The sequence below is a fragment of the Niveispirillum fermenti genome (assembly GCF_052474395.1).
This window is the reverse complement of record NZ_CP156678.1, coordinates 1-56,225: the sequence shown is the minus strand read 5'-3', so window position 1 is coordinate 56,225 and position 56,225 is coordinate 1. Positions and strand designations below refer to the sequence as shown.

The window sequence follows — 56,225 nt, the reverse complement described above, 5'->3', positions numbered from 1 at the left end:
TTCATGCCGTTCGGCGGTGACGATGACGGCGATGAATCCGCGTGTCCGCCCCGCGACTGACGTGGTAGCATTTCGCCCGTGAGGTGGTGTGCCGCCCTGTCGCGGGTGGCATGTCGCTTGAGGCATGTCGGGTCGAAGGGGGGGCGGATCATGGTTTCGGTTCCGGCTGGTGGTGTGGGTGCCTGGGCTGCACGCGCCACAAGCCTGTTCGCCGCCGGCTTCCAGGTCCGACCCGGCCAGGCCGGCACCGGGAGCGGGACCGGCAGTATTGCGGGGGCCGGGACGATGTCCTTAGGGGCGATGTCCTTAGGGACGATGACCTTGCAGGACTTCGTCGATCCCGAAACCCGCAAGAAGCTGGATGCGCAGCACAGCAATACCCAGTCCCTGATCCAGAAACTGGAAAGCGGTGGCGAGAACGCCAAGGAGGCTGCGGCCCGTAAGGCGGAGGAAGCCAAGCGCAAGCTGGAAATGCTGAAGATGCAGGCCCAGCTTGCCGCCGCTGCCGGTGACAGGAAGGCGGCCGCCCGCATCGCCAAGGAGGCGGCGCAGGTGGCCAAGGAGCTGGGACAGGCCGTCAAGGGCGGTGCGGGCGGCGGCGGTGCGGGCAGCGTCCAGGCCGGTGCCCAGGCCAATGCTTCCCAGGCCAGTGCATCGACGTCCGGCGGAGCCATCGCCGACACGGCCCCGGATGGGGTCGGGAATGCGCTCCCCGGCGCCACCAACCTTGCGCCGGCAGCGCCTGGGGGTGCATCTGAGGCAGCACCGGCACAGGTGCCTTCCGAAACCCCGGCGGGACCTGAACGGAGGGTTTCGTCTGTTCCGGCCCGTGGCGACAATTCTTCCGGTGATGGTGTCGGCGAAGGGGAGGCATCGGCGGCCCCGCCGCCCAGCGATGCCGGGCTCCCCGGCCTGTCCGGTGCCGACGCGGGGCGTGCGGGCCTCTCTGGAACAGAGCGGGAGCAGGCCGGCCGCGATGGCAATTTGCCCGAGGGTCTGGCCGAACGGCGCGACGCCATTTTGCGCGATGGCGCGGACCGCAAGGCGCAGGCGGAGTTCCAGGCCGAAATCCGCCGCATCATGGACGGCTTGCGCGCGGTCCACCGTCAGATGAAGGGGCTCGCCGAAAAGGACGGATCGGCGGGGATGAAAGCGCAGATGCAATCGGCAGCCCGTGACATGGCGGATGCCGATCATCTGGTCGATCAGGCTTTCGGCGGCGCTGGCGCCACGCCCTGGGCTGTGCCGTCGCCCGGTACGCCGGTCCCCCTTGACATAAGGGTCTGATGGCCGGGAGCCCGTCCCTGCGCTTTGCATGCCGTATCCGGGCTGCCTTTACACGACCTGACCGCGTGACCCGACCGCGTGCCTTGGGCGCGCCGTCCGCACAACCCTGCCGGTGGCAGGATGGGGGCGGGCGTTGGGTATCCCTTTGTCCATTCTCCTTGCCCTTTGGCCCGAATCCGGCCATGAAAGCCCTTGTCTTTTTCCGATATCAACGAGTGCAGAGACGATGGCTTACCGCATTCAGGGCGAGACGGGTGAGTGGGAGGTCGTGATCGGGCTGGAGGTTCATGCCCAGGTCATTTCCAATGCCAAACTGTTCAGCGGGGCCGCCACGGCCTTCGGCGCCGCCCCCAACAGCCAGGTGAGCTATGTCGATGCCGGCTTTCCCGGCATGCTGCCCGTGATCAATCAGTTCTGTGTCGAACAGGCCGTGAAGACCGGTCTTGGCCTGAAGGCGCAGATCAATCTGCGCAGCGTTTTCGACCGCAAGAACTATTTCTACGCCGACCTGCCATCGGGCTATCAGATCAGCCAGTTCAAGCAGCCCATCGTCGGCGAGGGCACGATCATCCTGGATCTGGCCGATGGCGCCACGCGCGAGGTCGGGATTGAGCGGCTGCATCTGGAAATGGATGCCGGCAAGTCGATGCATGACCAGCATCCGTCCAAGACCTATGTCGACCTGAACCGGGCCGGCGTGGCGCTGATGGAAATCGTGTCGAAGCCGGACATGCGCAGCCCGGAGGAAGCGGCAGCCTATCTGCGCAAGCTGCGGACCATCCTGCGCTATCTGGAAACCTGCGACGGCAACATGGAGGAAGGCTCCATGCGCTGCGACATCAACGTATCGGTGCGCAAGCCGGGCGGCCCACTGGGCACGCGCACGGAAACCAAGAACGTCAATTCCATCCGCTATGTGCAGCAGGCGATCGAGTATGAGGCGCAGCGGCAGATCGAGCTGATCGAGGAAGGGGGCGCGGTCGTCCAGGAAACCCGCCTGTGGGACCCGGGCCGGAACATCACCCGTTCCATGCGCTCCAAGGAAGAGGCGCACGATTATCGCTACTTCCCCGATCCCGACCTGCTGCCGCTGGTCCTGGAACAGGAACTGGTCGACCAGATCAAGACAACCCTGCCGGAACTGCCCGATGACAAGAAGGCCCGGTTCATGGAGCAGTACAAGCTGCCCGTCTATGATGCTGGCGTGCTGGTGGCCGAGAAGGCCCGCGGCGATTTCTACGAAGCCGTTGCCAAGGGTCGGGACCCGAAGGTCGCCGCCAATTTCGTCATCGGTGATCTGCTGGGCGCCCTGAACAAGACCGGGAAGGACATCACCGAGTCTCCGGTCAGCGCTACCGATCTTGGCGGCCTGATCGACCTGATCGCCGACAACACGATCTCGGGCCGTCTGGCCAAGGACGTGTTCGCCATCATGCTGGAGACGGGCAAGCCGGCCGCCGTGATCGTGGACGAGAAGGGGCTGCGCCAGGTGACGGACACCGGCGCCATCGATGCCGCCATCGCGGCGGTGATGGACGCCAACCCGGACAAGGTGGCCGAATATCGCAGTGGTAAGGACAAGCTGTTCGGCTTCTTCGTAGGGCAGGTGATGCGCGCCACACAGGGCAAGGCCAATCCTGCCCTGGTAAACGAGATACTGGCGGCCAAGTTGAAGGGCTGATCCGCCCTTTCCAGGCGACATGAGGAAAGGCCCCGGGGTTGTTGCCAGCCGCCGGGGCCTTTTTCATGTCGGCGCCCTCCGGCTTGCGGCGCACGGGCGCCGGGCCGGCAGTTGCCAGCCTATATGATACTATTTTGCCGTGATCAGAACCTATAGGTTCTGATCACGGCCCAACCGCCGGCGCCCACATTCGTGGGCGTGCGCCGGCGCCAACATTCGTGGGCTTGGCTGCGCCGCACGAGCGGCGCGGCGTCAGTCAAAAATTCATGCCCCTTGGCTCAGCTATTGGCGCCGCTGGTCACCAGTTTCGTGATCTGCTTTGCCCAGCGGCGGGTGAACCGGTCCGCATCGCCATAGATCGTGTAGGTGTTGACGTTGTCGGGGAAGGGCAGGCCCATATCGGCATCCGCAATCACAGCGACGATCTGGCCCGACTGGCTGTCGCTCAGCACGGCCTGGAAGGCGGCCCGGCCCACGGAATAGACGCGGTCGATGTAACCCCCGCCCCGCGCCTTCTCCGCATGGAAAGACCGGTTCGGCACATAATCGGTAAAGGTGATGGCCATCTTCAGCACCCCCGGCCCCGGCTCGGTCACCAGCGCGGCGCCCAGTTCCTCCTTCAGCCGTTCCGCCATGTATTCCACGGCATGGTCACGGTCGCGCACGGACAGCAGCACTTCATCGGAGCGGCGCTCCACGGCTGCGTCGATGGGTGCCAGGATCACCTTGCCATAAGAGGCCAGGTTGACACCGGGCCGCACGAAGACCTTGTCCAGCGTGGAATGGTCCTGCTCGGTCAGCCCCTCGGTCGGCAGGGGCGGTGCCTTCTGCGAAGGCAGCGAACTCCAGGCATTCTGCGCGGACGCGGTTCCGGTCAGCAGCGTCAGGCCCAGCAGGCCGGCGACCGCCCCGGAGAGCAACCGGTTGGTTTTGGCACGAATCATGGTTGTTTCTGTGGTGTTGCAGGGCTTTTCATGTCCGAACATGAGTTCGAACTCCATAAGGTGCGCGAGGGTCCATCCCCCGCGCAAAGCCGCAGATCTGCGGCGATTGGCCGGACCGCCCCCGTTCCGGTCGTGCCACGGCGACAGGCCGCGATCACCTTTTTAGAATGGGACGTCGCAGCCCCGTTGACAAGCCCGCTTCATGTCACTAAACACCCGTCTCACCGAAGCGATCCCGGCCCTGCCGGCCATCGCGACACGGTGCGGAGGGGTGGCCGAGCGGCTGAAGGCAACGGTTTGCTAAACCGTCATACCGGGAAACTGGTATCGTGGGTTCGAATCCCATCCCCTCCGCCATGTGCGGCCGGGTCCGGGCTGATCCCCCGGGTGGTGGCGGGCAAATATCTGGATGGTCTGCCGCGCTCTATCGGCAATCGGCGATGCTGGCCCGTGAGGGCATCGAGATCGAGCGCGCCACCCTGGCCGACTGGGTGGGGTACGCGGCCTGATGGGTGACGCCGCTGGCCGAACGGGCCGGAGCCCATTTGCGGGGTGCCCCGGGCACCCATACCGACGGCACACCCGTGGCGGTGCTGGTCCCGGGACAGGGGCGCACCCGGACAGGTCGGCTCTGGACCTATCTGGTGGATGAGCGGCCCTATGCAATACGCCTTCAGCCACATCGCAAACCGCAGAAGCGCTGCTGCCTAAGAACAGAAAACACGTGGGGAACAGCTGACGCTTGCGCTGAACTGCCGTGCGATCTTCGATCATCCCTGGCAGGTGCCCGTCGTGTCGGCATTCCGCCGTACCCCTGCGACTTTTCGTGCAGGACACCTAGTTTCCTGCGTCATTTGATTTATCGCAACGCGCGCCGCATGGCGCAGGCCTAGGGTACGGTCACGGTGGGTTGGCCACCGAACTGTTCAAGACCGTTTCCAAGGGGTGCCCCGATGGCCGGGCCGGAGACATTGCTGGAGAAGGCGGCGGCTGCCGATGCGGCGCAGGCCGCCTTTGAAAAGGGGTCGGCGCAGGCCGCATTTGAAAAGAGGTCGGTGCAGGCCGCGGCCGCGGCCGAGGCAGGGGCGGCGCGCAGAGGCGCGCCTGTGCCCAAGGCGGCGGCGGTACCGCCGCCGTCACTCTATGCCTCCCGCGTCAAGGTCCAGCCCCGGTCGGTCACCGGTAAATATCGGACCATCAAATGGTCGGTCCTGGCCTTCTGTCTGGCCATCTATTATCTGGCGCCGTGGATCCGCTGGGACCGTGGGCCGGATGCGCCGGGTCAGGCGCTGCTGATCGACATGACGGCCCCCCGTGCCTACCTGTTCGGGATCGAGATCTGGCCGCAGGAGGTCTATTTCATCACGGGCCTGCTGGTGCTGGGCGCGCTGGGCCTGTTCCTTGTCACCTCGCTGTTCGGCCGGCTCTGGTGCGGCTATGCCTGTCCGCAGACGGTCTGGACCGACCTGTTCATGCTGGTCGAGCGCTGGGTGGAGGGAGACCGGGGCGCCCGCATCCGCCTGGACAAGGCGCCGATGAGCCTGAACAAGGCCGTAAAGCGCGGGACCAAGCATGCGCTCTGGCTGCTGATCGCGCTGGCGACGGGTGGTGCCTGGGCGCTCTATTTCAATGATGCGCCGACCTTCGTGGTGGATTTCTTCACGGGCCGGGCCACGCTGATCCAGTATTTCTTTGTCGGCCTGTTCACGGCGACGACCTATGTGCTGGCCGGCTGGGCACGCGAGCAGGTCTGCACCTATATGTGCCCCTGGCCCCGCTTCCAGGCGGCCATGCTGGACGACCAGTCCATGGTCGTCACCTATGAGCGCTGGCGCGGGGAGAAGCGCGGCCCGCACAAGGCGGGGACAGGCTGGGAAGGCCGGGGCGACTGCATCGATTGCGGTCAATGCGTGGCCGTCTGTCCCACGGGCATCGATATCCGCGACGGGCTGCAGCTTGAATGCATCGGCTGCGGCCTGTGCATCGATGCCTGCAACGAGATCATGGCCAAGGTGGGCCGCCCCCGCGACCTGATCACCTTCGACACCGAGGCGCGCCAGCAGGCCCGCGCGCGCGGCGGAGAGGCGAAGTGGCGGCTGCTGCGGCCGCGCATCGTGATCTATGCCGTGCTGCTGGCCCTGGTGGGCGCCGTGATGCTGGCGGCGCTGATGACGCGCACCACGGTGGAGGTGAATGTGCAGCGCGACCGCGCGCCGCTGTTCGTCATGCTGTCGGATGGCGGCATCCGCAACGGCTATACGCTGAAGGTGCTGAACAAGCGGCGGGAGGCTGTGGATTTCCTTCTGGCGCTGAAGGGCCTGCCGGGCGCGCAGCTGCTGGTGCAGGATGTCGGCGTGGCCGATGACGGCCAGTCCGTCATCCTGCATGCCAAGCCCGACAAGGTGGCCAGCTTCCGCGTCTTCGTCACGGCCGCGCCGGACGGGGCGCGGGACGAGCGCCGGGAGATCGAATTCGTGCTGACCAACCCGGTACGTGGGGAGGGCGACGCCTATGACGCGGTGTTCGTCAGTCCCCATACGGCCGGCCGGCCAAGGAACTGAGGATATGACCATGACCGCCGAACAACCGCGCAAGAGCGCCTGGATTCCCTGGGTCTTCGTCGGGGCGATGATGGTGGTCATCATCGTCAATGCGGTGATGGTGACCTATGCCCTTAAATCCTATTCGGGTCTCGCCGTGGAAAAGCCCTATGAGCGGGGCGTGCGCTACAACGAGGTGCTGGCCGTTCAGCGCGGGCAGGATGCCCTGGGCTGGCGTGTATCCGTGACGGTGGAGCCGGGACGGCTGATCCTGCGTCTGGCCGACCGCGACGGCAACCCGCTGGAACGCACGGGCGTCACCGCCCGGCTGGAACGCCCCGTCGGGACGGACGCGCCCCTGCCCCTGGCCTTCACCCACCAGGGGGGCGGGGTGTTCGAGGCGCCGCTGGGTGATTTGCCGCATCCGGGGCAGTGGGACGTGAAGGCCGCGCTGCGCCATGGCGACGACCAGTATCTGCTGGTACATCGGATCGTGGTGACGAAATGACATTTGCCGCGGCCCTTTCCGCCGGACCGCAGACCGCCTGCATCCATTGCGGGCAGCCGGTCGTTGACGGATCGCGCTTCTGCTGTGCCGGATGCGCGGGGGCCCATGCGCTGATCCATGATCTGGGCCTTGATGCCTATTACGCCCGGCGCGATGTGGCCGCACCCGCCCCGGCGGGGGAGGCGGCGGCACCGCTGGACCTGTCATCGGCCGTGGAGACGATGCCCGATGGCGGCCTTTGCCTGCGCCTGGTCGTGGATGGTGTGACCTGCGGGGCCTGCGTCTGGTTGATCGAAAGCGCCCTGCGCCGGGAAGACGGGGTGGCGGCGGCCCGTGTCAACCTGACCACACGGCGGCTGACCGTGACATGGCAGGGCGGACCCGACAGGGCGGAGCAACTGGCCGCCATCGTCCGCCGCCTGGGCTATCGCCCCGCCGTGGCCGGAAGCGATACGGGCGATGACCCGCAGAAACGGTCCGAACGCGAACTGGTGCGCGCCATGGCCGTGGCGGGGTTCGGCATGATGAACATCATGCTGCTGTCCGTTTCCGTCTGGTCGGGACATGCCGGCAGCATGGGCGAGGCGACCCGCACCCTGATGCACTGGCTGTCGGCGCTGATCGCCCTGCCCGTTGTGGGCTATGCCGCGCGGCCGTTCTTCCGCTCGGCCCTGACCGCGCTGCGGGCCGGGCGTTCCAACATGGACGTTCCCATCTCGCTGGGCGTGACACTGGCCGTCACGGTCAGCCTGTGGGAGACGGCACGGCATGGGGAACATGCCTATTTCGATGGCGCCGTCATGCTGCTGTTCTTCCTGCTGGTCGGGCGTTTCCTGGATGCGCGCGCACGGGGACGGGCACGCTCGGCGGCCGAGCATCTGCTGGCGCTGGGCCGGGCACCCGTCATGGTGCTGAACGGGGAAGGGGCGGCCGTGCCCATGGCACCGGCCCAGGTGCCCGTCGGCGCCACGGTGCTGGTGGCGGCGGGAGAGCGCATCGGCATCGACGGGACGGTGGCCGACGGGGTTTCGGACATCGATAGCGCCGTGGTCACCGGTGAAAGCCAGCCACAGCCGGCCCGGCCCGGCGACCGTTTGTTTGCCGGGATGGTCAACCTGACGGCCCCGCTGCGCCTGACCGTGACGGCCCGGGGCGAGGGCACGCTGCTGGCCGAGATCGTGCGGCTGATGGAGGCGGCGGAACAGGGCCGGGCGCGGTTCGTCGCCCTGGCCGACCGGGTGGCGCGTTCCTATACCCCCGTGGTCCATACAGCCGCGCTGGCCACATTCCTGGTGTGGGTCATCTGGGTCGGCATCGCCTGGCAGCAGGCCCTGTTCATCGCCGTGGCCGTCCTGATCATCACCTGTCCCTGTGCCCTGGCGCTGGCCGTGCCGGCCGTGCAGGTGGTGGCAACGGGCCGGCTGATGCGCAGCGGCATCCTGCTGAAATCCGCGACCGCCCTGGAACGGCTGGCGCGCATCGATACCATCGTCTTCGACAAGACGGGCACGCTGACCCTGGGCCGTCCCGACCTGCTGCCCGATCCGGGGCGTGATCCGGCCGACCTGGAACTGGCCGCCACGCTGGCGCGCGGCAGCCGGCACCCCCTGTCCCGCGCCATCGCGCGGGCGGCGGGACAGGGGTCTGTGGCGGAAGGCGTGCGGGAAGTGCCCGGCGCCGGCCTGGAATGGCGGGGACCGGACGGCGTCGTACGGCTGGGCCGGCGCGGCTTCGTGGGGCCGGTCCCCCTGCCGGGGGGCCTGGTCGAAGGTCCTGAACTGTGGCTGGCCCGGCCGGGCCGGCCGCCGCAGCGCTTCACCTTCGCCGATGCGCTGCGCCCCGATGCCATCACTGTGGTGGAGGGATTGCGACGCCGCGGCTACCGGCTGGCCCTGCTCTCCGGTGACCGGGAACCCGTGGTGGCTTCCATGGCCCGGCGTCTGGGCATCGTGGAATGGCAGGCGGGCGTGGATCCGGCCGGCAAGGCCGCCGCCCTGGCTGCCATGAAGGCGCAAGGGCGACAGGTGCTGATGGTGGGCGACGGGCTGAACGATGCGGCGGCGCTGTCGGCTGCCGATGTCTCCGCCTCCCCCGGTTCCGCCGTGGACGTGGCGCAGACGGCCGCCGATGCGGTGTTCCAGGGTGACCGGCTGGCCCCCGTCGCGGAATTGCTGGCTGTGGCCCGCGGCGCCGACCGGCTGGTGGTCCAGAATCTCGGTTTCTCGCTTCTTTACAATTTGTGCGCCGTGCCTATCGCCATGCTGGGGCACGCCACACCGCTGATCGCGGCGCTGGCCATGTCCAGTTCGTCGCTGGTGGTGCTGGGCAATTCGCTGCGCCTGTCGCGCCGCCGCCGCAAGGGAGTGACGCCATGAACAGTCTGCTGTTCCTGATCCCCATCGCGCTGGGCATGGGGCTGGCCGGTCTGGCGGCCTTCCTGTGGTCGGTACGCAGCGGTCAGTTCGAGGATCTGGACGGGGCCGGCGCCCGCGTCCTGTTCGATGACGGGCAGCCCCTGCCGCCCGCCCAAACCCCCGTTCAACCGAAGGAGAGGTCAAATGCATAACATCGTTCTGCGCCTGCTGGGTGCCGGGCTGGGCTTTCTGGGACTGTTCATGGCGGCCGGGGCCGTCGATTCCGGCATGTTCCTGGGTGGCATGCTGTTCACCCTGTTCGGCGTCGCCCTGAATTTCTGGCTGATCGCCCAGGATTATCCATCGCATGGCGGCATGTCGGAACATACCGGCGCGTCTTGACGAGAGGGGCGCCCGCCGGGGCATCTGAACGGCAGCGCCGTCCGATGCCCCGGAGGTCCTATGATGGATGCCTACTGTCCTTTTGGGCACTTGACGGAAAATACATTCGAAGTCTTCCTAATTTCGATATAGATTGATTGTGGATCGACTGCGAACAACGCAGCGCCGGACCGGGTGTCGGATGGGGATACAACAGGTCGAGGAAGAGGTCTGCTGGCCGCGGGTATTGCGCATGCTGCGCGGGACCCGCTTCTGGACTTGCGCGCAACTGGCGGCCCAGTTGAAGGTGCCCCTGGCCCGCCTGCGGGCGTGGGAGGATGGCAGCGATGTTCCGGACCCCGGCTCGCAGCGTCTGGTACGCGACCTGATCGGCCTGGCGGTGGAGGATGTGCGGCTGGCCGACATGGTGCGCGGGGGCAACGCCCATCGCTACCTGTTCCGTACCGACCGCCCTCCGCAGGCCGGCAAGCCCAGCCGTATCCTGGAGGTCAGCGAGACGCTGGTCACCGATCAGCCCTATGGCCGCGAGGTGTTCTTTGCCCCGCGCACGGCCCAGCAGGCCGACCTTACGGCCGAATTGGACGATTTGCTGAACAGCCAGGGCCGCTTCTATGGCGGTGAAATGGTCATGGCAACGGTGCGGGCCATCTGGCTGCAATATGTGCCGGGCGGCATGACGGTGCGCCATGCGCTGACCCGCTGGGTTCCCATGCGGCTGCCGGACGGCACACCCGTCTGCCTTTATGAGCGCCGCACCGTCACACCGTCTGCCTTCATGGCGCTGCCGGCCACGCCCATCTTCACGCCACTGGACGCGCTTGTCGGCTGATCGTTACATCCGCCGCGCCTCCCGCCCCGATTGACGCCCCCCCGCCGATTGGCTAGAGCGGGGATGGTGCCGGACGGCGGTAAAGCGGGAGACGGATGATGACGGACAGCGGGCATCCAGGGGCTGAGCCGGTGGCCCCGCGGCTTCTGCTGCTGCCGCTGGAGACGGTCCGTCCGCGACCCGACCAGCCGCGCCGCCATTTCAATATGGATGCCATGGATGAGTTGTCGGCCAGCTTGGCGCGGGTCGGGCTGCTGCACCCGCTGCTGGTGCGGGAGACGCGCGACGGCGGCCTGTTCGAGATCGTTTCGGGCGAACGGCGCTGGCGTGCCGCCCGCCGTCTGGGCTGGGTGGAGATACCCGCCCTGCTGACCCGTGGCGATGTCGACGAGATCAGCCTGATCGAGAATCTTCAGCGCCAGGATCTGAACGCGCTGGAGGAAGCCGCCGCCCTGCAGCGCCTGATGGACAAGCACCATTACACGCAGGAGGCGCTGGGCCAGGCCGTGGGGCGCAGCCAGGGACAGATCAGTTCCACCCTGCGCCTTCTGACCCTTCACCCGGACATCCTGCGGGCCTACCCGGAGCAGGAACGGCAGGTTTCACGCTCCATGCTGGTGGAACTGGCCACCATTGACGAGCCGGAACGGCAGGTGGCCCTGTGGCAGCGGGCTTGCGACGGAACCCTGACGGTCCGCGCCATCCGGGCGGAGAAGGCCGTCGCCCGCCCGGCGAATCCGGCGGGAGACGAGGCGCCGGCTGACCGGCTGACCGTGGCCCTGCGGCAGGTGGACCGCACCGTGACCATGCTGGAGCAACTGCGGCCCGCCCCGGCGAACCTGACCGACGGCCAGCGCGCCCACCTGCTGGCGCTGTCCCGGCGCATCAACGCGCTGATCGATTGATGTTGCGGCGCAACAAATCTTCCAATTCGGATGCGCGGCGATGAATTTGCATTGCCGCGCCTGTCCGTCATCCGCATCCTGTCGGCCGACAAGACGGGATTGTGCAACGGGAGGGGGCCCATGCGGCATGTTCGGTCGGCCCTGGCGGTATTCCAGGGGCAGGCAGAGGATCTGTCGCGCATTTTCGCGGCCGCCTGCCGGGATATCGTGGAGAATCTGGCCGTCAGCAGCGGCAGCGTCTGGTTCTTCGATGATGAGGGGCGGACCATCGAATGCGTGGCGCTGTTTGATGCGCGCGATGCCCGGCTGCTGCAGGGGACATACCTGCGCGAGGCCGATTGCGCCCCTTATTTCAATGCCTTGAAACGCGATCACCGCGTTGTGGCCGACGATGCGCGCACCCATCCGTCCACGCGGGGGCTGGGGGTCTATCTGCTGCATCGTGATGTGCATTCGTTGCTGGACCACGTGGTCTGCGCCGATGGCCGTCCCGTGGCCGTCCTGTGCTGTGAACAGGCCGCGCGCCCGCGTCACTGGTCGGATGATGATGCCGCCTATCTCCAGCAGATGGCCATCACGCTGGGGGTCGCCGTCGACCTTCTTGCCCAGCAGCGCCGCCGGGCGGGTTAACGCGCCCCTTTTGTTGCGCTGCACAAATATGCCAATGGTTTCAAGCCTCTGGACCTTGGTCGCAACGACCAAGGTCGGGGCTGCGTTAACCTTCATCCTGCCACATCGTTGCAGCCTCTAACCGATCCGGGGCCAAGAACAGGTCGACCCGTGGGGCGGCGCATAAGATCGCCGGGCCGGTTGCGTCAACAGCACATGAGCGATCGAGGGAGGGCACATGGCAGAGGTTGCAGTGGGCGGCAAGGCAGCCCCGCCGCCGATGACCAAGGAAGAGAAGAAGGTGATTTTCGCCTCTTCGCTTGGCACGGTGTTCGAATGGTATGATTTCTACCTTTACGGCTCGCTGGCGGCCGTCATCGCCAAGCAGTTCTTCTCCGGCGTGAACGATACGGCGGCGATGATCTTCGCGCTGCTGGCCTTTGCCGCCGGCTTCTTCGTGCGTCCGTTCGGCGCGCTGGTGTTCGGCCGCCTGGGCGACATGATCGGGCGTAAATACACCTTCCTCGTCACCATCCTGATCATGGGCGCATCGACCTTTATCGTCGGTATCCTGCCCAATTATGCCACCATCGGCATCGCCGCCCCGATCATCCTGATCATCCTGCGCATGTTGCAGGGGCTGGCGCTGGGTGGTGAATATGGCGGTGCCGCCACCTATGTCGCCGAACATGCCCCGCATGGCCGCCGCGGCAACTACACCTCCTGGATCCAGACCACGGCGACGCTGGGCCTGTTCCTGTCGCTGCTGGTGATCCTGACCTGCCGCATCTCCATGTCGCCGGAAGCGTTCGACGATTGGGGCTGGCGTATTCCGTTCCTGCTGTCCATCGCGCTGCTGGGCATTTCCGTCTGGATCCGCCTGATGCTGAATGAAAGCCCCGCCTTCAAGAAGATGAAGGAGGAGGGCAAGCATTCCAAGGCGCCGCTGACGGAAGCGTTCGGCAACTGGAAGAACCTGAAGGTCGTGATCCTGGCCCTGGTCGGTCTGGTCGCCGGTCAGGCGGTGGTCTGGTACACGGGCCAGTTCTACGCGCTGTTCTTCCTCACATCGACATTGAAGGTGGATGCCTATACGGCGAACCTGCTGATCGCCACGGCCCTGCTGATCGGCACGCCCTTCTTCGTGATCTTCGGCAGCCTGTCGGACCGCATCGGCCGCAAGCCGATCATCATGGCGGGCCTGGCGCTGGCCATCGTCACCTACTTCCCGATCTTCAAGGGCATCACCCATTTCGCCAATCCCGAACTGGAACAGGCCGTCGCCACGTCGCCGGTCGTCGTGTTCGCCGACCCGAACCAGTGTTCCTTCCAGTTCAACCCGGTCGGCACCTCCAAATTCACCAGTTCCTGCGACATCGCCAAATCGGCGCTGGTGAAGAAGGGCGTGCCCTACAGCAACGAGGCGGCCCCGGCCGGCGCCCTGACCCAGATCCGGGTCGGCAGCGTCGTCATCGACAGCTATGACGGCTCCGGTGCCGCCACCAAGACGGAAGTGTCACTGCATGGCCCGGCCCACAGCAGTGCCGCCCCGGCCGACCCGGCTTCCACCGCCGCCGCCTTCGACCGTGCGCTCAGCACGGCCCTGAACGAAGCGGGTTACCCGGCCAAGGCCAATCCGGACAAGATTAACAAGCCCATGGTCGTGGTGCTGCTGTCCATCCTGGTCATCTACGTGACCCTTGTGTATGGCCCCATCGCCGCCATGCTGGTGGAAATGTTCCCGACCCGCATCCGGTACACCTCGATGTCGCTGCCCTATCACATCGGCAATGGCTGGTTCGGCGGGTTCCTGCCGGCCACCAGCCTGGCCATCGTGGCAGCCACGGGCGACATCTATTCCGGCCTCTGGTATCCCATCATCGTCGCCGCCGCCACGCTGGTCATCGGCCTGCTGTTCGTGCGGGAAACGAAGGACGTGGATATCTACAAGGACGATTGATCATCCGATCCTGGCGGTTTCCCCTCTGAACTATTGGGCGGGTGGCATAACGCTACCCGCCCTATTCTTTTTTTTGGAAATGACTGCTTGCGTCCTTGTCCTGATTGCGCATGATTCCCTAGTTGAAAAAGGCGGCGGGACAGCCGCTGGCAAGCGAACCGTCCGGGAGGGGCCCTGCGTATGGCGATCCGCATTCTGGTGGCTGACGATCATCCGTTGATGCGGGCGGCCCTGTGCCAGTCGGTCGCGGGAACGCTGCCCGACCTTTCCACGGTGGAGGCATCCAGTTTCGATGAGGTGGAAGCGGTGCTGAAGCGGGAGGGTGCCATCGACGCCATTCTGCTGGACCTGCACATGCCGGGCATGAACGGGCTGATCGGGCTGGCCCTGTTGCGCAATGAACATCCGGCCATTCCCGTCATCGTGGTTTCCGCGTCGGAGGATGCGGCCACCATCCACCGCGCCATGGAATATGGCGCCTCCGGCTTCGTGCCGAAATCGGCCCCCATCACCCATATCGGGGAGGCGATCGGCGCCGTGCTGGACGGGGCGGTATGGCTGCCCACGGGCAGCGGCACCCCATCGGCCGCCCCCGTCGCCGATGCCGACATGGCGGCGCGCGTCGCCGGCCTGACACCGCAGCAACTGCGCGTGCTGGCCGGCATCGCTGAAGGCAAGCTGAACAAGCAGATCGCCTATGAGATGGGCGTGGTGGAAACCACGGTGAAGGCGCATGTCACCGTCATCCTGCGCCGTCTGGGCGTGGTCAGCCGGACCCAGGCGGCCATCGTGGCCAGCAAGCTGGCACTGACCCCCGCCGAACCGCAGGCAGAAGCCAGTTGAACGGCGGCCAGCGGGGCTCCCCTGCGACGGGGGAGGTCCGACCGGAGAGGATGCTGGCTTGGTATCCAAGCGGCGGGAGCGCGCCCGCATCCCGCGATACGGTGCGGGTGATGCGGTGTGGGTGTGGCGTCAGGCCCTCTGCACGCCTGGCCGCCGCGGATCGACGGCGAATTTCGCGCGGGTGGAGATGTGCCCGCCCGGGCGGGATACCTGATCCATCACCCGCATTTCCATCAGCAGCCGCTTGGGCGTGACCTCGCAAACGCCATAGCCGCGCTGGTCGTTGATCAGCTTGATATGCGGGTTTTCCGCCAGCATGCCGGCCGTGGCCTTGCGCGCATCCCCCCCGTCCCCGCCGGAAGAGATGGAGGTGATGACGAATTCGCTGGCAACCGTCGGGCTGTCCTTGTCCTTGTCGTCCAGGATGACATTGCCGACGATATGCTGGTGTTCGTCGCCGGTCAGCACCACCGTGTTGCGGATGTCATTGTCCTTCAGATGGTTCAGCAACCGGGCGCGCGCGACGCGATAGGGGTCCCAGCTGTCCAGGTTGCGGATATTGTCCGCCCCCGGTTCCCGGTCGCAGGGCATCATCATCACCTGCTGGGCCAGCAGGTGCCAGCCGGCCTCCCGGTTGGCCAGATTGCCCAGCAGCCATTCCTCCTGCGCCGCGCCCAATACCGTCAGGGACGGGTCGTCCACCTCCGGACAGGCCGGGCGGAACCCGTCCTTGCAGGGCTGGTCGCTGCGGTACTGGCGCGTGTCCAGCACATGCATGTCGACCAGCCCGCCGAAGGAGAATTTGCGGAAAAGCTGCATCTGGGCGCCGGCCGGCAGGGAGGAGCGGCGGAAGGGCAGATGCTCGTAATAGGCCTGGGCGGCCGCGGCACGGCGCAGGCGGAAAATCTCCGGCGGGGTCAATGCCTTGTCATGGTCGCCGACCCAGTTGTCCACGATCTCGTGATCGTCCCAGACCGCGATCCAGGGGGCGGCGGCATGGGCCTTCTGCAGGTCGGTGTCCATCTTGTACTTGGCATAGCGCAGCCGGTAGTCATGCACCGAAAAGGTGTCGGGCAGGTCGGCACGCCGCGGACAGGGCACGACATCATCGAAATGGCGGCTGAAATAGAAGGGCTTGCTCAGCCCTTCATAGATGTAGTCGCCATAATGGAAGACGAAATCCACCTCCTCGCGGGACAGGTGGTCATAGGCGGTATAGAGCCCCTGTTCGTAATTCTGGCAGCCGGCCACGGCGAAGCGCAGCTTCTGCACCGGCGCGCCGGCCGCCGGGGCCGTCATGGCACGGCCCTGCATGGACCGGTGATCCCCGCAGCGGAACCGGTACCAGTAGGGGCGGGATGGCAGCAGGCCGGTCAGTTCCACATGCACGGCATGGGCGAGTTCGGGATGGGCCAGCGCCGTGCCCTTGGCCGCGATGGCGCGGAAGGACGAATCCTCCGCCACCTCCCAGTCGACCGGGATGGCTTCCGGCGCCATGCCATAGCCCACGTCCAGCGGACGCGGGGCCAGACGTGTCCAGATGACGAACCCGTCGGGCCAGGGTTCCCCCGATGCCACACCGAGCTGGAAGGGAAAATCGATGAAGCTTGGATTGCCGAAGGCCAGGCGCGTCGGCGCCATGGGAACGGCCAGCGCCGACACCGCCAGGGCACCGGCCCCGCGCAGCAGGGTGCGGCGTGACAGGGCAAGGGCAGAGGGCAACACGGATTTCATCAAGGGCGACCCACTGGTAACGCCAGCCCCGTCCGGCACCACCAAAGGCGGTGCCGTGGGGGCGGAATATGCAACGGATGGTGAAACCGGCCATGCGGTTTCGCTGCCTCGCTTTTGACACCGGACGGGGCGCGTTGGCAAGTCCCTGATGCACTGCAACAAGCCCCTGCCACCCCGCCCCGGGCCGATGCGGCGGACACCGTGTGCAAAGGGTCACACGCCCAGCACACCGCCGCCCTTGCGGGTGATGGCCACGACGGAGGGACGGGGCGGCATGTCTTCCTTGAAGTCGGGCCAGCGTGTGCCGGGATCGGCGAAGCTGCCGCCGCGCGCACCGGATTTCGTATAGTCGCCCACCCCATCGGAGCCGGGATGCTGCACCGCGACGAATAGGGTCTGGTCGTCCGGCGTGAAGGTCGGGCCCGTCAGTTCGGCGCCCACGGGCACACGGAAGAAAAGCCGCGCCGTGCCGCGCAGCGACCCCTGCGTCTCCAGGGCCCAGACGCCATCGGCATAGCCGCTGGTCCGCTGCCATTTTGTGCCCTGGTCGGTGCCGATCCACAGCCGGCCCCTATGGTCGAAGGCGCAATTGTCGGGGCAGGAGAACCAGCCATCCTCCGTCGTTGCCTTGTTGAAGGTGGCGCCCGTCGCCGGGTCGGCCGGGTTGCCGGCCTTCACCAGGATTTCCCATTTGAAGCTGTCGGCCGTGTGGTCGCCATCGGGCGGCAGCATCTCCACGATATGGCCCCAACTGTTGGCGGGCCGGGGATTGGCGGCATTCACCGTGGACAGGGGGGAATGGTGCGGCAGATCAGGCAGCCGGTCGTCATTGTTGGTCAGCATGACATAGACAATGCCCGTCACGGGATTGACCTCCACATCCTCCGGCCGGTCCATGCGGGTCGCCCCCAGCAGGGTCGCCGCGATGCGGGCACAGATGACGACATCCCCCTGGTCGTTGAAACCGTTGGCCGCCGTCAGCGGCCCCTGACCATGGATCAGGGGCAGCCAGGTCAGGGTGCCGTCGGCGTCATAGCGGGCCACCGACAGGGTCCCCTCGTCCAGCAGCGTCATGTTGGCCTTGCGGTCGTCGGGATTATAGCGCCCCTTCGAGACGAACCGGTACACATGCTCGAATCGCTGGTCATCGCCCATATAGACGACGACGCGGCCATCCTTGTTGACGGTCACGCCGGCCCCCTCATGCTTGAACCGGCCCAATGCCGTCAGCTTGCGCGGCGTGCTGGACGGGTCGTAGGGATCGATCTCGACGATCCAGCCATAGCGATTCGCCTCCATCGGTTCCTTGTTCACATCGAACCGGTCGAAATGCCGGCCCCATGCCGTCCAGGCAGACGGAACCGTCATACGGTCGTGATTGCGCTGTTCGGGATGGTTCTGATCGATGGTTCCCATGAAATAGCCATCGATATTCTCCTCTCCCGACAGCACGGTGCCCCAGGGCGTGAAGCCGCCGGCGCAGTTGTTCAGCATGCCGATCACGGTCCGGCCGTCCGGGTCGTCACTGGTCTTCACGCGGCGATGGCCGGCGGCGGGGCCGGTCAGGGTCATCCGGGTGTTCAGCGCGTTGATACGGCGATTGAAACGGCCGCCCTTGACATAGGTCCATTTGCCATCGGTTCCGCGCTTCACCTCCACGATGCTGCCGCTATGGGCCGCCATCTCCACTTCCGCCATCTCGCGGGTGATGTGGGCATGGTCGTAACGGTCCTGGCCTTCGGGTACCAGGCCGGGGAACATCATCTCGGCCTGCGTATATTCGTGGTTGACCCAGAGCAGCCCGTGATCGGCCTTGTCCGATCCCTGCGGCAGGGGGAAGAAGGCCGTATAATCGCAATTATAGCCGAACTGCTTCAACTGACTGTCGGCCGTCTGCTTGTAGGGGTCGAAATCGGGGCTGTCATCGAACAGCGGGTCGCCCCAGCGGATCAGCACATCGGCGTCATATCCGTCGGCCACATGGTGGGTGCGGTCCACCCCGCGCTTCAATTCCTTGAAGGCGAAGCCGAAACCGTCGCCGGCCCCGGCAGGCGCCTGGGCCCGGGCATCGGCCGGGGCCAGCACCGCCGGGATGGCAGGGGCAAAGGCGGCAATGGCGCTGGTGCCCAGCATGCCGCGCAGGATGTCGCGGCGGCCCAGGCGCTGCTGCACCACGTCCCCGAAGGTGGGCGCATCCGCCGGGGAGGCGGCGCGATCCTGGACGGCTTCGAATTCGGCATAGGTGAGCAGGCGGGGGTCGGTCATGGCGGGCGGGGGCCTTCTGGTGCGGACTGCGGGGTCCCGTGGGGTCGGGACGAATTTATAGGCCCTTGATGCTACAGTTATTTGACGATGACCAGAACCCGTCGCGTCGCGCAACGCGCGCCATCGGCGCCGCCCCGCCGGCCGATATGGGGCTGGCAGAGGTGGCAGCGTTAAGATTCCGCACCCGCACAGCCGCCTTGGGCCGCGAGGCACCTTGCCCGCCGCCGATGAACTGGATAGCTTGTCCGACTGGTAATATTGCGATGAGCCTTTGCCGGTGGCCGCGGTCCAGCCGCTGAGGTCCATCGCCCTTTCGGAACGGAGCCGATGACGTTTACCCGTCGTGCCGCCTGTGCGGCCCTTGCCCTTTTCATGTCCACCGCCGCCACGGTCGCCCCCGCCCTTGCCTTCGAACCCGCCATCGTGTTCGACATGGGCGGTCGTTTCGACAAGTCCTTCAACGAGGGGGCGAATAACGGCGCAGAACGGTTCAAGGCCGATACCGGCGTCAATTTCCGCTGGTTTGAGGTGACGAACGAGGCGCAGCGCGAGCAGTTCCTGCGCCGGCTGGCCAGCCGCAAGGCCGATGTCATCGTCTCCGTCGGCTTTTCCATGGCCCCGTCGGTGGAGAAGGTGGCCAAGGAGTTTCCCAATGTTCGCTTCACCCTGATCGACGGCCATGTCGATCTGCCCAATGTGCAGTCGGTGGAGTTCGCCGAGCATGAGGGGTCCTATCTGGTCGGCGTACTGGCGGCGCTGGCCAGCAAGACAGGGACGGTCGGGTTCGTCGGCGGCATGGACATTCCGCTGATCCGTCGCTTCGCCTGCGGCTATGAACAGGGCGTCAAGGCGACGAAGCCGGCCACCGCCATCCTGGCGAACATGGCCGGCAGCACGCCGGCGGCCTGGGCCGATCCCACGCGCGGGTCGGAACTGGCCAAGAGCCAGTTCGATCGCGGGGCCGATGTGATCTTCGCGGCGGCCGGCCAGACGGGCATGGGGGTTCTGCAGGCGGCGGCGGATGCGGGCAAGCTGTCGATCGGGGTCGACAGCAACCAGAACTATCTGTTTCCGGGCAAGGTGCTGACCAGCATGGTCAAGCGCGTCGACGTGGCCGCCTATGAGGCGTTCAAGACGGCCCGCGACGGCACATGGAAGGCCGGGCACCAGCGCCTGGGTCTGAAGGAGGACGGCGTCGGCTGGGCCGACGATGCGCACAACAAGGCCTTGATCACGCCGGAGATGCGCGCCGCCGTCGACAAGGCCACGGCGGAAATCAAGGCCGGCACGCGCATCGTCGCCAATTACGACGATGCCAAGGGCTGCAAGTACTGATCCCGCCCGCTCGCATGACTTCCGGACGCAAGTGACGCCATGTCGGCCGCCCCATCAAACGTTTCCCCCTCCTGGGCGGTCGAACTTGTCGGCATCGACAAGCGATTCGGCCCTGTCCATGCCAACCGCAACGTGACCCTGCGTTTCGCACCCGCCAGCATTCATGGGCTGGTGGGGGAGAACGGGGCGGGCAAATCCACGCTGATGAGCATCCTCTACGGCTTCTACGAGGCCGATGAAGGGACCATCCTGGTCCGCGGCCAGCCGGTCGACATCCGCACGCCGCAGGATGCCATCCGGCTGGGCATCGGCATGGTCCACCAGCATTTCATGCTGGTGGAGACCTTCACTGTACTGGAGAACCTGTTGCTGGGGCATGAGGGCGGCCCCGTGCTGGGCCCCGCCATGGCCCGCGCCCGGGCGGAGGTGCAGGCGCTGGAGGATCAGTTCGGCCTGGAAGTACCCCTGGACGCCATCGTTTCCGACCTGCCCGTGGGCGTGCAGCAGCGCGTGGAAATCCTGAAGGCGCTGTATCGCGGGGCGGAGGTGCTGATCCTGGACGAGCCGACGGCCGTGCTGTCGCCGCCGGAGGTCGAGCAGCTTTTCCGCATCCTGGAGCGGCTGCGCCAGCAGGGGCGCAGCGTGCTGCTGATCACCCACAAGCTGAAGGAGATCATGGCCGTCACCGACCGCGTGTCGGTGCTGCGCCGGGGGGAGGTCGTGGCCGAATTCACGACCGCCGAAACCGACCGGCAGGCCCTGGCCGATGCCATGGTCGGCCGCAAAACCTCCCTTTTCGTGGAAAAGGCCCCGGCTGTGCCGGGGGATGTGCTGCTGTCGGCGCGACAGGTCAATGTCGTGGACGGGCGCGGCGTGGCGACGCTGAAGGATGCCAGCCTGACGGTGCGGGCCGGTGAGATCGTGGGCGTGGCCGGCGTGGCCGGCAACGGTCAGTCGGAATTGCTGGAGGTCCTGTCCGGCATGCGTCGTTTTGAAAGCGGAACGGTAACGCTGAAGGGGGAGGAGATCGGCCCCCACACAGCCTATGATGCGGCCGGCGCCCGCCGGCGCGGCCTGGCCCATGTGCCGGAAGACCGGCTGAAGCTGGCGGTGATCAAGGAATTTCCGGCCCATGAAAGCGCCATCCTGGGCTATCACGAGGACAAGGACCTGTCGCGTGGCCTGCGGCTGGACTGGAAGCGCGTCGCGCTGAAGACCATTTCGCTTATGGAACGGTTCGATGTGCGCCCGCTGAACCCCAATCTGCGCACCTCCCTGTTCTCCGGCGGCAATCAGCAGAAGCTGGTGATGGCGCGGGAGATGGACCGCGAACCGGACATCCTTCTGGTGGGGCAGCCGACACGCGGCGTCGATATCGGCGCCATCGCCTTCATCCATCGCCAGCTTGTGTCCCTGCGTGACCGGGGCAAGGCCATCCTGCTGGTCTCCGCCGAACTGGACGAGATCCTGGCCCTGTCGGACCGCGTCCTGGTGATGTGCGACGGGGAGATCGTGGGCGAGCTGCCGGCGGCGGAAGCGACCGAAAGCCGGATCGGAACGATGATGGCGGGCATCAAGGAAGCCCCCGCCGCCGAAAGGGTTGCACCATGAGCGCAGGCGGCGGTCCGGACAATCTTCCCTGGTGGGCCACGGGCCTGCTGTTGCCCGTGGTCAATGTGGCGCTGGCGCTGCTGGTGTCGGCGCTGGTCATCCTGGCCATCGGGGAAGACCCGGTGGGTGCCCTGGGCAGCATGCTGCGGGGCGCCTTCGGCACGGGCGAGGGCATCGGCTACACTTTCTATTATGCCACCAGCCTGACCTTCACGGCGCTGGCCGTGGCCATGGCCTTTCATGGCGGGCTGTTCAATATCGGCGGGGAGGGGCAGGCCTATATCGGCGGGCTGGGCGTGGGCCTGGTCTGCCTGTCGCTCGGCGGCTGGCCCTGGTGGATGGTGCTGCCGCTGTCGGTGATGGGCGGTGCGGTGTTCGGGGGGGTGTGGGCGGCCATTCCGGGCTGGCTCCAGGCCTATCGCGGCAGCCATATCGTCATCACGACGATCATGTTCAATTTCATTGCCTCTTCCCTGATGGTCTATCTGCTGGTCAATGTGCTGATCAAGCCGGGCCAGATGTCGCCGGAGAGCGAGGCGTTCGATCCCAGCACCTTCCTGCCCATGATGGCCGACATGGCGGCATCTGTCGGGATCGCAATGGAAAGCTCGCCGCTGAATTTCTCGGTCTTTCTGGCGCTGGCCGCCTGCGTCGGGGTCTGGTTCTTCATCTGGCACACGCGCTGGGGCTATGCGCTGCGCGCCACGGGTGCCAACGAGAATGCGGCCCTTTATGCCGGCATCGACCCCCGGAAGGTGATCGTCGTGACCATGGCGCTGTCGGGGGCGCTGGCCGGGCTGCTGGGCGTCAACGAGCTGCATGGCGTGCAGCACCGCCTGATGCTGAATTTCCCGGCCGGGCTGGGCTTCACGGGCATCGCGGTGGCGCTGATGGGCCGCAACCACCCCGCCGGCATCATTCCGGCCGCCATCCTGTTCGGGGCGCTGTATCAGGGCGGGACCGAGCTGATCTTCGATTACCCCACCATCAGCCGTGAACTGGTCGTTGTGATCCAGGGCGTGGTGATCCTGTTCGCCGGGGCGCTGGAACATATGTTCCGCCCGGCGCTGGTGCGCCTGTTCGCCCGCCGCCCGTCCGTGGCGGCCAAGCCGGCGGGGGCCTGAGGCCATGGATTTCCTTCTCTCCCTCCTGTCGCTGCTGGATAGCACCCTGCGTCTGGCGACCCCGCTGCTGCTGGCGGCCCTGGCCGGCTTCTATTCGGAACGGGCCGGCGTGGTCGATATCGGCCTGGAAGGCAAGATGCTGGTGGCGGCCTTCGCCGCGGCGGCCGCGGCGGCCATGACAGGTTCGGCCTGGGCGGGGCTGGGGGCCGGCATCCTGGCTTCCCTGCTGCTGGCATTGCTGCACGGTTTCGCCTGCATCACGCACCGGGGCAATCAGGTCGTCTCCGGCGTGGCGCTCAACATCGTGGCGCTGGGCCTGACGGCCGTGCTGGGCAATGCCTGGTTCCAGATGGGTGGCCGCACACCCAACCTGCCGGCCGGTGCCCGGTTCGGGGAGATCACCCTGCCGCTGGCCGAGGGGCTACGGGGCGTGCCGCTGCTGGGTCCGCTCTATTACGAGCTGGTCAGCGGTCACAATATCCTTGTCTATCTGGCGCTGGCCGCTGTTCCCCTGACCTTCTGGGTCGCCTACCGCACCCGGTTCGGCCTGCGCCTGCGGGCCGTGGGCGAGAATCCGGCTGCCGTGGACACGGCCGGCATCTCCGTCACGGCGCTGCGCTATCAGGCGGTGCTGATCGCGGGGCTGTTGTGCGGTATCGCCGGCGCCTATCTTTCGACGGCGCAAGGGGCGGGGTTCCAGACCAACATGACGGCGGGCAAGGGGTTCCTGGCGCTGGCCGCGCTGATCCTGGGAAAGTGGAAGCCGGTGCCCACCCTGTTCGCCTGCCTGCTGTTCGCCTTCGCCGACGCCCTGCAGACCCGCCTGCAGGGGGTGCGCCTGCCGGGCATCGGTGAGGTGCCGGTGCAATTGATCGAGGCGCTGCCCTATCTGCTGACCGTGTTGCTGCTGGCCGGTTTCGTGGGCAAGGCCATTCCGCCCAAGGCCAGCGGCAGGCCCTATGTGAAAGATCGGTGATGTGAGGGAACGCTGACCGGGCCATGGCCGGTGGCCGCCCGGATCAGTTCACCGTCAGGCCGTTGCGGCTGTTCCAGGCGGCCTCCACCTCCGGTGTGCGCTGCAGGAGCAGCCCGTACCAGCCCAGTCCTTTGTAGGTCTCATAGCCCGGTGTCAGGGCGAAGGCGACGATGGTGCCATCCTCCGCCTGATAATAGCCCATGTCCTTGCCGTCGGTATGAAGCGGATAATGGCCGATCAGCAGGTAGCGCTGATCGCTGGCGGCCAGGACGCGGTGGCTGCTGTCGACGATCAGGCATTTCGTGCGACCTTCCAGCCGTTCCTCCTCCGTCAGGCGGACTGATTTCACCACCGCGCCGGCCTGCGGTGCCCAATCGAAGAAGATGCCCAGCACACCCAGCGGCCGGCCGGTTTCAGAACCGCCGGCCCGGATGGCAGTGGAATAGATGGCGACCGGCTGATTGTTCAGCCATTCATGCGGCGCCACGTCGGCCACCGCGAATTCGGTGCCGTCGCGCGTGGCCATGGCGTCGCGGAACCAGCTTTCACCGGCCACCGACCGGCCGCGCACGGCATAGCGGTCGGGCCGGCCGTTGGCGACAACCCGGCCACCGGCGTCGGCAATCCAGATATCGAGATAGACCGTGTAGGATTTCAGGATCACGCCGGCCCGATGGGCGGCATGGTCGGCCGTCAGGGCCGACGGCTCCTCCAGGGCTGCAACCACGGCATTGTCCGTGGCCCACCAGCGGACATCGCACGATCTCTCGTACAGGTTGCGATCGATGATGTCGATCATGTTGAGCGCGAGATCGGCCAGCCGTTGCCCGCGCATGGAACCGACAAGGTCCTGCCCCAACTGGTGCAGGCGGTTGGCGCTGCCCACGATCTCATCACGCATCCGGGCCGCCGTCGCGTCGATTTCGGCGGAGATGGACTGCACCTCCGCCGCGACGACGCCGAACCCCGCCCCATGCACCCCGGCCCGCGCCGCTTCGATCTTGGCGTTCAGCGCCAGGATCTTCGTGCGCCGGGTGATGTCGCCGATGGCGCTGGTGCGCTGCGCGGAAACCTCGGCAACTTCGCGTGCAAGTTCGATGATGGTTTCCGGCGAGGCGTCCGTTTCGGCCCCGACCTTCGGATGGGCGGAATGATCCGCCAGCAGGTCTTTCGGCATGCTACCCGTATTCGGCTCTTGGATTGCGATTTGCTTGGGCGTGATCGGTCCCTGTTCCTGAGCGTTACTGTGGCGCATCACGGAAGGAGCTTCTTGTTGCATAAATATTAACAAATGCTCAAAATATATCCAAGTTAAAATATTGATTAAAATCTAATCATATTTACGTGAGATTAATGGATGTAACCGCTTGTAAAACCGCCGGCCGGAATCGGCTGGTTAAATATTGGCCATCTGTGCCCATTATTTAGACGATTGTGCCGGGCACGGCACGGGGGCGGTGATGAGCCATGCCAGTCCGTGCCAGGGCCCGCAAACCCCCTTCTGTCCAATTCCGTCCTGCACTAGACCTGCGTCGGGTCGACGGGGATGCGGTCCGGTGTTTCAACCCCGTTGAAAACCCAAGTGAAGGGAATGCCGATGGCCACCATATTCATCGCGCGCAGCGCCGCTATCAGCCAATGGGGCTCCGATGTCGGGCTGGGCAAGAACCTGTTCAAGGTCGGGGTGACCGATGGCGATCCGGCGACCCTGGTGGCGGAAGGCTGGGCCGGGGAGAGCGACTGGACCCTGGTCAAGCAGCAGCCCGATGTCGACATCACGCAGGAACAGGCGGTAGAGCGCCTGGCCAAGCGCCAGAAGCGCGTCGATCCCACATACTATCCCCGGATCAAGGGCGAGACGGCCCTGTTCAAAGTGGTTGATGCCGATGTGCAGCGCCATATCGTCCTGGCCCGCGCCATGGCGGGAGACAGCGAGCGCACGCCCATCCGGTTGAAGCCCGCCGACTATGCGGCCTATCTGTTGAGCAACGCCCTGCGATAGGTGCTTGGGCCTGTGTATTGCGGGGCAGTGCCGGCGGCGGTGCCCCGCAAGAACGCCACCCTGTTCAGATCTTCGCGACGCGCAGATTGTTCGTGCTGCCGGCCTGGCCGAAGGGAATGCCGGCCACGATGACGATGCGCTGGCCCGATTGGGCGAAATCGGCGGTGACGGCCAGTTCCTTGGCGCGCTCCACCATCTCCTCGTAATTGCCGACATCGCCCGACCGGATGGCATGCGCGCCCCAGACCAGGGCCAGACGCCGGGCGACGTCGCCATTGGGCGTGGCGGCCAGCACCGGCACGTCCGGCCGCTTGCGCGCGATGCGGGCCACGGTATTGCCGCTGGCCGTGAAGGCGAAGATGGCGGCGGCCCCGATGGTGCCGGCCAGATCGCCCGCTGCTGCGGCCACGGCATGGGAGGGGGTATGATCCACCTCCGGTTCCAGCGCCGTGACGATGGGACGATAAGCGGAATGTTTCTCGGTGCTGGCGATGATGCGGTTCATCATCGACACCGCCTCCACCGGATATTGGCCGGACGCGCTTTCCGCCGACAGCATCACGGCATCGGCCCCGTCGAACACGGCCGTGGCCACGTCGGACGCCTCCGCCCGGGTGGGGGTAGGGCTGGCCACCATGCTGTCCAGCATCTGCGTCGCCACGATGACGGGCTTGGCGGCCAGCCGGGCGGCACGCACCAGTTCCTTCTGCCGGCCGGGCACATCCTCATGCGGGATTTCAACGCCCAGGTCGCCGCGCGCCACCATGATGGCGTCGGACAGGCGGATGATGTCGTCGATCTTCTCCAGCGCCTGCGGCTTCTCGATCTTGGAGACCAGACCGGCGCGGTCGCCGATCAGGCCCTTGGCCTCGATCACGTCGGACGGGCGCTGCACGAAGGACAGGGCCACCCAGTCCATGCCCAGGGACAGGCCGAACGCCAGGTCCGCCCGGTCCTTCTCGGTCAGCGGTGACAGGTCCAGCGCCGTGCCCGGCAGGTTGACGCCCTTGCGGTTGGAAATGGCGCCGCCCACGATCACCTCGGCCGTGATCACCTCGTCGGTGACGCCGCGCACCCGCACCCGGACGCGCCCGTCATCGATCAGCAGATCCTGGCCCGGCATGATGGCCTTGAAGATTTCCGGATGCGGCAGGGGGATGGACTGCTTGTCCCCCGGCTCCCGCCCCAGCCGGAAGATCACGCGCTCGCCCGTGATCAGGTCCTCCCGGCCAGCGGTCAGCGTGCCGATGCGGATCTTTGGACCCTGCAGGTCCTGCAGGATGCCGATGGGCCGCCCCACCTCCTGTTCCAGCGCGCGGATGGCGGCATGGACCTTGGCATGGTCCTCGTGCGTGCCATGGCTGAAATTCAGGCGGAACACATCGGCCCCGGCCAGGAACAGTTCCCGCAGCCTTTCCGGCGTGTTGCTGGCCGGGCCGACGGTGGCGACGATCTTGGCGTGGCGATGGCGACGCATGGGGGCCTCAAACTCTGGTGGTCCGACGATCGGTTGCGGGCGCTTGCCGCCCGTCCTTGATCTTCCTTGTATCACGGTTCCCGGAAAATTCGATGCCCGTGTTACAGGAAACCCCCATAAGATCGGTAATTTGATTACATTTCACCGAAGTGGCGCGATTGCCGGCATCCTTTGTGGGCAAGAACCCTGTCGCCTGCGCGTGGATGTGCGGGTGACACCCCCCCGCCTGCGGCACCACTGCTTATACCAACTTGCGATGAGTAGAACTCATCGCAAGTTGGTATTATGCCACGGGCGGGACCATCTGTTTTGGGTATCATGCCCGCTACCGATCACCCGACCCGGAAAGGACTGGCCCGCCATGCGTGCCGTCATGCTGCTGTTCATCGCCGCCGCCCTTGGGCTTGGCATGCTGGCCTTCGCGACCTTCCGGGCGACGGAAACGCTGGCGCCGTTGCCGCTGGCGGGGCGCGGCGCCATCGCCGCCGCCTTCATCGGGGCTGGGCTGCTGTTCGGCCTGTTCGTGTGGCTGCAAAGGCAAAGCCGGCGGCGCGATCGTGACCGGTCATGAGGATGGTGCCACCATGCGCATGAAGCCGGCGACCGTGGCCTCGACATGGGCATCCATTTCCGCCGCATCGGGCAGCGGCCGCATGCCCGTCACGGTCCGGAAGAACAATTCCCCTTCCACCAGCACCGCGAAGGCCTGCGCGGCCCAGCGGCTGTCCGGGCAGTGAACGACGCCCTTCTCGTGCAGGCCGGCCAGATAGGCTGACAGCTTCGCCAGGAACGGGTCGGGGCCGCAGCGGAAATAAATCTCCGGCAGACGCGGGAACTTGATCCCTTCCCCCATCACCATGCGCCACAACCCCTGAGCCTCGCCATCCATCAGCACGCCGGCCAGGGCGCGGGCCAGCCGCGTCAGCGTTTCCCGCGGGCAGCGCGCCTCCATCTCGGGCACGGCCAGCGGCTCCAGCACGTCGCCGCAGCGCTGCGTCACCATGGCCTCGAACAGCCCCTCCTTGTTGCCGAACAACTGGTAGAGCGTCGTCAGCGAACCGCCGGACCGGCGCACGATGGCGCTGAGGCTGGCCCGCTCGAACCCCTGTTCGAAGAAAATGGCAGCCGCCGAGTCGATCATGGCCTGCCGCCGTGCCTCCATGCGGGGCGACAGGTCGGCGGGGGGAGGGGGCGCAGGCTTCATCGGCAACAATTCCGGGCAACGGTTCCAGGTGCGAATGGATCGGGGGGCGATCGGTCGCACCACGAGGGTGATGGCCGTCACTTGCTCTTGTGTAATGTAGGTTACATTATCCGAACGTCATCACAAGCGATCTTCGGGGGACAGTGTATCATGGCAAGGGGGACCCGTGCCGGTGCCATCGCGTGGCCGGCCTTGGCCGTGATGGTGCCTTTGCTGCTGGCGGGCTGCGGCGAGCCGCTGGAAAGGCCGGTAGAGGTGCGGCCGGTGCGGGTGGCACAGGTCGCCTTTGACACAGCAGCGGGTGACCGCCACCATACCGGCTACATCGTTCCCCGGACGGAGGTGCAGGCCGGCTTCCGCGTGGCCGGCCGCATCGCCGCGCGGCTGGTGCAGGTGGGCGACCGCGTGGAACCCGGCCAGGTGCTGGCCCGGCTGGACCCGGTTGACCTGGACCTGTCCCTGAAGGCGGCGGAAGCGCGCCTGGCCCAGGCGGCGGCACAGGATGTCCAGGCGGCGGCCGACCTGAAGCGCTATACCCCGCTTCTGGCCTCCGGCACGATCGCCCAGGCGCAGTATGACCGGGTGAAGGCCGCCGCGGATGCCGCTGCGGCCCAGCGGCGGGAGGCGGCGTCCGGCCTGGATATGGCCCGCAACCAGCGCGCCTATGGCGCCCTGACTCTGGACCAGGGCGGGATTGTCACCGATGTGCTGGCCGATGCCGGGCAGGTGGTGGCTGCCGGCCAGACCGTGCTGCGCATCGCCACCGACCTGGGGCGGGAAGTGGCCATCGACGTGTCGGAGGCCGATGTTGCCCGTCTGAAGGTCGGCGATGCCGCCCAGGTGGAATTCTGGGCCGACCGGCATGTCGCCATGACGGGCACGATCCGGGAGATCACCCCCGCGGCCGACGCGGCCAGCCGAACCTTTCGCCTGCGCCTGTCCCTGCCCGGCGGCGCAGCCGGCGACAATGCCGTGCGTCTGGGCATGACGGCCCAGGTCCGCTTCCCCGATGCCGGCGCGCCGGCCCTGGCGCTGCTGCCATCCTCCGCCTTGTTCCAGGATGGCGACCGGCCGGCGGTCTGGGTGCTGGCTGCGACCCGCGACCGGGTACAGTTGCGCCCCGTGGAGGTGGCGGGCTACCGCCATGACGGGGTGTTGGTGAAGGCGGGCCTTCAGGCCGGTGAACTGGTCGTCACGGCCGGCGCCCACCGGCTGGATGCGGGCCTGCCTGTGCGCGTCTGGGACGGGAGCCTGCCGTGAACGGATTCAACCTGTCGGCATGGGCCATCCGCCACCAGGCGCTCGTCCTGTTCATGATCATCATGTCGGTGGCCGTGGGCGCCTATGCCTTCGTGACGCTGGGCCGGGCCGAAGACCCGAATTTCACGATCCGGACCATGGTGGTCACGGCGCAATGGCCGGGCGCCACGGCGCAGGAGATGCAAGAGCAGGTTACCGACCGTATCGAGCAGACCCTGCAGCAGGTGCCGAACTTTCATTTCACCCGGTCCTATGCCCGGCCTGGCGAAACGCTGATCTTCGTCAACCTGCACGACTATACCCGGTCCAATGTCGTACCCGACATCTGGTATCAGGTGCGCAAGCGCGTGGCGGACATCGCCCATACGCTGCCGGCCGGCGTCATCGGCCCCCAGTTCAACGACGAGTTCGGCGACACCTACGGCATCATCTATGCCTTCACGGGCGACGGGTTCCGGGATGCGGAAATGCGGCAGGTGCTGCTGGCCGCCCGCCAGCGGCTGCTGCGGCTGCCGTCGATCGGCAAGGTCGATCTGCTGGGCGTGCAGGACGAGAAGATCTATGTCGAGTTCGATACCGGCCGGCTGGCCGAAATGGGTGTCACCATCCAGCAGATCGGCAATGCGCTGGCCGCCCAGAACGCGGTAACGCCCACGGGCCTGATCGACACGGGCGCGGACCGGATCCGCGTCCGTGTCACGGGCGCGCTGACGACGGAGGATCAGGTGGCCGGCGTGCCGGTTCAGGCCAACGGCCGGCTGCTGCGCCTGGGCGACATCGCCGTCATCCGCCGGGCCGCCATGGACCCGCCCGACCGTCTGATGCGCCACAATGGCGAACAGGTGACGGGTCTGGCCATCTCCATGGCCACGGGCGGCAACATCCTGGACCTGGGCGACGCCGTGAAGCGGGAAATGGCCCTGATCCAGGCTGATCTGCCCCACGGGATCGAAATCGCGCCCGTGGCCGACCAGCCGACCGTGGTCCGCGCGTCCATCGACGAGTTCGCGGCCGCCCTGGCGGAGGCGCTGGGCATCGTGCTGCTGGTCACCTTCATCAGCCTGGGCCTGCGCACGGGCATCGTCGTGGCCCTGTCGGTGCCCCTGGTGCTGGCCGTCACCTTCGCGATGATGCTGGCCATGGGCATCGACCTGCACAAGATATCCATCGGGGCACTGATCATCGCGCTGGGGCTTCTGGTCGATGACGCCATCATCGCCGTGGAAATGATGATGGTGAAACTGGAACAGGGCTGGGACCGGGCACGGGCGGCCGCCTTCGCCTGGACCTCCACGGCCTTTCCCATGCTGTCGGGCACGCTGGTGACGGCGGCGGGCTTCGTGCCCGTGGGGTTCGCCCATTCCGCGGCCGGCGAATATACGGGCACCATCTTCTGGGTGGTGGCCACGGCCCTGCTGGTGTCCTGGCTGGTGGCCGTCATCTTCACCCCGTACATGGGCTACAAGATGCTGCCCGCCGCGCATGAGGGCAAGCCGGCGGAAGACCACAATGCCGCCTATGACAAGCCGCTCTACCGCCGCCTGCGGGCCAGCCTGGTCTGGACCGTGCGGCACCGGTTCCTGGTGATCGGCCTGACGCTGGCCGCCTTCGGCCTGTCGGTTGTGGGCTTCGGCTTCGTCCAGCAGCAGTTCTTCCCCTCTTCGGCACGCCTGGAACTGGTGGTCGACCTGGAACTGCCCGAAGGCACCTCCATCGCCGTCACGCGGCAGCGGGTGGCGGAGATGGAGGCGATCTTCGCCGCCGAAAAAGGTGTGGAAAGCCACAGCGCCTTCATCGGCGGCGGTGCGCCGCGTTTCTACATGCCGCTGAACCAGGAACTGAACCGGCCCAATTTCGCACAATTCATCTTGATGACGCACAGCCTGGACGACACGGTGGTGCTGTCGCACAGCCTGCCCCGGCTGCTGGAGACGCGGTTCCCCGACCTGCGTATCCGCGTCGCCCGGCTGGAGAACGGGCCGCCCGTGGGCTACCCGATCCAGTTCCGCGTCATGGGGCGCGATCCGGAAACGCTGCGCACCATCGCGGGGGAACTGCGCGACCTGATCCGCGCCAATCCCAACACGGTGGATGCCAACCTGGACTGGACGGAGAAGGTCCGCTCGGTGCGGCTGGTCGTGGACCAGGACCGGGCCAGGGCCCTGGGCGTGACCAGCCAGGATCTGGCGCTGGCCATGCAGACGGTCATGACCGGATATACGGCCACGCAGTATCGCGAGGGCAACGAACTGATCGACGTGGTGCTGCGCGCCGGGCAGGACGAGCGCACGGCCGCGGACCGGCTGGGCGACATCCGCCTGCGCGGTGCGGCCGGTCCGCTGCCGCTGTCGCAGATCGCGCGGATCGAGTACGGGCTGGAGGAGGGGATCCTCTGGACCCGGTCGCGCGACCTGACACTCACGGTCCGGGCCGACCTTGCCGGCGCGCATGTCCAGGCCCCCACCGTGACGGCCCAGATCGAACAGGCCCTGGCGCCGCTGCGCGCCCGGCTGCCCGCCGGCTACCGGATCGAGATCGGGGGTGCCGTGGAGGAAAGCGCCAAGGGCCAGCAATCCATCATGGCCGTGGTGCCCGCCATGATCCTGATCATGATGGCCGTGCTGATGGTGCAGTTGCAAAGCTTCCAGCGTGTCCTGCTGGTCTTCCTGACGGCGCCGCTGGGCCTGATCGGCGTCACCCTGGCCTTGCTGATCTTCCAGCAGCCCTTCGGGTTCGTGGCGCAACTGGGCGTCATCGCGCTGGCCGGCATGATCATGCGCAATTCGGTGATCCTGGTGGACCAGATCGAACAGGACATCGCCGCGGGCCATGGCCGGTTCGATGCCGTGGTCGATGCCACCGTGCGCCGGGCCCGTCCCATCGCGCTGACGGCCGCCGCGGCCGTGCTGGCCATGATCCCGCTGTCGCGCAGCACTTTCTGGGGGCCCATGGCGCTGTCCATCATGGGGGGACTGATCGTGGCCACGGCGCTGACGATCTACAGCCTGCCGGCCATGTATGCCGCCTGGTTTCGCGTGCGGGAGGAGGAGACCGGCCCCACGACGCCGGGCGGCTGGGCCGCCTGAAGCCAAGTCGCGCATGCGGCACCGGCGCTTCGTGGAACTGAAAAAGCCAGAGCGCATTTCCCCGGCTGGTGCCACCAAGTGGCCGGCCTACTCGGCCGGTACCAGACGGCGCGACAGGGTGGCGCGGGGTGGTGGTGCCTGACGGGCGCGGTCCAGGATGCCGCCCAGCCGTTCTGCCGCGCGGGCCAGCCTTTCCGGCGTGAAGGCGGCATAGCCCAGCAGCACGGCGCCGGGATCGCCGGCCGGGGCCGTGCTGCGGCGATGGGCCGACAGGGCGGGCAGGACAAGCCGGGCCTGCGCCGCCAGGGCCGACAGGCCGGCATCGTCGGTGCCCAGTTGGGGGGCCAGCCTGCCCAGCAGGTGAAGCCCGCTGCCGGCCGCTTCCACCTGGATGGCGCCGGCCCAGTGGCGGTCGGCCGCGAACAGCAGCGCCTGCTGGCGTTCGGCATAAAGCCGGCGGGTGCGGCGCAGATGGCTGGCGAAATGGCCCTCGGCGATGAAATCATGCACGGCCATCTGCTCGGGCAGCGGCACATGCAGGTCCATCCGCGCGCGCAGCGACTGGGCCGCCGCGACCAGCGGACCGGGCACGACCAGCCAGGCCAGCCGCAGGGCCGGCACCAGCATGTTGTCCAGCGCCCCCAGATGCAGCACCCGCTCATTCTCGTCCAGCCCCTGCAAAGCGGGCAGAGGCCGGCCGGTATAGCGGTAGCCGCCGTCGCGGTCATCCTCCAGCAGCCAGGCGCCGTTGCGGCGGGCCCAGGCCAGGACAGCCATGCGGCGGCGCAGGGGCATGGTGCCGCCCTGGGGGAACTGCCAGCCCGGCGTGACGACGGCCAGCCGGGCGTCGGGCGCCAACCGGGCGCCACGCTCGGGGTCCAGCCCTTCCTCGTCCACGGGCACGGGAACGGCGTTGATGCCGCGCTGGCCGAAGGTCAGGGATTGTACAGGGCAACCCGGGTCCTCCAGCCAGATGCTGTCGCCGGCTGCCAGCAGCAGCGTGGCGACGAATTCCAGACCCGCGCGGCGGTCGGGCAGGATCAGGATCTGTTCGGGATCGCAGGCGATGCCGCGGCTGGTCTGCAGATGGCCCGCCAGCACGCGGCGCAGCGCCGTCCAGCCGCCGGCCGTGTCATGGCCCAGAAGCAGGCCGCCGGCATCGCGCCAGCGCTTGGCCAGCAGCCGGCGCCAGGTGTCGATGTCGAACTGTTCATAGGCGGGGGCGCCCGGCTGGAAGGGCAGCAGCTCGGCACCGGCCGCCGGCACGGGCATGGCGGGGCGGGGCGGGGGGCGCAACGGGGCCGGTGCGGCCAGGCGCACGGCCGGCGCCATGGCATCGTCGGGCAGCGTCCGGCAGACGAAGGTTCCCGATCCGATGCGGGCTTCCAGATAGCCTTCCGCCGTCAGCCGGTCCACGGCCGCCACCACGGTATTGCGTGAGACGCCGAGATCGGTGGCCAGCGTCCGGGTGGAGGGCAGACGGTCACCCGGCCGGATGGCGCCATTGACGATGGCACCCCGCAGACGGTCGAACAGGCGCTGCTGCAGGGGCGTGCCGTCGGTGCCGTCGAACAGCGACAGCAGGGGGCCTTGGCTGAGTTTCATGCGACCGTACCTCCGGCGAAGAGCCCCAATGGCATCGGCGGGTGCCGGCATGGCACCGATCTGGCGCCGGGCCGGTGGCGCCGGCGGACAGCGGACGTGATGGGGTCACCCGCCGCCCGCCGGACCGACCTGTGGAGCGGCCGGACAACCGGGGAAGGCCGCTCCACCATCGCCGCCCACGGGGCGGTAGCCGGCGATGGTCCGGTCAGGGGGGCATCAGCCCACGATTTCACCCGTGGCGGGGTCGACCTGCAGGGTCTTGAAGCGGATGCCGTCGGCCGATTGCAGCTCGATCATCAGCATGCCCTTCTGCTTGCGGATATTGCCGACCCGGCCGAAGCGGATGTCGTTTTCCTTCATCCAGGCCTTGGCGATGTCTCGGGCCTCGGAGTTGCTCACCGGTTCGGTGCGCGTGACCGTGGCGGCCGGTTCCTTGGCGGCGACCTGGGCGGTATCAGCGGCGTGCGCAGCGGAAATGCCAAGGGTGGCGGCGAAGGCAAGGGCGATCAGGGTACGCATGGGTGGTTCCTCTCATCTCTGATCCGGTCACCGGTCGTTCCCGGCGACAGGCCCATCTGACCATCGCCGTTTTTCCGTTGCATGACGGGAAGGGGGCTGTTGTGAAACACTTCGTTTCCGGCCCCCGGGAACGTTACATTGTGGTAACAACATGGTCGTCGGCACCCCGCCCGCTATTCGATTATGATCGAGCCATGACCGAGAGCAGCACCCATCTCCTTGTCGTCGATGACGACCGTGAAATCCGCGACCTGTTGACGCGCTACCTGACGCGCCATGGCTACCGTGTGACGGCGGCCAAGGACGGGCAGGAGATGCGCCGTTACCTGGCCGACCGCAATATCGACCTGATCGTGCTGGATCTGATGATGCCGGGCGAGGATGGCCTGTCGCTGTGCCGCGCGGTGCGCGCCGATGGCGGCCCCCCGGTCGTCATGCTGTCGGCCATGGGAGAGGATGCGGACCGTATCCTGGGGCTGGAGATCGGCGCCGACGATTACCTGCCCAAGCCCTTCAACCCCCGCGAACTGGTGGCGCGGATCAAGGCCGTGCTGCGCCGGGCCGCAGGCCCCGGCAACGGGGCGACGGTCACGGCCGGCGCCATCCAGTTTTCCGGTTTCGTGCTGGACCAGGCGCAGCGCCGCCTGACCGACGCGAAGGGGGAGGAGGTGACGCTGACGGCCGGCGAATATGAATTGCTGGTGGCGCTGGCCACGCGCCCGCGCCGCGTGCTGTCGCGCGACGACCTGCTGGAGATCACGCGCGGCCGGTCGGCCGGGCCCTTCGACCGGTCCATCGACGTGCAGATCAGCCGCCTGCGCCGCAAGATCGAGGTCGATCCCGCCGATCCCGCCATCATCAAGACGGTGCGGTCCGGCGGCTATATCTTCTCGCCGGAGGTCCAGTCGCCATGAAGGCCCTCACCGACCGCATGTCCTATTCGATCTTCGCGGTGCTGGTCGGTGGCATTCTCCTGTCCCAGGCCATCGCACTGGGCCTGTACCGCTCCGACCGGGCGGAGGCGGTGGCCGATGCGGAGGGGGGGCAGCTTGCCAATTGCCTGGCCGGCTTCGCGCAGGCCATCGAGGAACAGCCGACCGACGTGCGGCTGGCGGTTCTGCGCTCCCTGAAAGAGCGCGAACTGACCGTGCGTACCAGCGCCGGCCATGACGTGCAGCTCGATGTCTATGAAAAGCAGCCCAGGGTGGCGGGAAAGCCGGAAATGTCCCCGGCCGTTTCCATCCCGCCCTTCGGCATGCCGGTGCCGCCGCCGCCGCAGCCCAGCGTCATCGAAGTGTCGCGGCAATTGAAGGATGGCACATGGATGCGGTTCCATGCGCCGGTCACGGCCACCGATGCCCTGCGCGAGCCGGGCTTCCTGGCCTCGCTGGGCGGGTCGGCCGCGGTGGCCATCCTGCTGTCGGCCTGGGTGCTGGGCTTCACGACGCGGCCCTTGCGCCGGTTCGCCGCCGCCGCCAACCGGCTGGGCATCGACATGAACGCCCCCTCGCTGGAGGAGGCGGGCCCGCGGGAGGTCCGGCTGGCCGCTGCCGCCTTCAACAAGATGCAGCGGCGGCTGCGCGCCTTCGTGGAGGACCGGACCCGCATGCTGGCGGCCGTCAGCCACGACCTGCGCACGCCACTGACGCGCATGCGCCTGCGTGCCGAATTCATCGATGATGATGTGGTGCGTGACAAGATGCTGGACGATCTGTCGGAGATGGAGGCGATGATCGGCTCCACCCTGGCCTTCGCCCGCGACGAGGCCAAGCACGAGACCATCGAGCCGCTGGAACTGAACGCCATCCTGGCCCGGCTCGGCGAGGACATGCGGGAGGCGGGCAAGCCCGTGGGCGTTACCCCGTCCCCGTTCCCCGTTCCCATCGTCGGCCGGCGCATGGCGCTGCGCCGCGCCTTGGGCAACCTGATGGAGAATGCCGTCAAATACGGCCAGTCGGCACAGGTGGCCGTGGCCATCACGGGCGAGAATGTCACCATTACCATCGATGACAAGGGGCCCGGCATCCCGGAGAGCGAGTTCGAGAACGTGTTCCGCCCCTTCTTCCGGCTGGAGGCGTCGCGGTCGCGTGATACGGGTGGCACGGGGTTGGGCCTGTCGGTCGCCAACGACGTGGTGCGGGCCCATGGCGGGGAAATCCGCCTGGCGAACCGCCCGGAAGGCGGGCTGCAGGTGACCGTGGTCCTGCCGATGGACCCGGCCACTGCCGCCGCATAGCGGGTAACCGTCGCGACGACGGTCCCCGCATCATTTCCCGGCATTCACCCGCCCTGCCTTGCGCGCGCCAAGGGGTGGGTGATGCGGCGGGTGTCAGAAGGTGTAGGCTAGGCCCATCCCGCCGGTGAACTGGTTGCGGCTGCCATTGTCCTTCACGAACGGGCTGTCGGCGGCATCGCCCAGCATGCGGGCATAGCCGACAAAGCCCGTGACGGACCAGTTCTTGTCCAGGGGTTGAATGAGGATGGCCATCAGGCCCGCATCCTTGAAGCCCGATCCGGCCTTGTAGCCGACCGCCGAGCCCGGTGTCACGGGATCGGCCGGATCGACGGGCCGCAGCCGGTCAGTCGTGGTGCTGAAGAACCGGTGCATGTAATCGCCGCTGGCCCAGGTCAGGGAGGGGCTGATCAGCAGCCCGGTTCCCGTCGCGAACTTGAAGATGTAGCCCGCGCCCAGGGTGACCGTCGTGCCCTTGTGGCCGCGGCCCAGCACATCGGTCGTGATGTCGGCCGACAGGCCCAGCGGGCCGACATCATATTCGATGAAGACCCGCCCGACGGCGGTATCACCGACGCCGCGATAGCCGCGCAGGGCCGGATGCTTGCCGCTGCTGCGTCCGCCATCGAAGCCGATGGCGGCGCCCACGGTCAGCGGTCCCCCGTTCAGCACGTTGGCCCCCAACCCCATGCGGGACAGGAAGTAGCGGTCATCATACGAGATATCGATGTCTGGCAGCGGGCGCAGCTTGTAGCTGTCCGAACCCTGGTATTCGGGCATCACGAACCCGACGGCGCCCAGCCGGATGGACCAGCGGTCGTCGGGGTCGGCCGGTCCGGCGACGGCGGGGCTTATCGTGGTCACGGCTAAAAGGGCGGCGATGGCCGCGGCCATGTGCAAGCGCCCGCTGGGGGAACGGGTGGTCATGGTCTCAGTCTCTCCGTCTGGGTATCGAACGGGCAAAGCAGCGTCAAACAGGGCCCCTCCATGCTTGGCCCGGCGGCTCGCGCGGGAGGCGGAACGACCGGTGCCATTCTCATGAACACTGATCATCCGAATATGTTCACCGCGTGCGGTACGGTTTCTCCCTTTCCCCGGCATCGCTTTAGCCGATAGAGTGTCGCCCAGCGTCGCTTGCGACCAGAATCCCTCCCGTATGACCAAGGGTGAACCATGCCCCGGCGACAAGGGGCAAGCGCCTGCCGGAGTTTCAGTGACCATGCCCATCATCAATCGTATCGCCGACTTCCACGCCGACCTGACCGCCTGGCGCCACCACATCCATGAGAATCCCGAAACCGCCTTCGAGGAGTTCCAGACGTCCGACTTCGTGGCGGGGAAACTGACGGAATTCGGCATCGAGGTGCATCGGGGCATCGCCGGCACCGGCCTGGTGGGTGTGCTGCATGGCAAGGGCGGGCCGACCGGGACCGCCATCGGCCTGCGCGCGGACATGGATGCCCTGAACATGCAGGAGGACAATAGTTTCGCCCATGCCAGCAAGGTTCCGGGCAAGATGCATGGCTGCGGCCATGACGGCCACACGACCATGCTGCTGGGAGCCGCCCGCTATCTGGCGGAGACCCGGAACTTCAGCGGCACCGTGAATTTCATCTTCCAGCCGGCCGAGGAAGGGGCCGGCGGCGGGCGGCGCATGGTGGAAGAAGGGCTGTTCGACCGCTTCCCTTGCGACATGGTGTTCGGCATGCACAACTGGCCCGACCTGCCGCCCGGCGAGATGGTGGTGAAGGCCGGTCCCATCATGGCCGGCGCCGACCAGTTCGAGATCAAGGTGGCGGGCAAGGGCGGCCATGCGGCCCTGCCGCATCATGCCATCGATCCGGTGGTGATCGCCGCCCATATCGTCACGGCCACGCAGACCATCGTCAGCCGGAATGTCAGCCCCATCGAGAGCGGCGTCATCTCCATCACGCAGATCCATGCCGGCAGCGCCTATAACGTGATCCCGCAGGAAGTCACCATGCGCGGCACCGTGCGTGCCCTGTCCCACGAGGTACGCGACCAGCTGGAAACCGGGCTGCGCCGCATCGTGGAGACATTGCCGGCTGCCTTCGGGTCCAGCGCCACCCTGGCCTATCGCCGGGGATATCCGCCCACGGTCAACCATGCCGGGGCGCCGACCAATCTGGCCACCCGCGTCGCGGCCGATCTGGTGGGAGACGACAAGGTCCATAACGATGTCGGGCCCAGCATGGGGGCGGAGGATTTCGCCTTCATGCTGCAGGAGCGGCCCGGCTGCTATGTCTGGATGGGGCAGGGCGGTGCGGCGCTGGGCTGCCTGCTGCACAATCCGCGCTATGATTTCAACGATGATATCCTGACCATGGGATCCAGCTACTGGGCGCGCCTCGTCGAAACGGCGATGCCCGCGGCGGCCTGACCATGCCGGGATGGAGCAACAGGGCGGGACGGGTCGCCCTTGGTGGCCTGTTCCTGGCGGCGCTGGCCTTCGTGCCGGGATGCGGGGGCGGTGCCAGCGCCTGGCTGGCCGGGGAGGCCGGTGGCGGCATGGCCGGGATGTCCGGCGACGTGCCGCCGCCCCTGGCTGCCCGCGCCATGTGGCGGGCCGATAATGGTCGTGCCCAGTCGCAATCCTTTCTGGTAGCCCGTAACGACGCGGAATGGCTGGCCCTTTGGGATCTGGCCGGCCGGTCGGCGCCAGGGGGGCTGCCGGGGGACCAGATGGCGCTGGGCGTCTTCCTGGGCACGCGCACGACAACCGGCTATTCGGTCGACATCATTCGCCTGCGGCCTGAACGGCGGACGGGTCAGCGCGACCGGCTGGTCGTGGAATATCGGGAGATATCACCGCCGGACGGCATGATGACGGCACAGATCCTGACCAGCCCCTATGCCATCATCCTGGTCGATCGCAGCGAAGCCATCGTGCGCTACAACCGTATGCCCTGAACCGCCTTCCGCTGGGGCCCCGGGTCGGGGATGCCGGCCGTCCCAGCCGGAAAGCGATGGGCGCGAAGGACCTTTTCCTGCCTGGGGTGTTATAAAACAGGCCTGATACCGTGTCCCGGTGATCGCATCGATCACCGGGCACTGGTGTTAACAATAACAGGGGGAGCATCCGGACATGACGAACCCGACCCGTACCGGTGGCCGCATCCTGGTCAATTCGCTGGTGGCGCTGGGCGCCGATACTGCCTTCTGCGTGGCCGGCGAAAGCTATCTGGAGGTGCTGGACGCCGCGACCGATCGGCCGGAACTGCGCCTGATCACCTGCCGCCAGGAAGGCGGGGCGGCCTTCATGGCGGAAGCCTGGGGCAAGCTGACGGGCCGGCCGGGTGTCTGCATGGTGACGCGCGGTCCAGGTGCCTGCAATGCCGCCATCGGCATCCACACGGCCTTCCAGGACAGCAGCCCCATGGTGGTGCTGATCGGCCATGTGGCCCGCGGCCACCTGGACCGGGAAGCGTTCCAGGAGATCGACTATCGCCAGATGTTCGGCCCGGTGGCCAAATGGGTCGGACAGATCGACCGGGTGGAGCGTATTCCCGAATATATGGCCCGGGCGTTCCGCGTCGCCACGGCTGGCCGGCCGGGTCCCGTCGTCCTGGCCCTGCCGGAGGATGTGCTGCGCGACAAGGCGGCAGTGGCCGATCCCGCCACGGCATGCGATTTCGCTGATGCCGCACCGGACGCCGACACGGCCGACAAGGTGGCCGTCATGCTGCGCACCGCCCGGCGGCCGCTGGTCATGGTCGGTGGCGGCCATTGGAGCGATGATGCCAGTGCCGACCTGAAACGCTTCGTGGAGGGGTGGAACCTGCCCGTGGTCTGCGCCTTTCGCCGGCAGGACATCATGGAGAATGACAGCCCCTGCTATATCGGCGACCTGGGCACCGGCGCGGCACCGACGCTGGTCGAACGGGTGAAGCAGGCGGACATGATCCTGGCCATCGGCACCCGGCTGGGTGAGACGATGACCCAGGGTTACACGCTGCTGACGCCGCCGCGCCTGTCCGTGCCGCTGATCCACATCCATGCGGATGCGGGCGAGCTGGGCCGGGTCTATCAGCCGGACCTGGGGGTGCAGGCCACGCCGGCCGCCGCCACCCGCACCCTGGCCGATCTGAGGGCGCCCGGTGATTGCCGGTGGGCCGACTGGACAGCCGGCGGGCGGGCGGATTACGAGGCATGGCAGGTGCCGGCCCCCTGCAATGGCACGCTGGACCTGGGCGCCATCATGCTATGGCTGCGCGACAACCTGCCCGATGATGCCATCATCACCAATGATGCCGGCAATTTCTCCGGCTGGGGCCACCGGTTCCTGCGCTATGGCCGGCCGGGGCGGCAGTTGGCGCCGGCCAACGGGGCCATGGGCTATGCCTTTCCGGCGGCCCTGTCGGCCAAGCTGGCCAGCCCGCAGCGGCTGTGCCTGTCCATGTCCGGTGATGGCGGGTTTCTGATGACGGGTCAGGAACTGGCCTCCGCCATCCAGTGCGGCGCCGCGCCCATCGCCTTGGTCTTCAACAATGGCATGTACGGCACCATCCGCATGCACCAGGAACAGCGATTCCCCGGCCGGGTCAGCGCCACCAGCCTGACCAACCCGGATTTCGCCGCGCTGGCCCGTGCCTATGGCGCCTTTGGCGCCGTCGTGGAACGGACGGAGGATTTCGTGCCCGCCTTCCAGGCGGCCATCGACAGCGGCACGGCCGCCGTGATCGAATTGCGCATGGACCCGGAAATGATTACGACCCGCACGACGCTGAGCGCCATGCGGGCCGCGGCCCTGGAGCGCGGGAAATCCGCATCGTCCTGAGGGATCGGCTCCCGCCTTCGCCGGCCGGCCAGTCGCTTCCGGATGGGGACCGGCCGCAGCCGGACGGGAACAAGGGAACCAGACGGGGTCGGCCCTACTCACCCGCCCCGTCGGCCACCACGCGGTTACGGCCGCTGCGCTTGGCCTGGTAAAGCGCCGTGTCTGCCCGGCGCAGCAGGGCATCGCCCGATTCAGGATTACCATCGGCATCCAATGCGCCATCGGCCAGGGCCACACCGATGCTGATCGTCACATCGATCCGGCCCACCGGGGCGGTCACGGCGAACGGCTCCTCCGCAATGCGGCGGCGCAGCCGTTCCGCAACGGCCATGGCCTGGACCCCGTCCGTATCGGGCATGATGACGACGAATTCCTCCCCGCCCAGCCGGGCCACGAGGTCGAAATTGCGCAGGTTGCGGCTGGCGCGCTGCGCCACCTCCTTCAGCACCTCATCCCCGACACCATGGCCCCATGTGTCGTTGACCACCTTGAAATGGTCGATATCGAACAGCAGGGCGGACACGGGCTTGTTGTTGCCGCCCGAGCGGTCCAGCAGCCGGGGAAGATGGGCCGACAGATAGCGGCGGTTGAACAGGCCCGTCAGGCTGTCGGTCAGCGCCATGGACAGGCTGGCCTCGTAATTGGCGCGCAGCTTGTCCTGGTAACGCTTGCGGCGGACCTGCGTGCGGGTGCGGGCCAGCAGTTCATTCCGGTCGATCGGCTTGATCAGATAGTCGTTGGCACCCAGCTCCAGCCCCTTGGCGACACGGTCCATGTCCGTCTCGTCGGCCAGCAGCAGGACGGGGATCTGGCGGGTCTTCTCATGGCTGCGCAATTGGGAGCACAGGCGCAGCCCATCCTCCCGCATCAGCGTCAGCGAGATGACGATCAGCTCGAACTCCTCCGCCAGCGCCAGTTCCAGGCCGCCGGCGCAACTGTCGGTGTCCGTCACCTCGTCCCGGTCGCGGGCCAGCGTCTCGGTGATCTTGTCCAGATCGATGGCGCTGTCCTCCACCACCAGGACACGGGCACCTTCCGCCGTCTGGGTATGGACCGAGTTGGTGGAAACCAGCATGCCGAGCTGGCCCGAGGTGCTTTCGCGCAGCCGCCATTCGTCCGTCATCATCTTCAGGCGGACCAGGGACCGCACACGGGCGAACAGGGCCACGTCATTGACCGGCTTGGTCAGGAAATCGTCGGCCCCGGCCTCCAGCCCGCGCACGCGGTCCGACGCATCGGACAGGGCGGTGACCATGACGACCGGTATGTGCATGGTGGCCGGATCGGCGCGGATCTTCTCGCAGACCTCGAACCCGTCCATGCCGGGCATCATCACGTCCAGAAGAACGATATCGGGGTGCTGCGCTTTGATCCGTTCCAAGGCCTCCGGCCCGGAATTGGCGGTTACGACATCGAAATATTCCCGCGTCAACTTGGCCGCGAGCAGTTTCACATTGGGCAATACGTCATCGACGACAAGGACCCGAGCCGACATTGTTCTCTACCCACCGACCCGGCAATCCGGGCCTTCAGAGGAAACGTTGCACCGTCTGCAGAAACTTCGCCACCGAAATCGGCTTGGCGATGTAGTCCTCGCAACCACCTTCGCGAATCTTTTCCTCATCCCCCTTCATCGCGAAAGCCGTCACGGCGACCACGGGTATCGTCCGCAGATCATCATCTTCCTTCAACCACTTGGTAACCTCAAGCCCTGATACCTCCGGGAGCTGGATATCCATAAGGATAAGGTCGGGCCGATGCTCCCGTGCCAAGCGCAGCGCCTCCATCCCGTCGCGGGTCTGCAGTGTCGCATAGCCGTGCGCCTCCAGCAGATCGTGGAAGAGCTTCATGTTCAGCTCATTATCCTCCACGATCAGCACGCGGCGGGGCTTCGGCATGGACGTGTCGGCATCCTGTGCGCTATCGGGAACCATTACGTGCCACTCCGCCATTCTCGTCGTATTGCCGTCCCGTGGGGCAGGGGGCGGCCCCCGCCTGCAACCTGCCCCGGAACCTTACCATATTAGACGGCTTCAAACCTTAACCATTCGTTACCTCAGCACCCATCATGCAGCAGCATCCGCCCGTTTCCCCACCCCCCGGTCAGGGGCATGCCGAGGCGCTGTGCCGTGATTGCGGCCAGGCGCAGGGGGCGGCGCGCCGGTGCGTGCCGTGCGGGTCGGCACGGATGGTGTCCCATGCTGAGTTGCACAGCCTGTCCATCGCCCATATCGACTGTGACGCCTTCTATGCCAGCGTGGAGAAGCGCGACCGGCCGGAACTGGCCGATCAGCCCGTCATCGTGGGCGGCGGTCATCGCGGTGTGGTCTCTGCCTGCTGCTATATCGCGCGGCTCTATGGCGTGCGCTCGGCCATGCCGATGTTCAAGGCGCAGCAGCTTTGCCCCGGCGCCGTGGTCATCAAGCCCGACATGCGCAAATATGCCACCGTGGGGCGGCAGATTCGCGCCCTGATGGAGGCGGTGACCCCGCTGGTGGAGCCGATTTCCATCGACGAGGCCTTTCTGGACCTGACGGGCACCGAACTGCTGCATGGCGGCAGCCCGGCCCGCACCCTGGTCCGGCTGGTGCGGCGCATCGAGACGGAGATCGGGGTCACAGCCTCCATCGGCCTGTCGCACAACAAGTTCCTGGCAAAAGTGGCCAGCGACCTGGACAAGCCACGCGGCTTCGCCATCATCGGCCGGGCGGAGACGCTGCCCTTCCTGGCGCCCCGGCCCGTGGGCATGATCTGGGGCGTCGGCAAGGCGCTGCGCGCCAGGCTGGAGGCCGACGGGCTGCGCACCATCGGTCAGTTGCGGGAAGTGGAAATGAAGGTGCTCGCCCAGCGCTATGGCGCCATGGGCATGCGGCTCTACCATTTCAGCCGTGGCCAGGATGACCGCCGTGTCTCCCCCCACAGCCCCACAAAGAGTGTGTCGGCGGAAACCACCTTCAACAGCGACCTGTCGGCCCTGGTCGATCTGGAACGTGAATTGTGGCCGCTGGCCGAGACCGTCTCGCGGCGCATGAAGGCCGGCGGCCATGCCGGGCTGACCGTGACGCTGAAGCTGAAGACACCGGATTTCAAGCTGATCACCCGCAACCAGCGGCTCTCCTCGCCCACGCAACTGGCCGACCGTATCTTCCGAACGGGGCGGGACCTGTTGCGCGCGGAATGCGACGGCCGCCGGTTCCGCCTGCTGGGCATCGGTTGCCACGATCTGGTGGACCCGCGCGATGCGGACCCGCCCGATCTGGCCGATCCCGCGCAGCAACAACGGGCCCGCGTCGAACGGGCCATCGATGCCGTGCGGGCCAAGCTGGGCGGGCAGGCCATTGCCAAGGGGCGTGGATTGCTGGCGGCGGGCGGCAAGCCCGGACGTGATCCGGTGGAGCGATAGGGTGGCGTAATAGAGTGGCGCGCCGCCGCATGCTCATCGTCGCCAGGCAACCGCCTGGGGGCGCCGGCGCTGGAGAACGGGGGCCGGCTACGATAACCGCGCCATGACATCACTTGCCGAATGTGAAGCGCACGCCGGCCAGCGCACTCCAGGTCTGGGCCGTGCCGTGCGTGGCGAAATCATCCGTGGCGGTGAAGGCCGCTTCCCCGCCGCGCAGATAGCGTCCGTCGGCGAAGAAGGAAAGCCCGTCGCTGAACGGCACGGTCAGGCCGACGATGCCCTGGTAGGCGAAACTGTCGGTGCCACGAAGGTCGGGATAGCCCATGGCCAGCCGCTCCGCCTCTGTCCGGGTCCAGCCTACGCCAAGCCCGACATAGGGGGTAAGCCAGTCATTGACCCGCATATTCACGCGGGCATTGGCGATGCCGCCACGAGGGGCGCCGGACGCCTCCGCGGCGGGGGAGGTCAGCAATGCCGGCTCCCGCTCCTTATAGGCATATTCCAGTTCCAGGCGGAAGCTTTCCATCGGATGCCAGTCGGACCCGGGCTGCAGCGCCGCAGTGCCCGCGCCAAGGCCATATGTAGCGCTGTTACCGGCACCGGCCCCGAGATAGCGGCCCGACAAACCCTGAAGATAGGCGCCCGGCAGCTCTGAATCGGTAACGGCCGCATCCTGCGCCGAGGCGCAAAGGGCGGCGGAACCGAAACAAAGAAGGGACAGGGCGATCTTCAGCGTCTTCATGACCTCTGCTCCGAATGTTCTTTACATAGTCCAAAAGAACAACAAAGTCATGCACCCAGTCGGATGACGGCCGTTCCGGCTGCGGATAGGCTGCCATGTGTGTCAGGGTTGACACGGAATTTTATTCCCGGTGGCGGGCTCAGCCGGGCCGGGCATCCACATTCTGCACGCGCGATCCGGCCGACCAGCGTGCGGGGGTCCGGGTCCGGACACGCAGATGCAGGTCGCCCGTGCCGAAATCGAGCGCGAATCCGTCGCTCATCCCCAGCAGGTCCATGCCCAGGATGAAGGCCGGCTCATCCTCCAGCCCCAGGGCCGTGAAGGCGTGGGCGTCGATCAGGGTGGCATAAAGGTTGGAGACCGTGATCGGGCCGAGGCGGATGCCCGGCAGCATATGCACTTCCGCCAGCCGGCGCTCACCGGCCAGGTTGACGATCTCGATCCGGCCCATCAGTTCCGTCTGCCGGCCGCGCGCCGTCAGCTTGTCCAGCAGGCTGGGGTTGAACATGGATCGTTCCGCCCCCGTATCGACTAGGGCCTTGGCCCGGACGCCGCCGATTTCGATGGGCACGATGACCAGCCCCGCCTCATGCACGCTGCCGCGAACGGTATCGTGACCCAGGGGGGCGGTGCGGCGCGAATTCTCGATCCTGATCTCGTCGCGGCGGAAATTCACCGACAGCCGCCGGTCCATCAGGCTGTTGGTGCCCAGCACGCCGCCGGCCCCGGATTGATCGCCCAGGGACAGCACGGGTGCCACCATGTCGGTTGCCGCAAAACGTCCCATGTCGATGCGTCCCACCCGCATGGTGGGCATGATGACGGGCCCCAGCACATCATGCACCCGCATGAGATTGTTGTTCACCGTGACATCGGCTGGCAGGGCGGTGCCATCGGGAGCGGGGGGCGGGTTGAAGCCCAGCGCGCGGGCGATGTGCAACCCCACCATCGTGCCGCTGCACCCCGTATCGACCAGGAAGCGGACGGGCCCGTATCCGTCGACCACGACCGGGGCCAGCACGCGGCCCGCACGGTCCGGACGGGTGGGAATGGCATAGATCGGTTCCGGCGCCACCGGGGCCGGCATTTCCGCCAGGGCGGGTACGGCACCCAGCAATGCCGCCATCACCTGGGTCATCAAAAGGCGCTTCATGGCCATCTCCCCTGCGACCGGCGTTTCTTCGTGACTGCCGTGACTGATGACAGTGTAACCTGGAATACCGGGGTAACCGACCCATCATGAATTCATGGCTTGCAGGGGAAAGGTCCGCTTTCCCGCCGGGGCTGCGGACCAACGGGCGGCATGGAAAAGGGCCGGACATCGACTGTCCGGCCCTTTGTGAAGCGGCATCCCTTGGGAAGCCGGGATGGGGAAGGCGGGGTGGGGAAGGCGGGGGGGCGGCTACTGACCGCGCCCGCCGCCCGCTGCGGGAGCCGCACCGGCGGTCGGCATGGTCAGCGGCTGCTGCCCCTTTTCCTTCAACACCTTCAGGATGCTGGCGGCGGCATTGTCGGCCTGTGCCTTGTCGGCGTCCGCCGCCTCGTGGGAGAAGATGTTCAGGACGCGGATCGCCTCGGTCTGGCCCTGTTGTTTCGGAAGCTCAATGAGCTGCATGACAATGGCGACATGGATCTTCGACCCGCTTGCATCGCACGTTACGGACCCGGAACGAAGATGGTAGGCCGGCAGCTTCTCGGCCGCCTTCATCGACTGGTTGAAGGTGCCCTCGCAGCTTTGCTTCAACTGGGTCAGATAGGTGTCGGCGACCTTGTTGAAGTCACCGGCCGCCTCGCCCATGGGGAAGCTGCGCACGGCGCCCAGCACCTTGTCGCCGATCTGCCAGGCGTAATCGCCCGGCCGCTGCTGCGGTGGGATCTTGTCGATGGGAATGGCGCGGGCGGACGACAGCCCGGCATCGACCAGCAACTGTGCCAGGGTGGGCGCGATGACCGGCTCCGACGGCGGCGGCAGCTTCAGGGTGCCAGCCACGCCCTGATCGACGCAGGTCGTCAGTTCGTTCATGGCCTTGGTCGTGCCCTTCAACTGGAAGGCCGCGACGTCGCCCGGCACCTCCAGCGTCATGACATTGCCCGAACCCAGACCCTTCAGAATTTCTGCATCGTCGCCCAGGCCGATGGCCAGGGCATTGGGCTGGTTGACGATGGCGCCCAGCTCGCGGTTGATCTTCCCGTCGATGGACAGGCGCACGGCCGTGCGCTGGCCCGGCGGCATCTGGGCACCGGGAATGCCCAGCACCATCTGCACCCGCTTGGCCGGATTGCGCAGCAGCAGCAGATGCAGATTGTTGTCGAACTCCACCGCGGCGGCGCACATCTTGAAGCTGCCATCGGTGAAGACCTGCGGTTCGACCCGCCATTCGCCGCGGGGCACGCCGGGCTTGGGCGGGGTAGCCGGGCGTGCGGGCGCGGCGGCGCCGGCCTGGCCCTGGGCCGCCGCACCGACGGTGCCGGCCGCCGGGGCCTGCGGCTGCGGCTGTCCGATGGTGCCTGCGGCCGGGCCGCCGATCGTCCCGGCCGCAGGGCCGCCGATGGTTCCCGCCGCGGGGCTGCCGCCCTGCGGCGCGGTCTGCACGGTGCCGGGCAGGATCAGGCCACCGCCCGCGGGGGGCGGCTGGTTGTCACCGCCCGACTGCGCGGCGGCAACGCCGGTCAGGCACAGAAAAGCAGCGCCGGCCAGCAACAGATGCGAAAGGCTGCGCGAAACGGTACGGGACAGGCTCGGGACCACGGAAATCAACCCCTCTGCACATTGGCGAGGGGACCCTAGGCTTGTTGAAGGCGCAAGGCAAGGGGGCATGTGAGTGCCGAAGAACGCGCAAATGGGCGAGGAAATGCGCCGCGCATCCGCTGATTGAACGGCGCTCACTTCCCCACCCCGGCCCCCACCCCGGCGCCCACCCCGGCCCCGGCCCTTTCCAGGGCCTGTTCCAGGTCGGCGATCAGGTCGGATGCCGCCTCGATCCCACAGGAAAGGCGCAGCAGGTCGGGAGGGCAGGGGCTGTCCGGTCCTTCCACCGATGCCCGATGCTCCACCAGGCTTTCCACCCCGCCCAGCGAGGTGGCGCGCGTCCACAGCTTCAGCGCTGCTGCCGTGGCGATGGCGGCACGTTCGCCGCCAGCCACCCGCAGCGACAGCATGCCCCCGAAGCCGCCCTGCATCTGCCGCCGGGCCAGCGCGTGCTGCGGGTGGCTCTCCAGCCCCGGATAGAGGGCGGCCGCCACACGCGGGTGAGCGGAGAAATGGCGGGCCACGGCCATGGCATTGGCCGAGGCGCGTTCCACCCGCAGGGCCAGCGTGCGCATGCCGCGCAGCAGCAGCCACGCCTCGAACGGGCCGGGAATGCCGCCCTGGTCACGGCGAACCCCTGCCACGCGCTCCCAGAACGCATCCTTTCGGGCACAGGACAGCGTGCCGCACAGCACGTCGGAATGACCGTTCAGGTACTTGGTGGCCGAATGCATGACGATATCCGCCCCCAGCTCCAGCGGCCGGGTCAGGATCGGCGTGGCCGCCGTGCCGTCCACGGCCAGCAAGGCCCCCGCCCCATGGGTCAGCCCGGCCACGGCCGATATATCGGTCAGGTCCCAGGTCGGGTTGCACGGCGTTTCCACCCAGACCAGCTTTGTCCGGCCGGGGCGCAGCGCCGCGGCCAGGGCTGCGGTGTCCGTCATGTCGACCAGGTCGATTTCGAGGGCCCATTGTGCCGCGAACCGCTTCAGCCAGCCGCGCAAGGCCCAGTACATGACCTTGGGCGCCACCACATGGTCGCCCGGCGACAATGCCTGGAACAGGGCGGTGGCCGCCGCCATGCCCGATGCGAACAACAGGCTTTCCGCCGCCCCCTCCAACCGGGACAGCAGCGCTTCCGCCGCCGCGAATCCGGGATTGTCGGGCCGGGCATAGACCAGCCCGCCGGGATAGGAGAGATCGCCGGCCCGCAGAAAGGTGGTCGCGGGATGGATGGCGGGCACCACGCCGCCCGTGGCCCCGTCATGCCGCCCCAGTGCCCGGGCCAGCCAGGTCTCTGCCGACAGTCCCTGTTCGTCTTCCATGGCCCTTGTTCCCCATGCATCGCGATGGACAAGCCATAGCGCAGAAAATCCGGCATGGCGACATGCGGTGCCGGCACGGCGGCGACGTCAACGAAACATAACCGATTTCGCACAAATTTGGGCTCGCCCCCTTCGGGCCCCTGTCGTATCAATTCCAACGTCGGGTGGTACCGGGGGGCGGTCCATATCCGGCGGGGGGCGAAGGAACGGCCATGCGTTATGAAGAGCCGCGTTTACCTCACTCGGGCATCGTCCTGCCGGACTGGGCCCGTTCGGATTGCTGGTGGGCATTGACCCGCCGGTTCGCCGACCTGATGGTCAATGACCATGCCTTCATCCGCATGGCTTATCGGAATTTCCATCCCATCGGGCCGGATATGTACCGGTCCAGCCAGCCGACGCCGGGGCAGATGCGCCTGCTGGCCGATATGGGCGTGCGCACCATCATCAATCTGCGTGGTCGCCGCCCCACCTGCGGCTCCTATTTCTTCGAGGTGCGGGCCTGTGCCCGCCTCGGCATCGACCTGATCGATTTCCCGGTGCGCTCGCGCGATGTTCCCCGCAAGGAGGATCTGTTCGCCGTCCAGGATCTCTGGCGGCGGCTGGAGGGCCCGACGGTCATGCATTGCAAGGCCGGCGCCGATCGTGTCGGGCTGATGAGCGTGCTGTACCAGTTCACGGGTCTGGGTCTGCCGCTGCCACAGGCGCTGGGGCAGCTTTCCTGGCGCTATGGCCATCTGCGCCAGTCGAAGACTGGCATCCTGGATCATTTCTTCGAAAGCTTTCTGGCCAGCGGCGGGACCAGCGTCACAGATTTCTATCAATGGGTCGAACATGATTACGACCCCGTGGGCATGAAGGCGGCGTACAGGTCGCGGTCCTGGGCCAATCTGGTCACCGACCGCATGCTGGTCCGCGAATAGGCCGGCCCGTCTCAGGTCGGCTCAAGCCAGCCTGTCTATGCGCTCCGGCGACAGGTTGCCTGGCACGATCAGCAGCGGGATTTCAAGCGCACCTGCCAGTTCGCCCGCCAGCCAGGAGATGAGCTGTCCCTTGCGCTGTGTCGGCGGGGCGGCACCCACCACCAGGGCATGGATATCCCCGTCTTCCTGCACAGCGGCCAGGATTTCCGCGCCGATACTGCCCGTGCGCAGCAACAGCTCCGGCCGGATGCCCGTGAGCATCTGGACCTCGCCGGCCAGGCCGTTCAACAAAATCTCTGCCTCTTCCCGCTGCTCGGCCTCTGCCGCGGCGGCGATGCTCATCCATTCATGGCAATCGATGGGTTCGCAGACATGCAGCAGGGCCAGCAAACTGTCCGTGTTGCGGGCCCGCAATGCCGCGAAGCGTAAGGCCGCGCGGGATTGCGGACTGTCATCGACACAGACCAGAAACTTGAACCGCTCGCAAGGCTCTGCCACGGGGACGAGCCCCGCCGCTGACAATGGCATCACCGCAGGCACTTCGCCACGGGGGGACCAGGATGTGCCGGATATGGATGTGAACATCGGTCGATCTCCTGTCTTGGCAAGGGCAGGGGATGCGCGTCCGGGGTGTCGCGTGGGGAAGGCGGGCCGGGTTCAGACCCGGCCGGCCACGTAATCCCGCAGGCTTTCCACCTCGTGCGTGTACTCGGCCAGCCGGTATTTCACGATATCGCCGATGGAGACGACGCCGGCCACCCGTCCTTCCTCCATCACCGGCATATGGCGAAACCGCCCCTCCGTCATGCGCGACATGACGGAGGCCACCGAATCCGTTGGTGCGCAGGATACGACGCGCGCCGTCATCAGCGCCGATACCGGCTTGTCCATGACACTGGCGCCATGCAGCGCCAGCCCCCGCACGATGTCGCGTTCCGACAGGATGCCGGCAATTCCGCCCGCCTCGTTCAGGACCAGGATGGCACCGATACGATTGGCATGCAGCACATGGGCGACGGCGGCGACATTCTCGTCCGGCCGCGTGCTGATGATCGTGCTGCCCTTGTTCTTGAGGATGGCTGACACATGCATGGGCGGTCCTCCCCTTCCTATCCAGGCGGCGGGCGGCCATGCAAGCGGCTGCCAGCGTATTTAAGATATGGTTAAGGGAACGCGATGTTGCGCCGCACGCGCAAGCCTATTCCGACAATCTGTCCAGCCGGGCTCGCAGTAATCGCCTTTCGGGGTGGTTCAGCCCTATCCGTTCGGCCAGGGTCAAGGCTTGGCGCAATGCCATCACGGCCCCGGCCCGGTCGCCCAGCCGTTCCAGCAGGGCGGCCCGCGTGGCGGCATAAAGCGGATAGCGGGCCATCGAGCCGTCATCGGCCAGCCCTTCCAACGCGGCCAGCCCCGCTGCCGGCCCCCGTGCCTCTGCCAGGGCCACGGCCCGGTTCAGCCGTGTGACCGGCCCGGGGCACCGTTGCGCCAGCCGGTCATAGAGGGTCACGATGAGCGGCCAATCCGTGTCGGACCAGCGCGGGGCCACGGCATGGGTGGCGGCGATGGCAGCTTCCAGGTGCCATCGCGTTTCCTCCGGTCCCGCCGTACCGGCCTTCAGATGGCGCAGGCCCGCGGCGATCAGTCCGCGATGCCAGCGGGTGCGGTCCTGGTCCGCCAGCAGGACCGGCATGCCGTCGGGGGACAGCCGGGCCGGCAGGCGGGCGGCCGTCAGACAGGCCAGGGCGGCCATCGCTTCCGCTTCCGGCCGGCCGGTGACGGGATGGTCGGCCAGTTGCCGCGCCAGATGCAGGGCTTCCGACACGATGTCGGGGCGTATCATCGCCTCTCCCGCCGTTGCCCCCACCCCCTCGTTCAGCAGCAGGTACAGGGTGGCCAGCACAGCGTCCAGCCGGCCGGGCAGTTCGGCGCCGGCGGGAATGGCGAAGGCAACGCCCGCCTGCGCCAGCCGCGCCTTCGCCCGGGTGATGCGCTGGGCCGTGGCCGGCACGGACAGAAGGAAGGCCCGCGCGATCTCTGCCGTGCCCAGGCCGCAGACGGCCTTCAGGGTCAGGGCCACGCGGGCCTCCAACGGCAGTACGGGATGGCAGCAGGCGAAGATCAGGCCGAGCTTCTCGTCGGCCAGTTCCGCCTGCAGACGTGTATCGGCCGGGTCCCGCCCGTCAGGCAATCTGTCGGCCAGATCCTCCGGGGTGAGCGAGGCGTTGAACCGCCGCCGCCGCAACCGGTCGACGGCTTCGTTGCGGGCTGTCCGCCAAAGCCAGCCGGCCGGATTGTCCGGGATGCCGGCATGCGGCCAGGCGTGCAGGGCCTTCAGAAGGACCGACTGCACAATCTCCTCGGCCTCATCCAGCCTGCCGGTGCCCAGCAGGCGGGCCAGCCGCGCCGTCAGATGCGCGGCTTCCCTGCGGAACAGGCCATCCACCAGCGGGCCGGTGTCGCTTGTCGTCCGCCCGTCGGACACGATGGCGCTCAGCCGCCGCTCATATCGTCGATGCGGCGCAGTTCCACCACACCGTGGCGCAGGTGCGGGCATTCCGCCGCGATGGTCTCCGCCGCGGGATAGTCCGCCGCCTCGATGATGAAGAAGCCGCCGATGACTTCCTTGGCTTCGGCATAGGGGCCGTCGGAGACGACCAGGGTGCCGTCGCGCGACGTCAGCCGCCGTCCGCCCTCCTCGCCCAGCTTCTCGCCGCCAGACAGCAGGCCGGCTCTGGCCAGCTTGTCGCTCCAGGCCTGGTATCCGGTGATGATGGCCTGCATCTCATCGGGGGACAGGCTGGCAAAGGTGGCGGGGTCTTCGCGCAGGATCAGGATGAACTTGGCCATGGGGGCTCCCTTCCGGTTTCGGGGGGCCGGTGCCGGTCACCGGTCCCGCCCCTTCTGACGAGCCAGGGTCGGTGCTTTCGACAGCAATGTCGAAATTTTTCTCCGCCGGGTCTATCAACGGGGAGGTGACGACCAGGGGTGAGGCGGCGATGAAGCTGGAAGATCGTTTGGCGGTGAAACTGTTGGCCCAGGCGTCGGCGCAATTGGGCAAGGCCGTGAATGAAACATTATGTACCGAGCCCGATCGCCGGGTCATCCGCGCCATGCTCAATGATGCCAAGGAACTGCTGGCGGAATTCGAGGAACAATATTTCCGTCCGTGATCCCCCGGCCTTGACCGCTGACCGCTGACCGCTGACCGCTGAACGGCAACGCCCCCGGGCATCAATCTCCGATGCGCGGGGGCGGCTCCTCGCTCGACAGGGGTGCTGGAAAGATCAGAAGATCAGTGGCGGCCCACCCTGGCCTTGCGCTGCTCATGATCGGTGGGGCGCGCGGCCTCCCATTCCCGCCCGCGCAGGTTATGGTCGCCGTCGCTGTTCTGGTGTGGCTGGCGGGCCGCGGGATGGTCCGTGGGGCCCGGTGAACGGCGGGCCTGGCGCCATTCGGCTTCGGCCAGGCGCTGCTTGCCGTGGTCAGGGGTCTTGCTGGGGGTGGAAGCATGGTCTTGCATGGTTTCCTCCATTTGGACAAAAGGCATGGGGCCTCCGCCATGAAGGCCCGTCCCCGTGCCGGGGATGGGCGGCCCATCATCAACATGTAATGATGATGGTTGGGAATAACGACCCGCCGCCACGGATGTTCCGCCGACACTGCCTGATGCATCATCCTACGCCTGTCAGGCCCGCGGGTCAGCCCCCTCGCCGGGGCAAAGCGTGGCCACCTATCCGTCGGCGCGCAAAAAAAGATTAACGCTTTCGGTGGATAGTGCGATGGTTCGCCGGGGCGGCCGCATCGCCCGCCCCGATATGGGGACGCTGGGCCCATCACTTGTACGGGAGCGGGATCGTGAGCCGGTCCATCGACGGTGTTACCAACTGGATGCACATGTTCCGCTGGATCGTGAAGCTGATACGGGACGATTACGGCGTCGATGAGAAAATCCTGACCCGCACGGCCATGCTGGAGACCGATTGCGGCCTCGCCATCGAGCAGGTGGAGGAGGTATTGGACATCATCGCCGAAAGCTTTGATGTCCGTTTTCCCGGTGGCACCCTGGATGAGGTGCTGAAGCTGGAGGAATTGTGCATGCTGGCGGCCTGGCTGCGGGGCTTGTTCAAAAAGCCGGAATTCATCTCCGCGGAGTTCGAGGGACGCTGCCGCGCCACCAACCCGCTTGCCGGAGCCTGAGCGCGGGTCCATATCAGTCGCCCGTTCCCGTCAAGCATCCGGGCGTATGCCGCTATGACCATTCATCTCCTGCGTCTGGCTGTTGGTGCCGACAGTCTGCAATCGATGCGCGACTGGCGTCGTGATCACCAGATCATCTGGCAAGGTCACAAGGCCGTGCCCACCTGTACCAAGCGGGCTCCAACCCGCGCGGCGGAACTGCTGGATGGCGGCTGCATATACTGGGTCGTGAAAGGCTTTGTGCAGTGCCGGCAGCGGTTCATCGGTTTCGACATGGTGCGCGATGTGGATGGTGGCGACTATTGCCGCATGCTGATGGACCCGGAACTGGTGGAAACCGTGTCCATGCCCAAGCGCCCCTTCCAGGGATGGCGCTATCTTAAGCCGGAGGATGCGCCTGCCGACCTGGCCGAAAGTCAGGGGGGTGACGTGTTGCCGGAACATCTTCTGGCCGAACTGCGGGCATTGGGGCTGGCCTGAAGAAAAATGCGGCGATGCGAAAATAGTTGTTGCACCGCCCAGTCACCGGGTCTATACCCCGGCTCCCGCTTGGGCTGGAGGTTATCTTCTGAAGCGCAGGGGGAGTTGGATGGTGGATTTTTCCAGTATCCGTTGGTTCTTTGGTCAGTAAGCTGGCCGGACAAGTTAAGATAGATTTGATCATCGCCTGGCTGATGATTGTTCAGTGTTCGTTAAGGACTGCTGATTGATTGTCGGATTTGGCTGGTTTGTTTTTGATTTTTTTGGTGCCTGCAAGGGCGGCGAAAAAAGCTGAAAAGACTGGTTGACAGGGTT

Annotated in this window: 51 protein-coding genes, 1 tRNA gene and 1 pseudogene (1 of these 53 running past the window's edge); 33 read left to right on the top strand and 20 right to left on the bottom strand. The window is 66.8% G+C overall.

Annotated features, from left to right (window positions below; translation table 11 throughout):
* The 3 genes from ABC728_RS00265 to gatB all read left to right on the top strand — a co-directional run.
* Positions 1–60, top strand: the 3' portion of a protein-coding gene (locus ABC728_RS00265; RefSeq protein WP_416620219.1) for a hypothetical protein. 396 nt of this gene lie to the left of the window's left edge; only the last 60 of its 456 coding nucleotides appear in the window; the start codon falls outside the window, past its left edge; the stop codon is at positions 58–60.
* Between the two features lie 255 nt (positions 61–315).
* Complete coding sequence (locus ABC728_RS00260) at positions 316–1,287, top strand: hypothetical protein (protein ID WP_445376290.1); 972 nt, start codon at positions 316–318, stop codon at positions 1,285–1,287.
* Between the two features lie 226 nt (positions 1,288–1,513).
* Positions 1,514–2,968 carry an Asp-tRNA(Asn)/Glu-tRNA(Gln) amidotransferase subunit GatB gene (gene gatB, locus ABC728_RS00255; protein ID WP_416620221.1) on the top strand — a complete coding sequence of 485 codons (1,455 nt, stop codon included), beginning with the start codon at positions 1,514–1,516 and terminating at the stop codon, positions 2,966–2,968.
* A gap of 278 nt (positions 2,969–3,246) precedes the next feature.
* Here gatB and ABC728_RS00250 read toward each other — a convergent pair whose 3' ends face one another.
* Positions 3,247–3,912: a DUF3313 family protein gene (locus tag ABC728_RS00250; RefSeq protein ID WP_416620222.1), complete on the bottom strand. Its 666-nt coding sequence runs from the start codon at positions 3,910–3,912 to the stop codon at positions 3,247–3,249.
* 265 nt (positions 3,913–4,177) lie between these two features.
* Between ABC728_RS00250 and ABC728_RS00245 the strand changes: the two genes are divergently transcribed.
* From ABC728_RS00245 to ABC728_RS00190, 12 genes and pseudogenes are all read left to right on the top strand, one after another.
* Positions 4,178–4,269 (top strand) — tRNA-Ser (locus tag ABC728_RS00245).
* Positions 4,269–4,805: pseudogene (locus tag ABC728_RS00240) on the top strand (IS66 family transposase). The gene ABC728_RS00245 and the pseudogene ABC728_RS00240 overlap by 1 nt, the downstream one beginning before the upstream one ends.
* Before the next feature lie 60 nt (positions 4,806–4,865).
* Complete coding sequence (gene ccoG / locus ABC728_RS00235; RefSeq protein WP_416620223.1) at positions 4,866–6,473, top strand: cytochrome c oxidase accessory protein CcoG; 1,608 nt, start codon at positions 4,866–4,868, stop codon at positions 6,471–6,473.
* A 10-nt stretch (positions 6,474–6,483) separates the two neighbouring features.
* The gene (locus ABC728_RS00230) at positions 6,484–6,960 is read left to right on the top strand and encodes a FixH family protein (protein ID WP_416620224.1); all 477 of its coding nucleotides are present in this window, start codon (positions 6,484–6,486) and stop codon (positions 6,958–6,960) included.
* Complete coding sequence (locus ABC728_RS00225; RefSeq protein ID WP_416620225.1) at positions 6,957–9,335, top strand: heavy metal translocating P-type ATPase; 2,379 nt, start codon at positions 6,957–6,959, stop codon at positions 9,333–9,335. The genes ABC728_RS00230 and ABC728_RS00225 overlap by 4 nt, the downstream gene beginning before the upstream one ends.
* The gene (gene ccoS, locus ABC728_RS00220; protein ID WP_416620226.1) at positions 9,332–9,526 is read left to right on the top strand and encodes a cbb3-type cytochrome oxidase assembly protein CcoS; all 195 of its coding nucleotides are present in this window, start codon (positions 9,332–9,334) and stop codon (positions 9,524–9,526) included. Before ABC728_RS00225 ends, ccoS begins: the two co-directional genes overlap by 4 nt.
* The gene (locus ABC728_RS00215) at positions 9,519–9,716 is read left to right on the top strand and encodes a hypothetical protein (protein WP_416620227.1); all 198 of its coding nucleotides are present in this window, start codon (positions 9,519–9,521) and stop codon (positions 9,714–9,716) included. Before ccoS ends, ABC728_RS00215 begins: the two co-directional genes overlap by 8 nt.
* Before the next feature lie 181 nt (positions 9,717–9,897).
* A complete protein-coding gene (locus tag ABC728_RS00210) occupies positions 9,898–10,545 on the top strand; it encodes a hypothetical protein (protein WP_445376289.1) in 648 nt (215 codons plus the stop codon).
* Between the two features lie 131 nt (positions 10,546–10,676).
* Entirely contained in the window at positions 10,677–11,450 is a 774-nt protein-coding gene (locus tag ABC728_RS00205; protein ID WP_445376288.1) for a ParB/RepB/Spo0J family partition protein, read from the top strand.
* 51 nt (positions 11,451–11,501) lie between these two features.
* Complete coding sequence (locus ABC728_RS00200) at positions 11,502–12,080, top strand: GAF domain-containing protein (protein ID WP_445376287.1); 579 nt, start codon at positions 11,502–11,504, stop codon at positions 12,078–12,080.
* 217 nt (positions 12,081–12,297) lie between these two features.
* Positions 12,298–14,019, top strand: coding sequence for an MFS transporter (locus ABC728_RS00195; RefSeq protein ID WP_416620231.1), 1,722 nt, complete (start codon positions 12,298–12,300; stop codon positions 14,017–14,019).
* Between the two features lie 180 nt (positions 14,020–14,199).
* Positions 14,200–14,862, top strand: coding sequence for a response regulator (locus tag ABC728_RS00190; protein WP_416620232.1), 663 nt, complete (start codon positions 14,200–14,202; stop codon positions 14,860–14,862).
* Positions 14,863–14,991: 129 nt separating this feature from the next.
* Here ABC728_RS00190 and ABC728_RS00185 read toward each other — a convergent pair whose 3' ends face one another.
* Together ABC728_RS00185 and ABC728_RS00180 are read right to left on the bottom strand one after the other, a co-directional pair.
* Positions 14,992–16,596, bottom strand: a complete 1,605-nt coding sequence (locus ABC728_RS00185; protein WP_416620233.1) for an alkaline phosphatase D family protein — start codon at positions 16,594–16,596, stop codon at positions 14,992–14,994.
* A 213-nt stretch (positions 16,597–16,809) separates the two neighbouring features.
* Positions 16,810–18,861 (bottom strand): PhoX family protein, encoded by a 2,052-nt coding sequence (locus ABC728_RS00180; protein ID WP_416620234.1) that lies wholly within the window; start codon positions 18,859–18,861, stop codon positions 16,810–16,812.
* A 327-nt stretch (positions 18,862–19,188) separates the two neighbouring features.
* Between ABC728_RS00180 and ABC728_RS00175 the strand changes: the two genes are divergently transcribed.
* The 4 genes from ABC728_RS00175 to ABC728_RS00160 are packed head-to-tail and all read left to right on the top strand — an operon-like array spanning position 19,189 to position 23,907.
* Entirely contained in the window at positions 19,189–20,196 is a 1,008-nt protein-coding gene (locus ABC728_RS00175; RefSeq protein ID WP_416620235.1) for a BMP family lipoprotein, read from the top strand.
* A gap of 39 nt (positions 20,197–20,235) precedes the next feature.
* The gene (locus ABC728_RS00170) at positions 20,236–21,807 is read left to right on the top strand and encodes an ABC transporter ATP-binding protein (protein WP_416620236.1); all 1,572 of its coding nucleotides are present in this window, start codon (positions 20,236–20,238) and stop codon (positions 21,805–21,807) included.
* On the top strand, positions 21,804–22,931 hold the full coding sequence (locus tag ABC728_RS00165; RefSeq protein ID WP_416620237.1) for an ABC transporter permease: 1,128 nt from the start codon (positions 21,804–21,806) through the stop codon (positions 22,929–22,931). Before ABC728_RS00170 ends, ABC728_RS00165 begins: the two co-directional genes overlap by 4 nt.
* A 4-nt stretch (positions 22,932–22,935) precedes the next feature.
* Positions 22,936–23,907 carry an ABC transporter permease gene (locus ABC728_RS00160; protein WP_416620238.1) on the top strand — a complete coding sequence of 324 codons (972 nt, stop codon included), beginning with the start codon at positions 22,936–22,938 and terminating at the stop codon, positions 23,905–23,907.
* 43 nt (positions 23,908–23,950) lie between these two features.
* Here ABC728_RS00160 and ABC728_RS00155 read toward each other — a convergent pair whose 3' ends face one another.
* Entirely contained in the window at positions 23,951–25,084 is a 1,134-nt protein-coding gene (locus ABC728_RS00155; protein WP_416620239.1) for a methyl-accepting chemotaxis protein, read from the bottom strand.
* 420 nt (positions 25,085–25,504) lie between these two features.
* On the opposite strand from ABC728_RS00155, the gene ABC728_RS00150 reads away from it, so the two are divergent.
* Entirely contained in the window at positions 25,505–25,909 is a 405-nt protein-coding gene (locus ABC728_RS00150; protein ID WP_416620240.1) for a hypothetical protein, read from the top strand.
* Positions 25,910–25,973: 64 nt separating this feature from the next.
* Here the strand turns inward: ABC728_RS00150 and pyk are convergent, their stop codons facing one another.
* Positions 25,974–27,386, bottom strand: a complete 1,413-nt coding sequence (pyk, locus tag ABC728_RS00145; RefSeq protein WP_416620241.1) for a pyruvate kinase — start codon at positions 27,384–27,386, stop codon at positions 25,974–25,976.
* A gap of 361 nt (positions 27,387–27,747) precedes the next feature.
* Here pyk and ABC728_RS00140 point away from each other — a divergent pair, with 361 nt between their 5' ends.
* The gene (locus tag ABC728_RS00140; protein WP_416620242.1) at positions 27,748–27,957 is read left to right on the top strand and encodes a hypothetical protein; all 210 of its coding nucleotides are present in this window, start codon (positions 27,748–27,750) and stop codon (positions 27,955–27,957) included.
* Here ABC728_RS00140 and ABC728_RS00135 read toward each other — a convergent pair.
* Positions 27,952–28,590: a TetR/AcrR family transcriptional regulator gene (locus ABC728_RS00135; RefSeq protein ID WP_416620243.1), complete on the bottom strand. Its 639-nt coding sequence runs from the start codon at positions 28,588–28,590 to the stop codon at positions 27,952–27,954. The genes ABC728_RS00140 and ABC728_RS00135 overlap by 6 nt on opposite strands.
* Positions 28,591–28,740: 150 nt before the next feature.
* Here ABC728_RS00135 and ABC728_RS00130 point away from each other — a divergent pair, with 150 nt between their 5' ends.
* A complete protein-coding gene (locus ABC728_RS00130; protein WP_416620244.1) occupies positions 28,741–29,850 on the top strand; it encodes an efflux RND transporter periplasmic adaptor subunit in 1,110 nt (369 codons plus the stop codon).
* Positions 29,847–32,936 carry an efflux RND transporter permease subunit gene (locus ABC728_RS00125; RefSeq protein WP_416620245.1) on the top strand — a complete coding sequence of 1,030 codons (3,090 nt, stop codon included), beginning with the start codon at positions 29,847–29,849 and terminating at the stop codon, positions 32,934–32,936. The genes ABC728_RS00130 and ABC728_RS00125 overlap by 4 nt, the downstream gene beginning before the upstream one ends.
* An 87-nt stretch (positions 32,937–33,023) precedes the next feature.
* Here ABC728_RS00125 and pdxR read toward each other — a convergent pair whose 3' ends face one another.
* Positions 33,024–34,541, bottom strand: coding sequence for a MocR-like pyridoxine biosynthesis transcription factor PdxR (pdxR, locus tag ABC728_RS00120; protein WP_416620246.1), 1,518 nt, complete (start codon positions 34,539–34,541; stop codon positions 33,024–33,026).
* A gap of 216 nt (positions 34,542–34,757) precedes the next feature.
* Positions 34,758–35,060: a hypothetical protein gene (locus ABC728_RS00115; RefSeq protein WP_416620247.1), complete on the bottom strand. Its 303-nt coding sequence runs from the start codon at positions 35,058–35,060 to the stop codon at positions 34,758–34,760.
* A 194-nt stretch (positions 35,061–35,254) separates the two neighbouring features.
* Between ABC728_RS00115 and ABC728_RS00110 the strand changes: the two genes are divergently transcribed.
* Both ABC728_RS00110 and ABC728_RS00105 read left to right on the top strand, forming a co-directional pair.
* Complete coding sequence (locus ABC728_RS00110; RefSeq protein WP_416620248.1) at positions 35,255–35,974, top strand: response regulator; 720 nt, start codon at positions 35,255–35,257, stop codon at positions 35,972–35,974.
* Positions 35,971–37,296, top strand: a complete 1,326-nt coding sequence (locus ABC728_RS00105; RefSeq protein ID WP_416620249.1) for an ATP-binding protein — start codon at positions 35,971–35,973, stop codon at positions 37,294–37,296. The genes ABC728_RS00110 and ABC728_RS00105 overlap by 4 nt, the downstream gene beginning before the upstream one ends.
* Positions 37,297–37,389: 93 nt before the next feature.
* Here the strand turns inward: ABC728_RS00105 and ABC728_RS00100 are convergent, their stop codons facing one another.
* A complete protein-coding gene (locus tag ABC728_RS00100) occupies positions 37,390–38,220 on the bottom strand; it encodes a MipA/OmpV family protein (protein WP_416620250.1) in 831 nt (276 codons plus the stop codon).
* Between the two features lie 292 nt (positions 38,221–38,512).
* Here ABC728_RS00100 and ABC728_RS00095 point away from each other — a divergent pair, with 292 nt between their 5' ends.
* From ABC728_RS00095 to ABC728_RS00085, 3 genes are all read left to right on the top strand, one after another.
* Positions 38,513–39,694, top strand: a complete 1,182-nt coding sequence (locus tag ABC728_RS00095; protein ID WP_416620251.1) for a M20 aminoacylase family protein — start codon at positions 38,513–38,515, stop codon at positions 39,692–39,694.
* A 2-nt stretch (positions 39,695–39,696) separates the two neighbouring features.
* Positions 39,697–40,224, top strand: a complete 528-nt coding sequence (locus ABC728_RS00090; protein ID WP_416620252.1) for a protease complex subunit PrcB family protein — start codon at positions 39,697–39,699, stop codon at positions 40,222–40,224.
* Between the two features lie 175 nt (positions 40,225–40,399).
* A complete protein-coding gene (locus ABC728_RS00085) occupies positions 40,400–42,091 on the top strand; it encodes a thiamine pyrophosphate-binding protein (RefSeq protein WP_445376286.1) in 1,692 nt (563 codons plus the stop codon).
* 94 nt (positions 42,092–42,185) lie between these two features.
* Here ABC728_RS00085 and ABC728_RS00080 read toward each other — a convergent pair whose 3' ends face one another.
* Both ABC728_RS00080 and ABC728_RS00075 read right to left on the bottom strand, forming a co-directional pair.
* The gene (locus ABC728_RS00080; protein ID WP_445376285.1) at positions 42,186–43,586 is read right to left on the bottom strand and encodes a PleD family two-component system response regulator; all 1,401 of its coding nucleotides are present in this window, start codon (positions 43,584–43,586) and stop codon (positions 42,186–42,188) included.
* 34 nt (positions 43,587–43,620) lie between these two features.
* Positions 43,621–43,989 (bottom strand): response regulator, encoded by a 369-nt coding sequence (locus tag ABC728_RS00075; RefSeq protein ID WP_416620255.1) that lies wholly within the window; start codon positions 43,987–43,989, stop codon positions 43,621–43,623.
* Between the two features lie 170 nt (positions 43,990–44,159).
* Between ABC728_RS00075 and ABC728_RS00070 the strand changes: the two genes are divergently transcribed.
* Positions 44,160–45,494, top strand: coding sequence for a DNA polymerase IV (locus tag ABC728_RS00070; protein WP_416620256.1), 1,335 nt, complete (start codon positions 44,160–44,162; stop codon positions 45,492–45,494).
* Between the two features lie 109 nt (positions 45,495–45,603).
* Here ABC728_RS00070 and ABC728_RS00065 read toward each other — a convergent pair whose 3' ends face one another.
* From ABC728_RS00065 to ABC728_RS00050, 4 genes are all read right to left on the bottom strand, one after another.
* Positions 45,604–46,236, bottom strand: coding sequence for an outer membrane protein (locus ABC728_RS00065; protein ID WP_416620257.1), 633 nt, complete (start codon positions 46,234–46,236; stop codon positions 45,604–45,606).
* A 139-nt stretch (positions 46,237–46,375) separates the two neighbouring features.
* On the bottom strand, positions 46,376–47,389 hold the full coding sequence (locus tag ABC728_RS00060) for a retroviral-like aspartic protease family protein (RefSeq protein ID WP_416620258.1): 1,014 nt from the start codon (positions 47,387–47,389) through the stop codon (positions 46,376–46,378).
* A gap of 249 nt (positions 47,390–47,638) precedes the next feature.
* Positions 47,639–48,985, bottom strand: a complete 1,347-nt coding sequence (locus ABC728_RS00055; RefSeq protein ID WP_416620259.1) for a hypothetical protein — start codon at positions 48,983–48,985, stop codon at positions 47,639–47,641.
* A gap of 134 nt (positions 48,986–49,119) precedes the next feature.
* Positions 49,120–50,310, bottom strand: coding sequence for a trans-sulfuration enzyme family protein (locus ABC728_RS00050; protein WP_416620260.1), 1,191 nt, complete (start codon positions 50,308–50,310; stop codon positions 49,120–49,122).
* Positions 50,311–50,522: 212 nt separating this feature from the next.
* On the opposite strand from ABC728_RS00050, the gene ABC728_RS00045 reads away from it, so the two are divergent.
* A complete protein-coding gene (locus ABC728_RS00045; RefSeq protein ID WP_416620261.1) occupies positions 50,523–51,233 on the top strand; it encodes a fused DSP-PTPase phosphatase/NAD kinase-like protein in 711 nt (236 codons plus the stop codon).
* Positions 51,234–51,254: 21 nt separating this feature from the next.
* Here ABC728_RS00045 and ABC728_RS00040 read toward each other — a convergent pair whose 3' ends face one another.
* The 4 genes from ABC728_RS00040 to ABC728_RS00025 form a co-directional block, all read right to left on the bottom strand.
* Positions 51,255–51,818 carry a universal stress protein gene (locus tag ABC728_RS00040; RefSeq protein ID WP_416620262.1) on the bottom strand — a complete coding sequence of 188 codons (564 nt, stop codon included), beginning with the start codon at positions 51,816–51,818 and terminating at the stop codon, positions 51,255–51,257.
* A gap of 72 nt (positions 51,819–51,890) precedes the next feature.
* Positions 51,891–52,325: a CBS domain-containing protein gene (locus tag ABC728_RS00035; RefSeq protein ID WP_416620263.1), complete on the bottom strand. Its 435-nt coding sequence runs from the start codon at positions 52,323–52,325 to the stop codon at positions 51,891–51,893.
* A 106-nt stretch (positions 52,326–52,431) separates the two neighbouring features.
* Positions 52,432–53,715 carry an RNA polymerase sigma factor gene (locus ABC728_RS00030; RefSeq protein WP_416620264.1) on the bottom strand — a complete coding sequence of 428 codons (1,284 nt, stop codon included), beginning with the start codon at positions 53,713–53,715 and terminating at the stop codon, positions 52,432–52,434.
* Positions 53,716–53,723: 8 nt separating this feature from the next.
* Positions 53,724–54,080: a YciI family protein gene (locus ABC728_RS00025; RefSeq protein ID WP_416620265.1), complete on the bottom strand. Its 357-nt coding sequence runs from the start codon at positions 54,078–54,080 to the stop codon at positions 53,724–53,726.
* 86 nt (positions 54,081–54,166) lie between these two features.
* Between ABC728_RS00025 and ABC728_RS00020 the strand changes: the two genes are divergently transcribed.
* Entirely contained in the window at positions 54,167–54,403 is a 237-nt protein-coding gene (locus ABC728_RS00020; protein WP_416620266.1) for a hypothetical protein, read from the top strand.
* Between the two features lie 122 nt (positions 54,404–54,525).
* On the opposite strand, the gene ABC728_RS00015 is transcribed toward ABC728_RS00020, so the two are convergent.
* Positions 54,526–54,753 carry a hypothetical protein gene (locus ABC728_RS00015; RefSeq protein ID WP_416620267.1) on the bottom strand — a complete coding sequence of 76 codons (228 nt, stop codon included), beginning with the start codon at positions 54,751–54,753 and terminating at the stop codon, positions 54,526–54,528.
* Between the two features lie 335 nt (positions 54,754–55,088).
* Here ABC728_RS00015 and ABC728_RS00010 point away from each other — a divergent pair, with 335 nt between their 5' ends.
* Together ABC728_RS00010 and ABC728_RS00005 are read left to right on the top strand one after the other, a co-directional pair.
* Positions 55,089–55,430, top strand: coding sequence for an acyl carrier protein (locus ABC728_RS00010; RefSeq protein WP_416620268.1), 342 nt, complete (start codon positions 55,089–55,091; stop codon positions 55,428–55,430).
* A 54-nt stretch (positions 55,431–55,484) separates the two neighbouring features.
* Positions 55,485–55,910, top strand: a complete 426-nt coding sequence (locus ABC728_RS00005; protein WP_416620269.1) for a DUF1489 family protein — start codon at positions 55,485–55,487, stop codon at positions 55,908–55,910.
* Positions 55,911–56,225: the final 315 nt, after the last annotated feature.

What these genes read in the sequence shown, in the direction of transcription:
- ABC728_RS00260 (WP_445376290.1), top strand. Translation starts at nt 316, where the DNA reads ATGACCTTGCAGGACTTCGTCGATCCCGAAACCCGCAAGAAGCTGGAT.
- gatB (WP_416620221.1), top strand. Translation starts at nt 1,514, where the DNA reads ATGGCTTACCGCATTCAGGGCGAGACGGGTGAGTGGGAGGTCGTGATC.
- ABC728_RS00250 (WP_416620222.1), bottom strand. Translation starts at nt 3,912, where the DNA reads ATGATTCGTGCCAAAACCAACCGGTTGCTCTCCGGGGCGGTCGCCGGC.
- ccoG (WP_416620223.1), top strand. Translation starts at nt 4,866, where the DNA reads ATGGCCGGGCCGGAGACATTGCTGGAGAAGGCGGCGGCTGCCGATGCG.
- ABC728_RS00230 (WP_416620224.1), top strand. Translation starts at nt 6,484, where the DNA reads ATGACCGCCGAACAACCGCGCAAGAGCGCCTGGATTCCCTGGGTCTTC.
- ABC728_RS00225 (WP_416620225.1), top strand. Translation starts at nt 6,957, where the DNA reads ATGACATTTGCCGCGGCCCTTTCCGCCGGACCGCAGACCGCCTGCATC.
- ccoS (WP_416620226.1), top strand. Translation starts at nt 9,332, where the DNA reads ATGAACAGTCTGCTGTTCCTGATCCCCATCGCGCTGGGCATGGGGCTG.
- ABC728_RS00215 (WP_416620227.1), top strand. Translation starts at nt 9,519, where the DNA reads ATGCATAACATCGTTCTGCGCCTGCTGGGTGCCGGGCTGGGCTTTCTG.
- ABC728_RS00210 (WP_445376289.1), top strand. Translation starts at nt 9,898, where the DNA reads ATGGGGATACAACAGGTCGAGGAAGAGGTCTGCTGGCCGCGGGTATTG.
- ABC728_RS00195 (WP_416620231.1), top strand. Translation starts at nt 12,298, where the DNA reads ATGGCAGAGGTTGCAGTGGGCGGCAAGGCAGCCCCGCCGCCGATGACC.
- ABC728_RS00190 (WP_416620232.1), top strand. Translation starts at nt 14,200, where the DNA reads ATGGCGATCCGCATTCTGGTGGCTGACGATCATCCGTTGATGCGGGCG.
- ABC728_RS00185 (WP_416620233.1), bottom strand. Translation starts at nt 16,596, where the DNA reads ATGAAATCCGTGTTGCCCTCTGCCCTTGCCCTGTCACGCCGCACCCTG.
- ABC728_RS00180 (WP_416620234.1), bottom strand. Translation starts at nt 18,861, where the DNA reads ATGACCGACCCCCGCCTGCTCACCTATGCCGAATTCGAAGCCGTCCAG.
- ABC728_RS00175 (WP_416620235.1), top strand. Translation starts at nt 19,189, where the DNA reads ATGACGTTTACCCGTCGTGCCGCCTGTGCGGCCCTTGCCCTTTTCATG.
- ABC728_RS00170 (WP_416620236.1), top strand. Translation starts at nt 20,236, where the DNA reads ATGTCGGCCGCCCCATCAAACGTTTCCCCCTCCTGGGCGGTCGAACTT.
- ABC728_RS00165 (WP_416620237.1), top strand. Translation starts at nt 21,804, where the DNA reads ATGAGCGCAGGCGGCGGTCCGGACAATCTTCCCTGGTGGGCCACGGGC.
- ABC728_RS00160 (WP_416620238.1), top strand. Translation starts at nt 22,936, where the DNA reads ATGGATTTCCTTCTCTCCCTCCTGTCGCTGCTGGATAGCACCCTGCGT.
- ABC728_RS00155 (WP_416620239.1), bottom strand. Translation starts at nt 25,084, where the DNA reads ATGCCGAAAGACCTGCTGGCGGATCATTCCGCCCATCCGAAGGTCGGG.
- ABC728_RS00150 (WP_416620240.1), top strand. Translation starts at nt 25,505, where the DNA reads ATGGCCACCATATTCATCGCGCGCAGCGCCGCTATCAGCCAATGGGGC.
- pyk (WP_416620241.1), bottom strand. Translation starts at nt 27,386, where the DNA reads ATGCGTCGCCATCGCCACGCCAAGATCGTCGCCACCGTCGGCCCGGCC.
- ABC728_RS00140 (WP_416620242.1), top strand. Translation starts at nt 27,748, where the DNA reads ATGCGTGCCGTCATGCTGCTGTTCATCGCCGCCGCCCTTGGGCTTGGC.
- ABC728_RS00135 (WP_416620243.1), bottom strand. Translation starts at nt 28,590, where the DNA reads ATGAAGCCTGCGCCCCCTCCCCCCGCCGACCTGTCGCCCCGCATGGAG.
- ABC728_RS00130 (WP_416620244.1), top strand. Translation starts at nt 28,741, where the DNA reads ATGGCAAGGGGGACCCGTGCCGGTGCCATCGCGTGGCCGGCCTTGGCC.
- pdxR (WP_416620246.1), bottom strand. Translation starts at nt 34,541, where the DNA reads ATGAAACTCAGCCAAGGCCCCCTGCTGTCGCTGTTCGACGGCACCGAC.
- ABC728_RS00115 (WP_416620247.1), bottom strand. Translation starts at nt 35,060, where the DNA reads ATGCGTACCCTGATCGCCCTTGCCTTCGCCGCCACCCTTGGCATTTCC.
- ABC728_RS00110 (WP_416620248.1), top strand. Translation starts at nt 35,255, where the DNA reads ATGACCGAGAGCAGCACCCATCTCCTTGTCGTCGATGACGACCGTGAA.
- ABC728_RS00105 (WP_416620249.1), top strand. Translation starts at nt 35,971, where the DNA reads ATGAAGGCCCTCACCGACCGCATGTCCTATTCGATCTTCGCGGTGCTG.
- ABC728_RS00100 (WP_416620250.1), bottom strand. Translation starts at nt 38,220, where the DNA reads ATGACCACCCGTTCCCCCAGCGGGCGCTTGCACATGGCCGCGGCCATC.
- ABC728_RS00095 (WP_416620251.1), top strand. Translation starts at nt 38,513, where the DNA reads ATGCCCATCATCAATCGTATCGCCGACTTCCACGCCGACCTGACCGCC.
- ABC728_RS00090 (WP_416620252.1), top strand. Translation starts at nt 39,697, where the DNA reads ATGCCGGGATGGAGCAACAGGGCGGGACGGGTCGCCCTTGGTGGCCTG.
- ABC728_RS00085 (WP_445376286.1), top strand. Translation starts at nt 40,400, where the DNA reads ATGACGAACCCGACCCGTACCGGTGGCCGCATCCTGGTCAATTCGCTG.
- ABC728_RS00080 (WP_445376285.1), bottom strand. Translation starts at nt 43,586, where the DNA reads ATGTCGGCTCGGGTCCTTGTCGTCGATGACGTATTGCCCAATGTGAAA.
- ABC728_RS00075 (WP_416620255.1), bottom strand. Translation starts at nt 43,989, where the DNA reads ATGCCGAAGCCCCGCCGCGTGCTGATCGTGGAGGATAATGAGCTGAAC.
- ABC728_RS00070 (WP_416620256.1), top strand. Translation starts at nt 44,160, where the DNA reads ATGCAGCAGCATCCGCCCGTTTCCCCACCCCCCGGTCAGGGGCATGCC.
- ABC728_RS00065 (WP_416620257.1), bottom strand. Translation starts at nt 46,236, where the DNA reads ATGAAGACGCTGAAGATCGCCCTGTCCCTTCTTTGTTTCGGTTCCGCC.
- ABC728_RS00060 (WP_416620258.1), bottom strand. Translation starts at nt 47,389, where the DNA reads ATGAAGCGCCTTTTGATGACCCAGGTGATGGCGGCATTGCTGGGTGCC.
- ABC728_RS00050 (WP_416620260.1), bottom strand. Translation starts at nt 50,310, where the DNA reads ATGGAAGACGAACAGGGACTGTCGGCAGAGACCTGGCTGGCCCGGGCA.
- ABC728_RS00045 (WP_416620261.1), top strand. Translation starts at nt 50,523, where the DNA reads ATGCGTTATGAAGAGCCGCGTTTACCTCACTCGGGCATCGTCCTGCCG.
- ABC728_RS00040 (WP_416620262.1), bottom strand. Translation starts at nt 51,818, where the DNA reads ATGTTCACATCCATATCCGGCACATCCTGGTCCCCCCGTGGCGAAGTG.
- ABC728_RS00035 (WP_416620263.1), bottom strand. Translation starts at nt 52,325, where the DNA reads ATGCATGTGTCAGCCATCCTCAAGAACAAGGGCAGCACGATCATCAGC.
- ABC728_RS00025 (WP_416620265.1), bottom strand. Translation starts at nt 54,080, where the DNA reads ATGGCCAAGTTCATCCTGATCCTGCGCGAAGACCCCGCCACCTTTGCC.
- ABC728_RS00020 (WP_416620266.1), top strand. Translation starts at nt 54,167, where the DNA reads ATGTCGAAATTTTTCTCCGCCGGGTCTATCAACGGGGAGGTGACGACC.
- ABC728_RS00015 (WP_416620267.1), bottom strand. Translation starts at nt 54,753, where the DNA reads ATGCAAGACCATGCTTCCACCCCCAGCAAGACCCCTGACCACGGCAAG.
- ABC728_RS00005 (WP_416620269.1), top strand. Translation starts at nt 55,485, where the DNA reads ATGACCATTCATCTCCTGCGTCTGGCTGTTGGTGCCGACAGTCTGCAA.